At 70.1% G+C, this 57671-nt stretch carries 48 protein-coding genes and 1 pseudogene (1 of these 49 running past the window's edge); 12 read left to right on the top strand and 37 right to left on the bottom strand.

The window, feature by feature from the left end:
* The coding region (locus tag CIK81_RS09030; RefSeq protein WP_275937291.1) for a sirohydrochlorin chelatase at positions 1-399 on the top strand (399 nt) is incomplete at its 5' end.
* A 94-nt stretch (positions 400-493) separates the two neighbouring features.
* Here CIK81_RS09030 and ilvD read toward each other — a convergent pair.
* On the bottom strand, positions 494-2326 hold the full coding sequence (ilvD, locus tag CIK81_RS09035) for a dihydroxy-acid dehydratase (protein WP_096197262.1): 1833 nt from the start codon (positions 2324-2326) through the stop codon (positions 494-496).
* A gap of 106 nt (positions 2327-2432) precedes the next feature.
* Here ilvD and CIK81_RS09040 point away from each other — a divergent pair, with 106 nt between their 5' ends.
* Positions 2433-3263 (top strand): helix-turn-helix transcriptional regulator, encoded by an 831-nt coding sequence (locus CIK81_RS09040; RefSeq protein ID WP_096165650.1) that lies wholly within the window; start codon positions 2433-2435, stop codon positions 3261-3263.
* Between the two features lie 164 nt (positions 3264-3427).
* Here the strand turns inward: CIK81_RS09040 and gatB are convergent, their stop codons facing one another.
* Genes gatB through CIK81_RS09060 form a run of 4 tightly spaced genes read right to left on the bottom strand, consistent with a single transcriptional unit; the run spans position 3428 to position 7758 of the window.
* Positions 3428-4942: an Asp-tRNA(Asn)/Glu-tRNA(Gln) amidotransferase subunit GatB gene (gene gatB / locus CIK81_RS09045; RefSeq protein WP_096165652.1), complete on the bottom strand. Its 1515-nt coding sequence runs from the start codon at positions 4940-4942 to the stop codon at positions 3428-3430.
* Entirely contained in the window at positions 4942-6447 is a 1506-nt protein-coding gene (gene gatA, locus CIK81_RS09050; RefSeq protein ID WP_096197261.1) for an Asp-tRNA(Asn)/Glu-tRNA(Gln) amidotransferase subunit GatA, read from the bottom strand. The genes gatB and gatA overlap by 1 nt, the downstream gene beginning before the upstream one ends.
* Positions 6448-6466: 19 nt before the next feature.
* Positions 6467-6763, bottom strand: coding sequence for an Asp-tRNA(Asn)/Glu-tRNA(Gln) amidotransferase subunit GatC (gene gatC / locus CIK81_RS09055; RefSeq protein ID WP_096165655.1), 297 nt, complete (start codon positions 6761-6763; stop codon positions 6467-6469).
* 53 nt (positions 6764-6816) lie between these two features.
* Positions 6817-7758 (bottom strand): N-acetyltransferase, encoded by a 942-nt coding sequence (locus CIK81_RS09060; RefSeq protein WP_114355664.1) that lies wholly within the window; start codon positions 7756-7758, stop codon positions 6817-6819.
* 84 nt (positions 7759-7842) lie between these two features.
* Here CIK81_RS09060 and CIK81_RS09065 point away from each other — a divergent pair, with 84 nt between their 5' ends.
* Positions 7843-8055 carry a hypothetical protein gene (locus CIK81_RS09065; protein ID WP_096165659.1) on the top strand — a complete coding sequence of 71 codons (213 nt, stop codon included), beginning with the start codon at positions 7843-7845 and terminating at the stop codon, positions 8053-8055.
* Between the two features lie 101 nt (positions 8056-8156).
* Entirely contained in the window at positions 8157-10409 is a 2253-nt protein-coding gene (locus CIK81_RS09070) for a RecQ family ATP-dependent DNA helicase (protein ID WP_114307346.1), read from the top strand.
* Between the two features lie 76 nt (positions 10410-10485).
* Here CIK81_RS09070 and CIK81_RS09075 read toward each other — a convergent pair whose 3' ends face one another.
* The 11 genes from CIK81_RS09075 to CIK81_RS09125 form a co-directional block, all read right to left on the bottom strand.
* Positions 10486-11739 carry a hypothetical protein gene (locus CIK81_RS09075; protein WP_199586340.1) on the bottom strand — a complete coding sequence of 418 codons (1254 nt, stop codon included), beginning with the start codon at positions 11737-11739 and terminating at the stop codon, positions 10486-10488.
* Positions 11740-11918: 179 nt separating this feature from the next.
* Positions 11919-14564, bottom strand: coding sequence for an NAD-dependent DNA ligase LigA (locus tag CIK81_RS09080; RefSeq protein WP_114355665.1), 2646 nt, complete (start codon positions 14562-14564; stop codon positions 11919-11921).
* A gap of 45 nt (positions 14565-14609) precedes the next feature.
* Positions 14610-15734 (bottom strand): hypothetical protein, encoded by a 1125-nt coding sequence (locus CIK81_RS09085; RefSeq protein WP_114355631.1) that lies wholly within the window; start codon positions 15732-15734, stop codon positions 14610-14612.
* Positions 15731-16975, bottom strand: a complete 1245-nt coding sequence (mnmA, locus tag CIK81_RS09090) for a tRNA 2-thiouridine(34) synthase MnmA (RefSeq protein WP_114311477.1) — start codon at positions 16973-16975, stop codon at positions 15731-15733. Before mnmA ends, CIK81_RS09085 begins: the two co-directional genes overlap by 4 nt.
* Positions 16976-17123: 148 nt before the next feature.
* Complete coding sequence (locus tag CIK81_RS09095) at positions 17124-18356, bottom strand: cysteine desulfurase family protein (protein WP_114355632.1); 1233 nt, start codon at positions 18354-18356, stop codon at positions 17124-17126.
* Positions 18350-19303: a hypothetical protein gene (locus tag CIK81_RS09100; protein WP_181861509.1), complete on the bottom strand. Its 954-nt coding sequence runs from the start codon at positions 19301-19303 to the stop codon at positions 18350-18352. The genes CIK81_RS09095 and CIK81_RS09100 overlap by 7 nt, the downstream gene beginning before the upstream one ends.
* The gene (locus CIK81_RS09105) at positions 19300-20298 is read right to left on the bottom strand and encodes a VWA domain-containing protein (protein ID WP_158541977.1); all 999 of its coding nucleotides are present in this window, start codon (positions 20296-20298) and stop codon (positions 19300-19302) included. Before CIK81_RS09105 ends, CIK81_RS09100 begins: the two co-directional genes overlap by 4 nt.
* The gene (locus CIK81_RS09110) at positions 20295-21317 is read right to left on the bottom strand and encodes a VWA domain-containing protein (protein ID WP_096165666.1); all 1023 of its coding nucleotides are present in this window, start codon (positions 21315-21317) and stop codon (positions 20295-20297) included. Before CIK81_RS09110 ends, CIK81_RS09105 begins: the two co-directional genes overlap by 4 nt.
* Positions 21308-21820, bottom strand: coding sequence for a hypothetical protein (locus CIK81_RS09115; protein WP_096165667.1), 513 nt, complete (start codon positions 21818-21820; stop codon positions 21308-21310). The genes CIK81_RS09110 and CIK81_RS09115 overlap by 10 nt, the downstream gene beginning before the upstream one ends.
* Positions 21807-22703, bottom strand: coding sequence for a DUF58 domain-containing protein (locus CIK81_RS09120; protein WP_096165668.1), 897 nt, complete (start codon positions 22701-22703; stop codon positions 21807-21809). Before CIK81_RS09120 ends, CIK81_RS09115 begins: the two co-directional genes overlap by 14 nt.
* Positions 22704-22740: 37 nt before the next feature.
* Positions 22741-23721 (bottom strand): MoxR family ATPase, encoded by a 981-nt coding sequence (locus CIK81_RS09125; protein WP_096165732.1) that lies wholly within the window; start codon positions 23719-23721, stop codon positions 22741-22743.
* 539 nt (positions 23722-24260) lie between these two features.
* Here CIK81_RS09125 and glgX point away from each other — a divergent pair.
* Genes glgX through glgB form a run of 3 tightly spaced genes read left to right on the top strand, consistent with a single transcriptional unit; the run spans position 24261 to position 30864 of the window.
* Positions 24261-26504: a glycogen debranching protein GlgX gene (glgX, locus tag CIK81_RS09130; RefSeq protein WP_096165669.1), complete on the top strand. Its 2244-nt coding sequence runs from the start codon at positions 24261-24263 to the stop codon at positions 26502-26504.
* 51 nt (positions 26505-26555) lie between these two features.
* Positions 26556-28658 carry an alpha-1,4-glucan--maltose-1-phosphate maltosyltransferase gene (locus CIK81_RS09135; RefSeq protein ID WP_114355633.1) on the top strand — a complete coding sequence of 701 codons (2103 nt, stop codon included), beginning with the start codon at positions 26556-26558 and terminating at the stop codon, positions 28656-28658.
* A gap of 1 nt (position 28659) precedes the next feature.
* Positions 28660-30864 carry a 1,4-alpha-glucan branching protein GlgB gene (gene glgB / locus CIK81_RS09140; protein WP_114329285.1) on the top strand — a complete coding sequence of 735 codons (2205 nt, stop codon included), beginning with the start codon at positions 28660-28662 and terminating at the stop codon, positions 30862-30864.
* Positions 30865-31107: 243 nt separating this feature from the next.
* Here the strand turns inward: glgB and CIK81_RS09145 are convergent, their stop codons facing one another.
* From CIK81_RS09145 to CIK81_RS18545, 3 genes are all read right to left on the bottom strand, one after another.
* Positions 31108-32001 (bottom strand): co-chaperone YbbN, encoded by an 894-nt coding sequence (locus CIK81_RS09145; protein WP_114311468.1) that lies wholly within the window; start codon positions 31999-32001, stop codon positions 31108-31110.
* 92 nt (positions 32002-32093) lie between these two features.
* A complete protein-coding gene (locus CIK81_RS09150; RefSeq protein ID WP_114355634.1) occupies positions 32094-33182 on the bottom strand; it encodes a hypothetical protein in 1089 nt (362 codons plus the stop codon).
* The gene (locus CIK81_RS18545; protein WP_241964094.1) at positions 33179-34408 is read right to left on the bottom strand and encodes a hypothetical protein; all 1230 of its coding nucleotides are present in this window, start codon (positions 34406-34408) and stop codon (positions 33179-33181) included. Before CIK81_RS18545 ends, CIK81_RS09150 begins: the two co-directional genes overlap by 4 nt.
* A gap of 207 nt (positions 34409-34615) precedes the next feature.
* Between CIK81_RS18545 and nucS the strand changes: the two genes are divergently transcribed.
* Positions 34616-35323: an endonuclease NucS gene (nucS, locus tag CIK81_RS09160; RefSeq protein WP_096165733.1), complete on the top strand. Its 708-nt coding sequence runs from the start codon at positions 34616-34618 to the stop codon at positions 35321-35323.
* A 30-nt stretch (positions 35324-35353) separates the two neighbouring features.
* Positions 35354-36586 carry an N-acetylglucosamine-6-phosphate deacetylase gene (locus tag CIK81_RS09165; RefSeq protein ID WP_158541978.1) on the top strand — a complete coding sequence of 411 codons (1233 nt, stop codon included), beginning with the start codon at positions 35354-35356 and terminating at the stop codon, positions 36584-36586.
* A 184-nt stretch (positions 36587-36770) separates the two neighbouring features.
* Here the strand turns inward: CIK81_RS09165 and CIK81_RS09170 are convergent, their stop codons facing one another.
* The 17 genes from CIK81_RS09170 to CIK81_RS09250 all read right to left on the bottom strand — a co-directional run bounded on the left by CIK81_RS09170 (position 36771) and on the right by CIK81_RS09250 (position 52748).
* Positions 36771-37211, bottom strand: coding sequence for a DUF2550 domain-containing protein (locus tag CIK81_RS09170; protein WP_114355635.1), 441 nt, complete (start codon positions 37209-37211; stop codon positions 36771-36773).
* A gap of 18 nt (positions 37212-37229) precedes the next feature.
* Positions 37230-37502 carry a F0F1 ATP synthase subunit epsilon gene (locus CIK81_RS09175; protein WP_096165675.1) on the bottom strand — a complete coding sequence of 91 codons (273 nt, stop codon included), beginning with the start codon at positions 37500-37502 and terminating at the stop codon, positions 37230-37232.
* The gene (gene atpD, locus CIK81_RS09180) at positions 37499-38956 is read right to left on the bottom strand and encodes a F0F1 ATP synthase subunit beta (protein ID WP_158541979.1); all 1458 of its coding nucleotides are present in this window, start codon (positions 38954-38956) and stop codon (positions 37499-37501) included. Before atpD ends, CIK81_RS09175 begins: the two co-directional genes overlap by 4 nt.
* 54 nt (positions 38957-39010) lie before the next feature.
* On the bottom strand, positions 39011-39922 hold the full coding sequence (locus CIK81_RS09185; RefSeq protein WP_096165677.1) for a F0F1 ATP synthase subunit gamma: 912 nt from the start codon (positions 39920-39922) through the stop codon (positions 39011-39013).
* Between the two features lie 74 nt (positions 39923-39996).
* Positions 39997-41619 carry a F0F1 ATP synthase subunit alpha gene (gene atpA, locus CIK81_RS09190; protein WP_096165678.1) on the bottom strand — a complete coding sequence of 541 codons (1623 nt, stop codon included), beginning with the start codon at positions 41617-41619 and terminating at the stop codon, positions 39997-39999.
* An 83-nt stretch (positions 41620-41702) separates the two neighbouring features.
* The gene (locus CIK81_RS09195) at positions 41703-42518 is read right to left on the bottom strand and encodes a F0F1 ATP synthase subunit delta (protein ID WP_096165679.1); all 816 of its coding nucleotides are present in this window, start codon (positions 42516-42518) and stop codon (positions 41703-41705) included.
* A 9-nt stretch (positions 42519-42527) separates the two neighbouring features.
* Positions 42528-43067 carry a F0F1 ATP synthase subunit B gene (locus CIK81_RS09200; RefSeq protein ID WP_114305163.1) on the bottom strand — a complete coding sequence of 180 codons (540 nt, stop codon included), beginning with the start codon at positions 43065-43067 and terminating at the stop codon, positions 42528-42530.
* 10 nt (positions 43068-43077) lie between these two features.
* Positions 43078-43308 (bottom strand): ATP synthase F0 subunit C, encoded by a 231-nt coding sequence (atpE, locus tag CIK81_RS09205; protein ID WP_096165681.1) that lies wholly within the window; start codon positions 43306-43308, stop codon positions 43078-43080.
* A gap of 78 nt (positions 43309-43386) precedes the next feature.
* Entirely contained in the window at positions 43387-44202 is an 816-nt protein-coding gene (gene atpB / locus CIK81_RS09210) for a F0F1 ATP synthase subunit A (protein WP_158541984.1), read from the bottom strand.
* Between the two features lie 199 nt (positions 44203-44401).
* On the bottom strand, positions 44402-44938 hold the full coding sequence (locus CIK81_RS09215) for a hypothetical protein (RefSeq protein ID WP_241964096.1): 537 nt from the start codon (positions 44936-44938) through the stop codon (positions 44402-44404).
* A complete protein-coding gene (locus CIK81_RS09220; protein WP_114329287.1) occupies positions 44922-46046 on the bottom strand; it encodes a glycosyltransferase family 4 protein in 1125 nt (374 codons plus the stop codon). Before CIK81_RS09220 ends, CIK81_RS09215 begins: the two co-directional genes overlap by 17 nt.
* The gene (locus CIK81_RS09225; RefSeq protein WP_114329288.1) at positions 46043-47209 is read right to left on the bottom strand and encodes an L-threonylcarbamoyladenylate synthase; all 1167 of its coding nucleotides are present in this window, start codon (positions 47207-47209) and stop codon (positions 46043-46045) included. Before CIK81_RS09225 ends, CIK81_RS09220 begins: the two co-directional genes overlap by 4 nt.
* Complete coding sequence (locus tag CIK81_RS09230; protein ID WP_114329289.1) at positions 47206-48123, bottom strand: class I SAM-dependent methyltransferase; 918 nt, start codon at positions 48121-48123, stop codon at positions 47206-47208. Before CIK81_RS09230 ends, CIK81_RS09225 begins: the two co-directional genes overlap by 4 nt.
* A complete protein-coding gene (gene prfA / locus CIK81_RS09235) occupies positions 48120-49268 on the bottom strand; it encodes a peptide chain release factor 1 (RefSeq protein ID WP_114329290.1) in 1149 nt (382 codons plus the stop codon). Before prfA ends, CIK81_RS09230 begins: the two co-directional genes overlap by 4 nt.
* Before the next feature lie 149 nt (positions 49269-49417).
* Positions 49418-49627, bottom strand: coding sequence for a 50S ribosomal protein L31 (rpmE, locus tag CIK81_RS09240; RefSeq protein WP_096165688.1), 210 nt, complete (start codon positions 49625-49627; stop codon positions 49418-49420).
* Between the two features lie 128 nt (positions 49628-49755).
* Positions 49756-50739 (bottom strand): LacI family DNA-binding transcriptional regulator, encoded by a 984-nt coding sequence (locus CIK81_RS09245; RefSeq protein ID WP_096165689.1) that lies wholly within the window; start codon positions 50737-50739, stop codon positions 49756-49758.
* A complete protein-coding gene (locus CIK81_RS09250; RefSeq protein ID WP_096165690.1) occupies positions 50736-52748 on the bottom strand; it encodes an aldo/keto reductase in 2013 nt (670 codons plus the stop codon). The genes CIK81_RS09245 and CIK81_RS09250 overlap by 4 nt, the downstream gene beginning before the upstream one ends.
* Before the next feature lie 571 nt (positions 52749-53319).
* Here CIK81_RS09250 and CIK81_RS18865 point away from each other — a divergent pair.
* The 3 genes and pseudogenes from CIK81_RS18865 to CIK81_RS09265 all read left to right on the top strand — a co-directional run.
* Positions 53320-54180 (top strand): annotated as a pseudogene (locus tag CIK81_RS18865) (ABC transporter substrate-binding protein); the annotation flags it as partial.
* Between the two features lie 301 nt (positions 54181-54481).
* Complete coding sequence (locus CIK81_RS09260) at positions 54482-55456, top strand: carbohydrate ABC transporter permease (protein ID WP_114329293.1); 975 nt, start codon at positions 54482-54484, stop codon at positions 55454-55456.
* Complete coding sequence (locus tag CIK81_RS09265; RefSeq protein WP_114355636.1) at positions 55453-56346, top strand: carbohydrate ABC transporter permease; 894 nt, start codon at positions 55453-55455, stop codon at positions 56344-56346. The genes CIK81_RS09260 and CIK81_RS09265 overlap by 4 nt, the downstream gene beginning before the upstream one ends.
* Before the next feature lie 121 nt (positions 56347-56467).
* Here CIK81_RS09265 and rho read toward each other — a convergent pair whose 3' ends face one another.
* Positions 56468-57671: the 3' portion of a transcription termination factor Rho gene (gene rho, locus CIK81_RS09270; RefSeq protein WP_096165693.1), read on the bottom strand. Its footprint extends 989 nt past the window's final position; the window shows 1204 of its 2193 coding nt (coding positions 990-2193); its start codon lies beyond the right edge, outside the window — the gene reads right to left on this strand; it ends in the stop codon at positions 56468-56470.

Genomic DNA, 57671 nt, shown 5'->3' on the forward strand with positions numbered 1-57671 from the left:
CTGGGCCCCGATCCGCGCCTGGCCGAAGTCATGGCGCAGCGGCTCGCGGAGGCCGGAACCCACAGCGAGGACGCGGTGGTCATGGGCGTGGTCGGCACCCGGGATCCTGCCGGGCAGGCCATGGCCCACGAGATGGGCCGGGTGCTCGCCCGGCGTCTGGGCCGCGAGGTGAGCGTCGGCTTCCTCGCCGCGGCATCGCCCACCGTGGCCGAGGCCGTCGCGAGTCGGCGCGCCGCCGGCGCCCGCCGAGTCGTGGTCGCGAACTACCTGCTCGCACCAGGGCAGTTCACCAGCCAGCTCGAGGACGCCGGCGCAGATCTGGTCGCCGCTCCGCTCGGTGACCATCCGCTCGTCGCGGAGATCGCCGTGGACAGATACGAGGCGACGCTCGGGGCCTGAGACCGAGGGGTCCCGGGCCCCGAGCGTCGGGGGTGTCCAGAGCGTCCCGACGGTGCGGGTCGGACCAGCGCGCGACGGGTCGGACCAGCGGCGGTCAGTCCAGCGGGCGGCGGGTCGCCCCGTAGGTCGCCGAGCGCACCAGATGCGCGTACACCTTCAGCGCCTGGGAGACGACGCGATCACGGTTCACGGGCCGCCACGGCAGCGGTCCCTTCGCCTCACGGCGCCGGGCGAGCTCGTCCTCGGGGACATCGAGCTCCAGCAGGCGCTTGTCGACGTCCATGATGATCGTGTCGCCGTCCTCGATGAGGCCGATCAGGCCGCCCTCGGCCGCCTCCGGGGAGATGTGGCCGATCGAGACGCCGCTGGTGCCGCCGGAGAAGCGGCCGTCGGTGATCAGTGCGCAGGTCTTGCCCAGACCGCGTCCCTTGAGGAACGAGGTCGGGTAGAGCATCTCCTGCATGCCGGGCCCGCCCTGCGGGCCCTCGTAACGGATCACCACGACGTCGCCGGCCTTGACCGTCTTGTCGAGGATCTTCTGGACCGCCTCCTCCTGGGAGTCGCAGACCACTGCGCTGCCCTCGAAGTGGAAGAGGTCCTCGGTGACGCCGGCGGTCTTGAACACGGCGCCGTCGCGGGCCAGGTTGCCCTTGAGCACGGCGAGGCCGCCGTCCTTGGTGTAGGCATGCGGGACCGCGCGGACCACGCCCTCCTCACCGTCGGTGTCCAGTTCGTCCCAGGTGTTCGTGGTGGAGAAGGCCTGCGTGGTGCGCACGCCGCCCGGGGCCGCGTGGAAGAGGGCCTCGGCCTTCTTCGAGGCGGAGCCGCCGCGGATGTCCCACTCCGCCAGCCAGCTGGCGAGGTCCGGGGAGTGCACCGTGTGGATCGTGTGGTCCAGCAGCCCGGCGCGGTCGAGCTCCCCGAGGATGGCGGGGATGCCGCCGGCACGGTGGACGTCCTCGACGTGCGCGGTGCCGTTGGGGGCCACCTTGGACAGCGTGGGCACCAGGCGGGAGATGCGGTCGATGTCATCGAGACCGAAGTCGACCCCGGCCTCGATCGCGACCGCGAGGATGTGCAGGATCGTGTTCGTGGAACCGCCCATGGCGACATCCATCGCCATCGCGTTGGAGAAAGCGGCCTTGGTGGCGATCGCCCGCGGCAGCACCGACTCGTCGCCGTCCTCGTAGTAGCGCGTGGCCAGCTCGACGATCTTCCGACCGGCCTCGAGGAACAGCTCCTTGCGGAACGCGTGGGTGGCGAGCGTGGTGCCGTTGCCGGGCAGCGAGAGGCCGAGCACCTCGGTGAGGCAGTTCATCGAGTTGGCGGTGAACATGCCCGAGCAGGAGCCACAGGTGGGGCAGGCATTCTCCTCCACCTCGGCGAGCTGCGCATCGGTGATGGAGTCGTCGGCGCTGAGCGCCATCGCATCGACCAGGTCGATCCGGTTCTCGGTGACACCCTCGACGGGCTTGCCGGATTCGGAGGGCCCACCGGAGACGAAGATGACCGGGATGTTCAGGCGCATCGCGGCCATCATGTGGCCGGGGGTGATCTTGTCGCAGTTGGAGATGCACACCAGGGCATCCGCCGTATGCGCGTTGACCATGTACTCGATGGAGTCGGCGATGATGTCACGGCTGGGCAGCGAGTAGAGCATGCCGCCGTGGCCCATCGCGATGCCGTCGTCCACCGCGATGGTGTTGAACTCCTTGGAGATGCCGCCGGCCTCGGCGATGGAGCTCGCCACGAGATCGCCCATGTTCTTGAGGTGCACGTGACCGGGGACGAACTGGGTGTACGAGTTCGCGATCGCGATGATCGGCTTGCCGAAATCACCGCTCTTCATGCCGGTCGCGCGCCAGAGGGCGCGAGCACCGGCCATGTTGCGGCCGTGGGTCGAGGTGCGGGAACGAAGCTGAGGCATAGGGACATCTGACCACCCCGGACGCCCCGGCACCAAGACGCCGCCACTACTAGTGGTGGAACTGATAGTTTTCACGCCAGGGACGACCTGCCGACCAGGAGGCTGCATGACCGATGGACCGCGCGCCGAGCTCGGCACTTTCCTGCGACGACGCCGCAACGAGGTCGTGCGGGCCGACTACGACCTGCCGCCCGTGGGCCGCGGGCGCACCACGGGACTGCGTCGGGAGGAGATCGCGTTCCTCTCCGGGGTGAGCGTCACCTGGTACACGTGGCTCGAGCAGGGCCGGGACATCAACCCCTCGCGCCAGGTGGTCGACGCGGTCGCCGTGAACCTGCGCCTGACCGAGGCGGAGCACGACTACGTGCTCGGTCTGGCCGGCTTCGCTCCTCCCCCGCGCCCCGTGCTCGCCGAACCCGCACCGGTTCCCTCGCACGTGCAGCATCTGCTGGACGCCCTCGACCCTGCCCCGGCCTTCGCGCTCACGCCGCACTGGGACATCGCCGCCTGGAACCGGGCGTACGAAGGACTGTTCCCTGCGGTCCGGGACGCCGAGGCGACCCAGCGGAACCTGCTGCAGTTCATCTTCACCGACCCGTGGGTGCGTTCGATGCTCCCGGACTGGGAGCGCACCAGCCGGCAGTTCCTCGCCGAGTACCGTGCCGAGGCCGGTGGCCGGGCCGGCGGTCCGCAGCATGTGCGTCTGGTGGGGCACCTGCGGGCCGAGAGCGAGGAGTTCTCCCGCGCCTGGGACGCCCACGAGGTGGAGCGCTTCGCCTCACGGCGCCGGGAGTTCCTCCATCCGGTCGTGGGACGTCTCGTGTTCGAGCAGGTCAACGTCGTGCCGCAGGACGCACCGGATCTCCACGTCGTCTCCTACCTCCCGCTGCCCGAGGAGGGCACTCCTGCGGCGGCGGCGCGGCTGCTGGAGGGCTGAGCGCCTCCTCGTGCGCGGGCAGCGAGCCCGCGGGCTGCCGCGGGCTGCCGCAGGCTGCCGGGAGTCCTGGCAGGTCCGAGAGCACAGGAGCGCCCGGGGCCGCATGGTGACGGCTCCCGGGCGCTCCTGTGCTCCGGTAGCGCTGTGCTCCGGCGCGGATCCGCTCAGCTGACGCCGAGCTTCTCCATGATGATCTCGCGCACGCGGCCGGCGTCCGCCTGACCGCGGGTGGCCTTCATGATCGGGCCGATGAGAGCGCCGATGGCCTGGATCTTGCCGCCCTGGATCTTCGCGACCACGTCGGGGTTGTCGGCGATCGCCTGATCGACGGCGCCCGTGAGCACCGAGTCGTCCGAGACGACGGCGAGGCCGTCCTTCTCGACGATCGCGGCCGGATCTCCCTGACCACTCAGGACCTTGGTGAGCACCTGCTTGGCGATCTTGTCGTTGATCTTCTTCCCGTCGACCAGGCCCTGCAGCTCGGCGATCTGAGCCGGGGTGACGGCCAGCTCCTCCAGCTCGGAATCCTGCTCGCGGGCGACCCGCGCCAGCTCGCCCATCCACCACTTGCGGGCGCTCTGCGCGCTCGTTCCGGCGGCGACGGTCGACTCGATGAGGTCGAGGGCACCCGCGTTGATCGCATCGCGCATCTCGAGGTCGGTGAAGCCCCACTCGCCCAGCAGGCGGCGACGGCGCGCCGCCGGGAGCTCGGGCAGGCTGCCGCGGATCTCCTCGACCCATTCGCGGCTCGGAGCGACGGGCACCAGATCCGGCTCGGGGAAGTAGCGGTAGTCCTCCGCGTCGGACTTCGGGCGGCCCGAGGACGTGCCCCCGGTGTCCTCGTGGAAGTGGCGGGTCTCCTGGATGATCTTCTCGCCGGCGTCGAGCACGCCCGCCTGGCGGGAGATCTCGTAGCGCACGGTGCGCTCGATCGACCGGAACGAGTTCACGTTCTTCGTCTCGGTGCGGGTGCCGAGCTCGGCCTCGGGGTTCTCCCGCAGCGAGACGTTGATGTCGGCGCGCACGTTGCCGCGCTCCATCTTCGCCTCGGAGACGTCCAGCGCCCGGAAGATGTCGCGCAGGGTGCGCACATAGGCGGCGGCGACCTCGGGGGCGCGGCCCTTCGTGTTCGGGATCGGCTTGGTGACGATCTCGACCAGCGGCACGCCGGCGCGGTTGTAGTCGACCTGCGAGTGGGTCGCACCGTGGATGCGCCCGGTGGAGCCGCCGACGTGGGTGTTCTTCCCGGCGTCCTCCTCCATGTGGGCGCGCTCGATCTCCACGCGGATGATCTCGCCGTCCTCCAGCTCGACGTCGACCCAGCCCTCGTAGCAGATGGGCTCGTCGTACTGCGAGGTCTGGAAGTTCTTCGTGAGGTCCGGGTAGAAGTACTGCTTGCGCGAGAACCGGCAGTTCTCGGCGATCGAGCAGTTCAGCGCCAGGCCGATCCTGATCGCGTATTCGACGGCCTTGTGGTTCACGACCGGCAGCGCGCCGGGCAGGCCCAGCGAGGTCGGGGTGATCGCCGTGTTGGGCTCGGCGGCGAAGATGTTGGGCGCGCCGTCGAACATCTTGGTGGCGGTGCCCAGCTCGACGTGGACCTCGATGCCGAGCACCGGGTCGAAGCGCGAGATGGCCTCGTCGTAGTCGACGAGTTCGATGTCGGTTGCTGCACTCATCACTTCGCTCCTGACGTGAGCTCGGGGGCCTTGGCCAGCAGGGGGCCTCCCCAGGAGTCCTCCAGCAGTGCCTCCAGGGCGCCGCCCACCCGGTAGAGGCGCTCGTCGGCGCGGGCCGGGGCGAGGAACTGGATGCCGGCGGGCAGGCCATCCTCGGCGAGACCGCTGGGGATCGAGATGCCCGGCGTGCCGGCGAGGTTCGCGGGAATGGTGGCGATGTCGTTCATGTACATCGCCATCGGGTCGTCGACCTTCTCGCCGAGGCGGAAGGCGACGGTGGGCGAGGTCGGCGAGGCGAGCACGTCGACCTGCTCGAAGGCGGCGGCGAAGTCGCGCTGGACGAGCGTGCGCACCTTCTGGGCGCTGCCGTAGTAGGCGTCGAAGTAGCCGGCGGACAGCGCGTAGGTGCCCAGCAGGATGCGTCGCTTGACCTCGTCGCCGAAGCCGGCGCCGCGGGTGGCCTTCATGACGTTCTCGGCGGTGGGGTGGTCCTCGGGGATCACGCGCAGGCCGAAGCGCATGCCGTCGAACTTCGCGAGGTTCGAGGACGCCTCCGAGGGCATGATCAGGTAGTACGCGCCCAGCGCGTAGCGGAAGTTCGGGCAGGAGACCCGCACGATCTCCGCGCCGGCGCGCTCCAGCTGCTCGAGGGACTCGGTGAAGCGGGCGCTGACCTCAGGGGCGAAGCCCTCGCCCTCGAGCTCCTCGATGACGCCCACGCGCAGCCCCTTGACGTCCTTGGTGCGGGCGGCCGCGGCGAAGGAGCCGACGGGATCGGTCAGCGAGGTCGAGTCGTGGGGGTCGTGGCCCGCGATCAGCTCGTGCAGGAGCGCCGAGTCCTCGACGGTGCGGGTCACGGGGCCGGCCTGGTCCAGCGAGCTGGCCATGGCGATCAGGCCGTAGCGGGAGACGGAGCCGTAGGTGGGCTTCACGCCCACGGTGCCGGTGACGGCGCCGGGCTGACGGATCGAGCCGCCGGTATCGGTGCCGATCGCGAGCGGGGCCTCGTACGACCCCACGGCCGCGGCGCTGCCGCCGCCGGAGCCGCCGGGGATGCGGTCGCGGTCCCACGGGTTGCGGGTGGGGCCGTAGGCGCTGGTCTCGGTGGAGGAGCCCATCGCGAACTCATCCATGTTGGTCTTGCCGAGGATCGGCAGGCCGGCCTCGCGCAGGGCCGTGACCAGGGTCGCGTCGTAGGGCGGGATCCAGCCCTCGAGGATCTTGGAGCCGGCGGTGGTGGGCTGGCCCTCGGTGACCACGACGTCCTTGACGGCGATCGGCACGCCGGCGAGCGCGTGCAGCTCCTCGCCGTCGGCGCGGCGGGAGTCGATGTCCCGAGCGGTGGCGAGGGCGGCGTCCTGGTCGACGTGGAGGAAGGCGTTCAGGTCGCCGTCGACGGCGCTGATGCGATCCAGGTGGGCGCGGGTGAGCTCCTCGGAGGAGACCTCGCCTGCGTTCAGCGCGGCCGCCTGGGCGGCGGCGCTGCGACGGATGATGTCGTTCATCGGTGGGGTCACTCTCCTCTCACTCCTCGCCCAGGATCTGCGGGACGGCGAAACGGCCGTCCTGCGCGTCAGGAGCGCCGGCGAGCGCCTGCTCCTGGGTCAGCGTGTTCTCGACGACGTCCTCACGGAAGACGTTGGTCATGGCAATGGGGTGGGACGTCGCGGGAACATCCTCGGTGGCGACCTCGGACACGGAGGCGACAGCATCCATGATGGAGTCGAACTCGCCGGCGAAGCGGTCGATCTCCTCATCGGTGAGCTGGATCCGTGCGAGGTCGGCGAGGCGTGCGACGTCATCTCGTCCGATCGAAGGCATGAGGCACATTCTAGGCGCTCGCCGGCAGGGCGGGGACGACCGGCGCAGGCGGCTCAGGAATCAGGGGTCGGCGGCGCGCCGGCCTGCTTCCGGTAGTGATAGCTCCCGCGGGGATGGAAGCCGAGTCCCTGGTAGAGCGCGGCGGCGGGGGCGTTGTCCTGCTCGACCTCGAGCAGGGCGAGATCCGCCCCCTGGACGGCGGCGATCGCCAGCAGGGTCTGCGAGACGGCACGGCCGAGTCCTTCACGACGGCGCCGCGGATCCACCGCGATCATGTTCAGGATCGCTGCGGTCCCCCGGCCCGCCTCGACCAGGGCGGCGCGGCCGACGGCGACGGGTGCGCCGCCGCCGTCGACGTCATCGCCGTTGCCGTCGCCGCTGCCGTCGCCGTTGCCGTTGCCGTTGCCGTTGCCGTTGCCGTTGGAGCGGAGCAGCACCTGCACCGAGGGCGTGCCGGCGAGGATGTCGTGCATCGTGGCGCGGGCGTCGTCCCCGTCGCGGGGCGCCAGCGACCAGGCGGCCTCGAACCAGTCCTCGTCCAGCGCTCCGGTGCGGATCTCGGCCGACGGATGCGGGGCCGCGGTGCGGGCGCGGTCCAGCGGGAGCTCGAGCAGGGTGCTGTGACCGGTGGCGTCGTACCCGCGCGCGGCGAGGAGGCCGTCGAGCGCTTCGGGGCCGTGCACGTCCAGGACCCGGAAGCAGGCCTGCTCCCCGGTCATCGCGAGCAGTCCCTCGATCCGTTCGACCGCGGCGAGGAGCGAGGCGTCGTCCGAGGGAGCGTCCACGGCGACGGCGCTGTTGGCGCGGCGGGTGATCCCCCGCGAGCGCAGCAGCGCGAAGCCGTCCACGTCCAGGCGCTGCAGCGGCCGCCACCCGGCGATGAGCGCCTCGACGAGGTGGTATCCGCCGAGCGCCCTGCCTGACGCGGGGCGTGCGGAGTGACGGGCCGACCTGCGATGGGCCTGGGACGAGGTGCGACGGGATCGATGGCTCACCTGATCGATCGTAGTCACCTCCCCGGTAGACTTCCGCCCACCAGCCGAGGTCCCTGAGGCCGACTCCTGAAGGAAGGCGCCGTCATGTCTGTCGACCCGAACGTCGATCACCACGCCCACGATCCCGAGGACGAGGACCAGCCCTCGGACGATCCGACGATCCGGGAGGCGCAGGAGCTCGAGGCCAAGATGCGCCGCGCGCTGGCGACCAAGGAGGATCCGCTGCGCGATGACGAATCCACGTCGGAGCGTCTGCGCCGTCTGGCCCGCGAGAACTCCGCCTCCGACGACACCTGAGCCTCCCAGCGACCTCTCCTCCCCATCGGGGCCCGGACGGGTTCTGTCCACCACGGCGCTCTGCCAGCTCGCGCGTCGGCCCGAGTTGCCACACTGGGGGCATGGAACCCTCGCAGCCCTCCCCCGCCCCGTCCGACTCGGCACTGCACGACGAGGCGCAGCAGGCTCTGGCCGCGCTCACCGGGCGCCCCGATGCCGATTTCCATGCGGGGCAGTTCGAGGCGATCTCGGCACTCGTCGAGGAACGGCGCCGCGTGCTCGTGGTCCAGCGCACGGGATGGGGGAAGTCCGCCGTCTACTTCCTCGCCTCCCTGCTGCAGCGTCGCCGCGGCGCCGGACCGGCACTCATCGTCTCCCCGCTGATCGCGCTCATGCGCGACCAGGTCGCCGCGGCCGCCCGAGCCGGGGTCCGGGCCGAGGCGATCAGTTCGGCGAATCCCACGCAGTGGCAGGAGATCGAGCAGAGCCTCGCAGCCGATGAGATCGACGTGCTGCTGGTCTCCCCCGAGCGTCTGGTGAACCCCCGCTTCCGCGAGGAGCAGCTGCCCCGCCTGGTCGAGCGCTGCGGCCTGCTGGTGATCGATGAGGCGCACTGCATCTCCGATTGGGGGCACGACTTCCGGCCCGACTACCGCCGGCTGCGGGATCTCGTCGCACAGCTCGGCCCGGAGGTGCCGGTGCTCGCCACCACCGCGACCGCCAACAGCCGCGTGGTCGCGGACGTCGAAGAGCAGCTCGGGGTCACCGCTCAAGGCCCCGAGACGACCACCTCGGGGGTGCTGACGCTGCGTGGCCCGCTCACCCGGCGATCCCTGCGCCTGGGCTCCCTGTCCCTGCCCGATGACCGGCAGCGGCTGGACTATCTGGTGCGCCACCTGGACTCCTTCGAGGGGTCGGGCATCATCTATACCCTCACCGTCTCCGCCGCGGAGGACCTGGCGACGCTGCTGAACCGTCCCGACCGGCCCGTGCGCGCCTACACGGGGCGCACGGATGCCGAGGAGCGCGCCCAGCTCGAGGCGGATCTCAAGGAGAATCGGCTCAAGGCCCTCGCCGCCACGAGCGCGCTGGGCATGGGCTTCGACAAGCCCGACCTCGGCTTCGTGATCCATCTGGGCGCACCGAGCTCGCCGGTCGCCTACTACCAGCAGGTGGGGCGTGCCGGCCGTGCGACGGACACTGCTGACGTGCTGCTGCTTCCCGGGCGTGAGGACCGAGCGATCTGGGAGTACTTCGCCACGGCGTCGATGCCCTCGCAGGAGTCCGCGGCGCAGGTGCTCAGCGCACTGGCGGAGTCCGGCTCCCCGCTGAGCACGCCGGCTCTCGAGGCGCGGGTGGACGTGCGCCGCACCGCGCTCGAGCTGCTGCTGAAGGTCCTCGCGGTCGACGGTGCGGTCGAGGCCGTGCGCGGAGGCTGGATCGCGACCGGTGCTCCGTGGCACTACGACGCCGAGCGGTACGAGAACGTGGCGCGCACCCGTCGCGAGGAGCAGCAGGCGATGCTCGCCTATGAGCGTCTCGGCACCGACGGCCAGGGGCCCGAGGCGGTCGCTGCGGACCCGGCCCAGTGCAGGATGGTGTTCCTGGCCCGTCAGCTTGATGACACCACGGCCGTCCCCTGCGGCCGCTGCGACGTCTGCTCAGGACCCTGGTATCCCGCGGTCGACGCTCCGGCAGCGTCGGGCTCCGCGGCCGATACCCAGGTCGCCGCGCTTCTGGATCGTGTCGGCGTGCCGGTCGAGCCGCGTGCTCAGTGGCCGCAGGGCCTGGATCGTCTGCAGGTCACTCTCGACGGGAGCGCACCTCCCAAGGGCCGCATCCCCGAATCCGAACGGGCCGAGGTGGGGCGCGTGATCGCGCGCATGTCGGATCTGGGATGGGCGGTCCCCCTGCGCGAGCTGCTGCGCACCGACGAGAACGGCCACCGCGTCGACGCCGAGGTGCCCGAGCGAATCGGCTCCCGGATCGTCGAGGTCCTCGCCGAATGGGACTGGGCCCGGCGACCCGTCGGGGTGCTGGCCGTGCCCTCGGCCACGCGTCCGCATCTGGTGAGCTCACTCGCCTCGGGCATCGCGTCGGTCGGTCGGCTCGAGAATCTCGGTCAGCTCGGCCTCGACCCCGAAGCGGCTCCTCTGAACGGGGCTCGCAACAGCGCCTTCCGGGTCGCCGCCCTCTGGAACCGTTTCGCGGTCACCCCGGAGCTGCAGCAGCGCCTGCAGGCCCTGGACGGTGCCCCGATCCTGCTGGTGGACGACATGATCGACACCCGGTGGACGATGACCATCGCCGCGCGCCTGCTGCGGCGCGCGGGCTCCGGTCCGGTGCTGCCGATCGCCCTCGCCCAGGAGGCGTGAGCACCTCGGCGCTGCGGGTCCGCACCGGCGCAGGGCATCTGCGCCGGCGCAGGGCAGGTGCACTGTGGGGCTGGCGTCAGGAGGAGTAGTCGCCCTGCTTGACCGCGAACACCGGGCGGTCGCCCTCGTCCTCCTTGAGACACCACAGCAGATCGGGCCCGTCGGCGTCCTCCCAATAGCTGAGGGACTCTCCCCAGGACACCCACGGGTAGGAGGTCATCGCACCGGACCCTGACCAGTGGTGCAGCGTCTTGTGGTGGGAGTCGTTGAACCACCAGCGCCCGTTGTGGGAGGCGACACCGTTGAGGTAGTGCAGGGGCACCTCGAGGGCCTCGGTGGCGGTGGTCTTCTCCGCGAACGTGGCACCGCCCTTCTCGAATGGGAAGCGGACGGCACGCGTGGGTCCTTCCGGATAGTCGCCCCCGCAGTCCACGCAGCGATATTCGGTCATGACGATCGACCGGCTCACGCGATCCAGGGAGATCGTGGACCACACGAGCTCTGTCGTGCCGTCGGCGACCTCGGAGCTGACAGTTCCCACCTGCGGCAGCACATAAGCGTAGTTGTGGGCGTAGAACGAGTCCCCGACCCTGCCGATCTGGTCCTTCGACCCGCCCGTGTCCGTGGTGACGATCTTGCTCATGTCGAACACCCGCATACCGTTCGGTGAGGCCGTGGAATCCGCCACGTACAGCAGATCCTCGTACCAGGCGATCCCTCCGACATGGATCCCGATGTCCTGGAAGCTCGGTTCCGCCGCGGTGCCGGTGGGCTCCACCAGGAGGATCCGTCGGTAGGAGTCGGGATGGTTCGCGTCCCAATCGATCAGGTTGATGCGGCTGCTCTTCGGGGAGTTGTTGTAGAAGCTGACCGCGATCACCTGACGCCCGTCGTACCGCCCGTTCCCTGCCGTACCGACGGCATCTCGGCTGGTGGTGATGCCCTGGGGGACGGCATCAGGATCGTTCTCGTCGCTCGAGGCGAAGCGGAAGCCGTGCACCTGCGTGTCCAGGACAGTCGCCGGAGTGCGGTCATGGTTCGCATGGTCCATGACGTCGCTGACGCTCGCCCCACCGGCCTGCTCCAGGAGCGCCGCGACGCGCGAGGTGTGCTCGTCATAGTCAGCGGTGAGTGTGAAGTCCTTCGGATCGAGGTCGCCCGGCGTCGCGGCCTGTGCAGGGGCCGCCTGGGCGGGCGCTGCCAGTGCGCCACCCGCTGCGGTGAGGGTGCCCAGGAGACCGGCCCCTCGCAGGATGGTGCGTCGGTCGACGTGCCGACGAGTCGCTTCCTCGCCGGAGCCCGCAGTGGGTTCGGAACGATGGGTGCTCATGGTCGAGCAGCCTTCCTATGGGGTGCATCGTGACGCGCACCACGCTCCCACGGCCGCAGAGCGAAGTCGAGAGGATTGCTGGAGGGATTCGTCCGCCCGGGACATTGCGCCGGTGAATCCGTTCGAAGGGCACGACGCTCTGTCCGTCCTCGCTCCGCGGTGCCGGTCCCGACGTCGGACTATGCGTCGCTCGACAGGTCCTCGACGCTCTCGTCCGCCGCCTCGTGCGGAGCCTCGTCCGGGCCGGTCGCCTCGTCCGGGACCGGTTCTGCGGTGGCTGACAGATCCTCGGCGTCGGCGTCGGCGACCGCGTCGGCCCCGCCGTCGAGCAGCGCGACGAACCCGGCCTCGTCGAGGATCCTCAGTCCGAGGTCGCGGGCCTTGGTCTCCTTGGTACCGGCGTTCTCGCCGACCACCACGAAGTCGGTCTTCTTGGAGACCGAGCCCGAGGCCTTGCCGCCGCGGGTGATGATCGCTTCCTTCGCGCCGTCACGGCTGAAGCCCTCCAGCCCACCGGTGACCACGATTGTCAGGCCCTCGAGGGTCTTCACGAAGCCCTCCTCGACCTCATCGACCATCCGCACGCCGGACGCGGCCCAGGCATCGACGAGCTCGCGGTGCCAGTCCACGTCGAACCACTCGACCACGGCCTCCGCGATGATCGGACCCACGCCGTCGGTGTCGGCGAGCTGGTCGACGCTCGCCTCGCGGATGGCGTCCATCGACCCGTAGGCGGTGGCGAGAGAGCGTGCGGCCGTCGGCCCCACGTGCCGGATCGACAGCGCGACGAGCACCCGCCACAGCGGCTGGCTCTTCGCCTTCTCGAGCTCGGAGGCGAGGGTCTCGGTGGTCTTCAGCACGGTCGGGGCCTTGTGCTGCGTCCAGACGCCGTCGCGCTTGAAGTGCTTGAACTGCGGACGGGACCAGAAGGCGGGCTGGATGCGCCAGTCCCCCGTCGGCTCCCCGTCACGACGCTCCGGCTGCCAGACGACCACGTCCCGCAGGTCCTCGACGGTGAGGTCGAACAGATTGCTGCCGATGGTGACCACGGGCTCCTGCAGCCCGGGCAGCAGAGGATCCTCCGCCGAGGTGATCTGCAGCAGCGGCACGCCATCGGTGCCCTGGGTGACCCGACCGTTCTTCACCACGACGAAGTTCTCGAGCTCCGCGTCGGAGGCCTCGCGGATCGGCAGGTGGATGCTGTGCCCGGCGCTCAGGGCGGCGAGCGCCTCCCCGCGGCGCTTGTCGGGATCCGTCAGGGCGATCGCGGACTCCTCACCGAGCGCCTCGATGTCGAAGCCTCCTCGGGAGGCGGCGTGCTCGACGCGCCCGGTGACCTGCGCGGGACAGTTCTTCTGGTTGGGGCAGCGCCAGTCCTTGTCGCCCTCCCGCTCGGGCCGGATGGTGGTGCCGCAGGCCGGGCACTGCGTGGGCATCACGAAGGGGCGCTCGCTGCCGTCGCGCAAGGAGTCGACGGGGCCCAGGATCTCCGGGATCACGTCGCCGGCCTTGCGCAGCACGATGGTGTCGCCGATTAGCACGCCCTTGCGCTCCACATCGAACTGGTTGTGCAGCGTGGCCTTCTCGACCGTGGAGCCGGCGACGGTCACCGGTTCCATGACGCCGAAGGGGGTGACGCGGCCGGTGCGTCCCACCTGCACCTGGATGTCCAGGAGCTTGGTGGTGACCTCTTCGGGCGGATACTTGAAGGCGGTCGCCCAGCGCGGGGCGCGCGAGGTCGCGCCCAGGGCCCGCTGCTGCGCGAAGGAGTCGACCTTCACGACGATGCCGTCGATCTCGTGCTCGACGTCGTGGCGGTGCTCGCCGTAGTGCTCGACGTAGTCGACCACCTCCTCCGACGAGGTCACGACCTTCATGTAGTGGCTGGTCGGGAGCCCCCAGGACTCCAGCAGGTCGTAGACCTCGCTCTGGGAGCCGACGGGCGGGTCCGGCCAGGCGCCGAGGCCGTGCACCGTCAGCCGCAGGGAGGTGAGCCGGGCGTCGCCCGCCTCACGCTCCAGACCTGTCTTCTTCTCGAGCTGCTGGCGCAGCCCTCCGGCCGCGGTGTTGCGCGGGTTCGCGAAGGTCGGGAAGCGGCGGGTCGCGGCCAGCTGCTCCCGTTCCTCGTCGAACGCGCGCCGGCCCGCGGCCTGACGCGATTCCCAGCGCGAGCGGGATTCGGCGACCGCGCGCTCACGCAGCTCCACCTGGAAGTCGTTCAGACGGGCGAAGTCCGCGGTCGGCATGAACACCTCGCCGCGCACCTCGACCAGGTCGGGATGGCCGCTGCCGGACAGGGACCGCGGGATGCCGGGGATCTGCACCGCGTTGGCGGTGACATCCTCGCCGGTGCGCCCGTCGCCGCGGGTCGCGGCCGTGACCAGCTCGCCGCGCTCATAGCGGAGATTGATCGCGAGACCGTCGATCTTCAACTCGGTGAGCCAGCGGACGTCCTGGCCGAGCTCGGCGCCGGCATGGGCGCACCAGTCGCGCAGCTCCTGGACGGAGAAGACGTTGTCGAGGCTGAGCATCCGCTCCGCGTGATCGATCTCCGCGAGACCCTCGGCCACCGCGCCGTGCACCGTCTGCGTCGGGGAATCCTCCTTGGCCAGCTGCGGGTGCCGCTCCTCGAGCTCGCGCAGCTCGCGCTCCAGCGCGTCGTACTCGGCGTCGGCGAGGGTCGGGGCGTCATGGACGTAGTAGTCCTCGATCGCCTTCTCGATCTGAGCCGTCAGCTCGGCGATGCGCTGCTGCGCCTCGGTGGCGTCGCCCCCCGAACGCTCGGTGGATACGGTGTGCTGGGTGTCCTGCTCGTCCTGACTCACCAGGACATTGTGACCCACCGTCCTGACAAGGCATAGCCGGGCGGATCAGCCCGCGACGCGCTCCGCCCACGGCGGCGCGGCGCGCAGGAGCGATTCCAGGGCGTTCTCATCGAGCATGGTCGACAGCTCCGGCTGCGCCGAGGGATCGAGCCTGCCGGCGTGGACGTCGTGCGAGACGCCCGTGTTCGCCAGCAGGGTGCAGCCGGCCGCATCGGCGTCGGCGTATCCCATCTGGTTCCAGATGCCCAGGAGCTTCTCGAGCTCGGGGGCGAGCTTGCCGCCGGGGCGCGGATCGACGACGACCTCGAAGGAGCAGCCGGCCTCGCGGGCATCGGCGATCCCCTCCCACAGGGCGCGACCTCGGGGGTCCTCGAGCGTCGGCATGCGGCGCGGGCCGAGCGTCATCCTGCGCACGCCCGCATCGCGTGCAGCGCGCAGCAGCTCGAGATCCGCGCCGATCCCGATGGTGATCGAGCCCGCGCCCAGGCCGGCGTCCTCGAGCGCGACGATCAGGCTGCGCCACAGCGCCCCGATCTCGGGAGCCGGGACGGCCGGGTAGGCGCGGCGACCGGACGGGGTGGGGATGCGCCCCTCGTGCACACCGGCGACCGCGTCCTCACGCAGCAGCAGGTGGGGGCGCGCGCCCGGGACCCGCTCACGGACCTCGGTGAGGTGGTCGATGAGTCCCTCGGCCAGCAGCAGCGGCAGATCGCGCACGGCGCCTGGATCACCGAGGGTGCGCTCGCCCGAGTTCAGGAAGGTGGCGCCGGCCAGAGTGACCGGGCCGAGCGCCGTCGTCATCAGCGGTCCCTCGTAGCCGAGCAAAGCGATGCGGGCGGCGTCCAGGAGCCGGTCGCGCAGCTCGCGGGCGTGCTGCCAGGCGCGCCCGATGCCCGGGCCCAGCCGCCAGCCGTAGCTGACGAGGTCGCCGGTGGTCTCGGCGAGCAGGGCCAAGGTGGCCGGCAGCAGGTGGTCGGTCTCGTCGGTGCCGAGCGCCGAGGGCAGGTAGAGCCGGGTCGCGATCTGCTCGTCGAGATCGTCGCCCAGCAGCGCGCGCAGGCGCATCAGCGCGGCCAGGTGCGGATCGTCGGGGAGCTCGAGGCGGAGGGTCTCGGCAGGGGTGGGCACTCGGAAGGTGCCGTCGCCCGTGAGGGTGACCAGTGTCGTCATGCGCGTCGCTCCAGGGTGGCGGCGGCGATCACGCGGTCGCCGTCGTACAGGACGAGGGTCTGACCGGGCGCGACGCCTCGGATCGGGGTCTCGAGGCTCACACGGAGGCTCGAGTCGGCGGTGGGGGCGTCGGGGTCGGCGCCGGCCCCGGTGGCAGCAGCGCCAGAGGCAGCGGCGCCGGTGGCAGCGGCCCCGGTGGCAGCGGCGCCAGTGGCAGCACTATCGGCGGTGGCCCCGGCGGCAGCGCTATCGGCGGTGGTGGCGGGGACCGTGGCGTCGGTCGGGACTTCGAGCAGGCGGGCCGGGGTGGCCTCGCCATGCGCTCGGATCTGGGCGCGCACCTCGCGGCCGACGGACAGCGGCTCGAAGGAGATCACGTCGGTGGCGATGAGCTCGCGGGTGGACAGCAGCTCCGCCGCACCGACGACGACCTGGCGGGAGGAGGGGTCGATGTCGACCACGTAGCGGGGCGCGCCGTCGGCCGCGGGGTGCTGGATGCCCAGGCCCTTGCGCTGGCCGATGGTGAAGCCGTGGGTGCCCTGGTGGGAGCCGATCACGCTGCCGTCCGCGTCGAGGATCTCGCCGGGCGAGGCCCCGAGGTTGCGCTCGAGGAAGCCCTGGGTGTCGCCGTCGGCCACGAAGCAGATGTCGTAGCTGTCCGGCTTGGTGGAGACGCCGAGTCCGCGTGCCCGGGCCTCGGCCCGCACCTCCTCCTTGGTCTCGTACTCCCCCAGCGGGAACAGCGAGCGGCCCACGGCGTCCGGACCCATCACGGCCAGGACATAGGACTGGTCCTTCGCCATGTTGCGGGAGCGGTGCAGGGACGGCGCGCCGTCCGGGCCGTCGGTGCGGATCGAGGCGTAGTGGCCGGTGCACACGGCGTCGAAGCCGAGCAGCCGGGCACGGTCCATGAGGGTGGCGAACTTGATCCGCTCGTTGCAGCGCACGCAGGGGTTGGGGGTGCGGCCGGCGGCGTACTCGGACAGGAAGTCCTCGACGACGAGGTCGTGGAAGTCGTCGGAGAGGTCCCACACGTAGTACGGGATGCCGATGCGGTCTGCGGCACGCCGGGCGTCGGAGGCGTCCTCGACGGTGCAGCATCCCCGGGAGCCGGAGCGGGTCTGGTCCCGGTTCTTGGACAGGGCCATGTGGACGCCGACGACCTCGTGGCCCGCCTCGGCCGCGCGGGCCGCGGCGACGGCCGAGTCGACCCCACCACTCATCGCTGCGAGCACCTTCATCGTCCCGTCACCTCCTTGAATCGCACCCGAGAAGTCTACGGTCGCGCATGGTCCCGGGCAGGTGGCCCGAACGTGAGATGCGCCCCGGTAACAACCGGCCCGACGCCGGGGCCCGGTGCCGGGGGCAGGGCGCGAGCGGACCGGTGCGTCAGCCCAGGAGCGCGCCGACGGCCCGAGCCTTCTCCAGCGTGTCCGGCAGGGCGCGCAGCAGGAGGTCGACGTCGTGGTCGGTGCTGGTCCAGCCCAGGGACAGGCGCAGTGCGCCCCGGGCGGTGGCGTCGTCGATGCCCATCGCGGCCAGCACGGGGCTGGCCTGGGTGACGCCGGCGGAGCAGGCGGAGCCGGCCGACGCGTCGATCCCGCGCTCATCGAGCAGGAACAGCAGGGAGTCGGAGTGCGCGCCGGGGAACACGACGTGCACGATGTGCGCCGAGCGCGGGGTGTCCTCGGCGAGGGTGAAGCGGGCCGTGGGGTCGATCTCGTGGATCCCGCGGCGCAGCCGCTCGGCGAGGGCGCGCAGCCGTCGGATCTCCTGGTCGCGATCGGACAGGGTCTCGCGCAGCGCGGCGGCGAAGGCTGCGGCGAGGGCGAGGTCCAGCGTTCCCGAGCGCACTTCGCGCTGCTGACCGCCGCCCGTGCTCACGGGCCCGAAGGGCACGTCGGGCTTGGCGACCAGTGCCCCGACCCCCACGGGGGCTCCGATCTTGTGCCCGGACAGCGTCATGAGGTCCAGGTCGTCCCACGACCAGAAGGGGAACGCCCCAGCGGAGCCGTGCCCCAGGTCAGCACCGTGCCCCAGGGCAGCACCGTGTCCCAGGGCTTGGACCGCATCGGTGTGCACGATGGTGCCGTGGGGACGGGCCTGCGCAGCCAGGGCCGCCGGATCCTGCATCGCGCCGGTCTCGTTGTTGACCAGGGCTGCGCTGAGCAGCCCTACGGCACCGTCGGCCAGGGCGGCCTCGACGCCCTCGGACCGCAGCATCCCCTGGCCATCGACCGGCAGCATCCGGGCCTCGAGAGCGGGTGCGAGCGACCGCGCCGTGGCGACCACAGCCGGGTGATCGGTGGCCGCCACCGCGACGGCGGTGCGGGAGGGCTCTGCGGCGAGGATCCCGGTGGCCGCGCCGCGGACCGCGAGGTTGTCCGCCTCGGTCCCTCCGGATGTCATGATCAGCCAGCTGCGAGGCACCCCGAGCTGCTCGGAGATCGACTCCAGGGCGTCATCGAGCACAGCCCGGGCGCGGCGTCCCGTGGCATGGGTCGAGGACGGGTTGCCCGGAGTCGCCGAGGCCTCGAGAAGGGCTTCCCGGGCGGCGGGACGCAGCACGGTGGTCGCCGCATGGTCGAGATAGGCGCGCGCGGCGCCGACGCTGTTCACCATGGCTTGTTCGGATCCTGGTCGGTGTCGCCGGGCTCGTCGTCGCCCTCGCCGCCCTGCGCGCCCTTGTTGCGCTCTTCCAGCTCGTCGTCCTTCTTCTGCTGGTCGTCCGATCCGTCCGTGGGGGCCTCCTCGTCGGGGCCATCGCCCTCGGGGTCCTCACGGGTGGGATCACCGGCGGGCGGAGGGCTGCCCTCGCCCTCCTGATCGCGGTCCGCAGGGTCGTTGCCGGCCTCCTCGTCGGCCTCGCGGCGCTTCTCCTCGACACGCTCTCCGTTCTTGTCGGTGGTCTCGGAGTCCTCGTTGCCGGTGCCCTCCTCACCGCCGCCGGAGCCGCCTTCGCCTTCTCCCTCACCGCCGCCGCCACCGCCGCCGCAGACCGCCAGCAGCTCCTCGGCCTCGTGGAGGCGATCGGCGCGCTTCTGCGCGTCCTCGATCTCGTCGGCCTGTCGCTCGATGGAGATCGCGAGGTTGTTGGCGATCTTGCACTGCGCATGCAACGGGGAGTTGAGGTCGCTGTGCTCGTCCCACTCGTCCATCGCGATGCGCAGCTCCTCCTCCGCCGCCTCGTCCTCCCCCTGCTGCAGCAGGGCCGTGCCCTTGGACAGATGCGGCAGGTAGGGCTCGAACCAGTTCGCGAGCTCCACGGGCGCCAGCCGTTCGATCGCCGCCGGATAGTCACCGCTGTCGTAGGCGGAGCGGTGACCGGCCTGCGTGATCGGCATGGACACGAACTTCACGGCGAGCAGCGCGAGCGCCAGGATCGGCAGCGCGAGCACCACGAACACGATGATCCGGGTGCGTCGCAGCCGGCGCACGTTCAGCCCGAAGTCCTTCGGGCTGCCGGAGGTGTCCTGCTCGAGCGCGGGCGGCATCGGGCTCGTCGCCGGCGACGGGCTGGGAGCGCTCGGGGCGGAGGGATCGGGCCCGGGGGCCGTGGGTGCACTCATCGCTGCGCTCCTGTGACGTCGTCCCGATCCAGCCGCCGAGGAAGCCGATAGGTCATCGCGCCGAGCTCCCAGATCAGGAGTGCGGCGAGCGGGATCGAGGCGACCCAGTACCAGTCCTCGAAGCTGGCCACGTCCCGCGCGGACTCCATCGGGACCGGGCGCAGCGTGATCCCCTCCATGGTGCCCTCGATCTCCGCCTCGGGGTCCTCCCGATGGAGATAGGGCACGCCCATCTGGTCGGCGATGGCCTGCAGCTGCTCCTCGTCGATCTTCGAGATGCCCTTCGCCCCGCTGGAGTCGGTGATGTACTCGCCGTCGGCGTCGCCGCCCTCGACCTTCATCGGTCCGCCCTCGGCGGTGCCGTAGCCGAGCACGCCGCCGCCGTCGGTGTAGCCGGCGATGGGGCTGAACGATTCCGAGTCCCGATCATCGGTGTTCTCGCCGTCGGTGAGGAGATAGACCAGGATCTGCGAGTCCGGGTCCTCCTTCCGGGTCGCTGCGAGCTGTCCCATCAGCGACTCCAGCGGGCGGTCGACGTTCGAGCCCTGGGAGTAGGCCGTCGGCTCCGTGGTGAGGGTGTCGATCCAGGAGCGGGCGGCCCCGGCATCCGTGGTCAGCGGCAGCTGCTGCGTGGCGGAGGAGTCGAAGGCGAGGATCGAGTAGCGCGACCCCTCGGTCATCCCCATGATCCGGGTCATGTCCGCCTTCACGCCCTCCAGGCGCGGCTGGCCGTCGGCATAGTCCTCGGCGTTCATCGAGCCGGTGCGGTCCACCACGAAGAACACGTTCGCGTTCATCCTCTGGGTCTGCTCGCTGTCCAGCGGGGTCACCGGGCGCAGGGCGACGGCGAGCAGCAGAACCACCATCAGCAGGCGACGCAGCCACGCGATCCGCTGGCGCGGCCGCCGGATCAGCAGCACCGCGCACAGCGCGAGCATCGCCGTGAACAGGGGGATCGTCGCCCACAGCGGCATCAGGGGCTCCAGGCGGATCATCGTGCCCTCCAGCCCAGCACCAGGATGCCGATCAGGGACAGGAACGTGAGCACGAACCCGAACGTCGGATGGTCGGTGCGCACCACGGTGGGTTCGGCCCCCATCGCCTGGGCCTGGGACTTCTGGATCTGGTCGATGATCGACGGGATCGCCCGCGGGTCCGAGGACTCGTACAGGGAGCCGTCATGACCCTCGGTCGCGGAGCGCAGCTCCTCGAGGCACTCGGGGCCGCAGTCGTACGCGCCGGGATAGAAGGTGTACAGGTCGATGTCCCGCGCAGCGACGGCGTCGGCGGCCTCGTCCAAGGTGAAGATCGGCTCTCCGTTGACCTCGTTGTCGGTGGCGAAGATGATCGAGCGGGAGCGCTCGGTGTCCGCCTGGTCGAAGACCTGCCCGCAGGAGGCCAGGCCGTCGGGCACCACGGAGGCCTGGTCCGGGATCCCGCGCGTGCCCTCGACGAAGTCGACGTAGCTGCGCACCTTGTCCTCGGGATAGTCGCGGTTGCCGAGCCGGTACCCGAACTCGTCGAAGTCGATCGCCTCGGCGCCCTCCTCGAGCTGGCGCTGGATCAGGTCGTAGTCGTTGGTCAGCGGGAACACGGTGCGACTGGTCGAGTTGAAGATCGTCAGGGCCACCCGCTCCCCGTCGAAGGAGTCGACCATCTCGGCGAAGGTCGAGAGGATCTCGGTGTCGTACTCGTACATCGAGCCGGAGACATCCAGGCACAGCACGATGTCCCGCGAGGAGAACTCCGGGGTCTCGATCCGCTCGGTCGCGATCCGGCCCGAGAGCACGGAGGCGGAGACCACGGCGATCACGGCGATCCCGATCTGCAGCACCCGCAGCACCTTGGCGACCCGCTGGGCGCGCACGAAGCTGGGGATGCGGTCGAGGTACTGGGAGTTGGCCACCAGCACCGGCGCCTTGCGCATCGCCCGGCGGTTCCAGAACGTGATGCCCCAGACGGCGAGCGCGGCCAGCAGGAGCAGCAGGGTGACCCACCAGAAGGTCATGACCATCGTCGGATCACCTCCCGGGCGCGGCGCACGGAGTCCCGCAGCTCGGCGTCCGTGGACAGCGCGAAGTCGGGCTCGTACAGTGCCGCGATCAGCTCGCCGACGTCACGGGTGCGCGGATCCGCGGTCAGGGTGCCGGTGTCCTGGCTGGTCACGTCGTGGCCGGTGGTGCGGCGCACGAAGCGGCGCATCACGGCGGTGAGCTCGTGATGGCCGGGGCGGGCCTCCAGCTCCCCCGCGTCATGGCGGTCGGCGATGTCGTTGACGGCTCGCAGGAACTCGGCCTTCAGGGTGTCCACGTCGGTGGGGCGGCGCCGGTAGGCGACACGCTTCTCGATCGCCCGGGTGATCTTCAGGGTGGCGACGATCAGTGCGGTGATGACCAGCAGGCACAGCACTGCCAGGATCACCCATGCCACCGAGTACTGGGGCGGGGCGATGATGTCCTTCGGCGAGGGGTCGGCCAGGAGCGCGCCGGCGCCGGTGAGCAGCTCAGACGCGGGCATGGCGGTACTCCCTCGACCTCAGCATGGCGATCATGTCCTCGACCACGGTGGTCTCGCCCTCGGTGATCATGTGGGTCACGTGCAGACGATCGAGCATCTCGGTGATGCCCTCGCGGCGAGCGCGGCGGTACGCCTCGACATCCTGGGCGACGCGCTTCGAGGAGCGGGACAGCGAGGCGATCTCGCGGGGACGGTCCACGTCGATCACCTCGTGGTCCAGCTCCGTGCGCTGCAGCGGGTCGGCGTCGGCGATGCGGATGACCATCACGTCGTGCCGTGTCGTCAGGCGCCTCAGCAAGGTGTAGTCCTCGACCACGGGATGCGCCTCATCGGTGATGATCGTCATCAGCGTGGAGCGCGAGGTGACGCGGAAGGCGCGCTCGAGCAGCCAGGAGGTGTCCGTCGCGGGGGCCGCCGGCGTGGCGGCCTGCTGGACGCTGCGCAGGAGCAGCTCGAGATGACCGTCGCTTGAGCGTGAGGGCAGCTGGATCGGGTGGCCCTCGTGGCCGCCCACCAGGCCCACGAGGTCGCCGTTCTTCTGGGCCAGGAAGCAGATCATCCCCGCCGCGAGGATCATCGCTTCCCGCTTGGACGTGCCGTCCGCAGCGGTCGCGGCCATGGCCGAGGAGGTGTCGGCGACGACCGAGAGGTGCCGCACCCGCTCCTCGTTGAACCGCCGGATCAGCGGCTCGCCGGAACGGGCGGTCGCCTTCCAGTCGATCTCGGAGATCCTGTCGCCGGGCTGGTAGTACTTCAGATCGTCGAAGTCCTCGCCGCTGCCCTTGAACAGCGAGCGGCCGCGGCCCTGGATGAGGCCGCGCGCTCGGTTCGAGGTGTGCAGATCGACCTGGGCCTTGACCCGGGTCAGCAACGAGGTCGCCATGGGGTGTCTCCGGTCCTTCGCGCCGTGCTCGGGCCGCTCAGGGCATCGGCACGGCGTGGAACACCGCGTCGATGATCTGTTCGGGCTTGATGCCGCCGGCCAGGGCGTCGAAGGTGAGCACGAGGCGGTGCCGCAGCACGCCATAGCGCATCGCCCGCACGTCATCGGGGGTGACGTAGTCGCGCCCGTGGAGCAGCGCATGCGCCTGTCCCACCCGCATCAGCGCCAGGGACCCTCGCGGGCTGGCGCCGACGCGCACGGACTGGGTGAGATTCGGGACCGGGCGGGGCCCCGAACCGCGGGTGGTGAACACCAGATCGATGATGTAGCGCTTGACGGCAGGGTCGACGTAGACCGCGTCCACCATCTCCTGCAGGAAGCGGACGTCCTCGAGGTCCACGGTGCCCACGGCCTCGCGCGGCCCGGTGAGGCTGCCCGATGTGGAGCGGTCGAGGATCTCGTGCTCCTCGCCGGGACGGGGGTACGTGAGGATCTCCTTCATGAGGAAGCGGTCCATCTGCGCCTCGGGGAGGACGTACGTGCCCTCCTCCTCGATCGGGTTCTGGGTGGCGAGCACCATGAACGGATCGGGCAGGCGGTACACCTCGCCGCCGATGGAGGTCTGGCGCTCCTGCATCGCCTCGAGCATCGCCGACTGCGTCTTGGCGCTGGAGCGGTTGATCTCGTCCAGCAGCACCACGTTGGCGTGCACCGGGCCCAGCTGGGTGGTGAAGGTGCTCGAGCCGTAGTTGAAGATCTGGGTGCCGATGATGTCGTTCGGCATGAGGTCCGGGGTGCACTGGATGCGTGCGAAGGAACCGGTGATCGAGGAGGCCAGCGCGCTCGCAGCGGTGGTCTTGGCGAGCCCCGGCACGGATTCCAGCAGCACGTGGCCGCCCGCGGCGAGCGCCGCCACCAGGGTGAGGCGCAGGTTCTCCTGGCCCACCACCCGGGACTGGAACACCTGGGAGATGGTGCCGATGATGGATCCGGTGCGCTCGAGGTCCGCCGGCGGGATCGCGGCCGACGACGGGGCGAAATCCCCGGAGCGACGGGGCGCCGCACCCTGCGCGGCAGTGCCCTGGGGCACGCCGCCCTGGGGCACAGCGCCCTGGGCGACGGGGCCCTGGGTGACCGGACCCTGGGTGGCCGGGCCCTGAGCAACGGCGTCCGGAGCGCCGTGTCCCGGGGCCCTGCGGCCGCCCGGCTGGTGCTCCTGGTGCTGGGGATGCTGCGGTCGCTGCTGGTGCTGCGGGCTCAGCTGGCCCTGCCCGTGCGGCTGGCTCTGCCCGCCCTGGTGGCCGGGCTGGCTGGCTGGAATGCTCATGCGCTGCTGCTCCCCGTCGTGCGTTCGACTCGTGCTGTCCTTGCGAGCAGGCTCGCGGCCCGATCTCTCCGCCCGGCCCGTGCCCTGCGGCGGCCGGCGGCCGTGACCGGTCCTATGACTGTGCGGCGCCTGTCGGCCCCTCGTCGAGGGGCGTGACGGCACCGCGACGATCCTAACGGTACGGGGCCGGTCAGGGTGGGATCGTCCCCGCTCGGTGCAAGAATGCGGGCGTGCCAGCAGACCCTCCCGATCGTGCCGCTCCCCCGGTCCCTCCGACCTCCCCAGGCCTCGTCGTGGACGAGCTGGGCCGGGGCACGTTCGCCGTCGCCGCGCCGCGCGCCGAGGCGGTCGACCTGTGCATCCGGCACGGCGCCACCGAGCACCGGCAACGGCTGCGCCATGTCGACGGCGGTCTGCACTGGGACCAGGTCACCTCGATGGTGCCGGGCACCCGGTACGGACTGCGGGTGCACGGACCCTGGGATCCCGGTGCCGGACAGTTCGCGAACCCGCAGCGCCTGCTCCAGGACCCGTGGGGCCGCGGCATCTCGCACTCCTCGCCGCTGCTGAGCTCGTTCTTCCCCTTCGACGTCGATGCGATGCTCGACCGGGTCGAGGAGCGCACCCGGCGCGCCGAGGCCGACAACGGCGAGGACGCCGTGTGGTCGGTGGTCGTCTCGGATGCCTTCGACTGGCAGGAGGATCTCCGACCGATCCTCGAGTGGGATGCCTCCGTGCTCTACGAGCTGCACGTCAAGGGCTTCACCGCCCAGCATCCCGCGCTGCCGGCCGAGCAGCGCGGCACCTATGCGGGTCTCGGCCATCCTGCCGTCACCAGCTATCTGCGCGACCTCGGCGTGACCGGTGTGGAGCTGCTGCCGATCCATGCCGCGATGGACGAACCGCATCTCACCCGGCAGGGCATGACGAACTACTGGGGCTATTCGACGATGTCGTTCTTCGCCCCGGAGCCCTCCCTCGCCACGGCCGCCGCGCAGGCCGCCGGAGCGCAGGCGGTGCTCGACGAGGTGAAGACCATGATCCGCGCGCTGCACGCGGCCGGGCTCGAGGTGATCCTCGACGTGGTCTACAACCACACCGCGGAGGGTGGCGCGGATGGCCCCTCGCTGTCCCTGCGGGGACTGGAGAACCTCGAGTACTACTGGACCGACAGCGGCGCCTTCCGGGACATGACCGGCACCGGTGGCACCCTCGACCCCCGCTCGGTGCACGTGATGGACCTGATCCTCGGCTCGCTGCGCTACTGGGTGCAGGAGCTGCACGTGGACGGCTTCCGCTTCGACCTCGCAGCGACGCTGGGCCGCGATGACCGGGGCTTCCGCGCCGACCATCCTCTGCTGCGAGCGATCGCCACCGATCCGGTGCTGCGCGGGGTGAAGCTCATCGCCGAGCCCTGGGACCTGGGCACCGGCGGCTGGCAGACCGGGAGCTTCCCGCCGCCCTTCGCGGAGTGGAACGACGCCTTCCGCGACCAGGTGCGGGCGTTCTGGCTCTCCGACCAGGCCGTCCGCGCCCGCACCGGCGACGAGTCCCTCGGCGGCATCCGCGATCTCGCCACCCGACTGGCCGGGTCCAGCGATCTGCTCACGGCGCAGGACCCGCCCTGCCTTCCCGCAGGCCGCAGCCTGCGCGCCCCCTGGGCCTCGATCAACTATCTCACCGCCCATGACGGCTTCACGCTGCGCGACCTCACCACCTACGAGTGCAAGCGCAACGACGCCAATGGCGAGGGCGGCCGGGACGGCACCGACGACAACCGCTCCTGGAACCACGGCCACGAGGGCGAGGTCGACCCGCGTGCGGAGGACTCCGCCCGCATCCTGGAGCTGCGCACGCGCACGGCGCGCAGTCTGCTGGCGACCCTGCTGCTCGCCTCGGGCACGCCGATGCTCACGGCCGGCGACGAGTTCGGCCGCACCCAGCGGGGCAACAACAACGCCTACTGCCAGGACAACGAGATCTCCTGGATCGACTGGTCCCCGACGCCCCGGGGCCGCGCGCTGCGCGAGACCGTCACCAGGATCCTCACCCTGCGCGGGAAGCACCTCCAGCTGCGCACACGCCACTTCCTGCGACCGGCGGACGTCGAGCAGCTGGCACCCGATCAGGTCGCCTGGTTCGGGGCCGACGGGGAGGGCCTGAGCCACGAGGACTGGATGGATCCGTCCCGGCACCTGCTGGCGATGCTGCGCCCCGCCCCGCGCGGACGCACGGACGCCGACCACCTCCTGGTGATCCTCTCCGCCGCCTCGGAGGACACTGCGGTGCGCCTGCCCGGCTCCCCCTGGCCGCAGGGCATCGCCCGGGTGCTGCTGGACACGTCGCTCGAGCGTCAGGACGATCTGCCGGCCTCCCCGCTCACGGAGCGGACGGTGCTCGTGCCCGCCGGCAGCGTGGTCGTCCTCGGGATCGCAGCCGACGGCCCGGTGGAGTCTCCCGAACGGCTATCGTGAGGACCGTCACCGCGAACGTCGCAGGCGCCGAGCCGCCAGGCAGGAGAGGTCATGTCCGAGACCACCGAACACCGCGAGGTTCCCGCATCGGCCTCTTTGTCGTCCGCGTCTGCTTCCGCGTCATCCCCTGCGGCGGCGTCTGAGCCCGCCGGGCTGGACGGCGGAGTGGGGCGCATCCCGATCATGGGTGTCCAGCCAGTGGTCGACGGCGGTCGCTTCCCGGCCTCCTGCGTCGACGGGGAGACGGTGAGGATCACCGCGAACGCCTTCCGCGAGGGCCACGACGCGATGGGCGTGCAGGTCGTCCTCGTGGATCCCGAGGGCCGCGAGGAACGCGTGCCGATGGTCTCCACGAACCCGGGGCTGGACCTCTGGGAGGCCGCCGTCCGGCCCGAGACCACCGGGCACTGGTCGTTCCGGATCGAGGCCTATTCCGCGCCGTACGACACCTGGGCCCACGCCGCCGAGGTGAAGGTCCCCGTCGGCATCGACGTCGACCTGGTGTGCGCCGAGGGCGTGCTGGTGCTGCACCGGGTGCTCACGGAGATCGCCGAGGGCGACCGTCCCGCCTCCGACGGCCCCGTCGTCACCACCGCGCTGGAGAGCCTGCGCTCCTCCGACCTTCCCGCCGCCGCCCGGGTCGCCCCGGCGCTCGCCGCGGATCTGCGCGGACTGCTCACGGAGCGTCCGCTGCGCGAAGGGGTCACCGTCTCCGGTCCGTACGAGCTGATCGTGCACCGCCGTCGTGCGCTGTACGGCTCCTGGTACGAGTTCTTCCCGCGCTCCGAGGGCGCCCATTTCGATCCCTCGACCGGATGGACCTCAGGGACCCTGCGCACTGCGGCGACCTCCCTGGACCGGATCGCCCGGATGGGCTTCGACGTCGCCTACCTGACGCCGATCCATCCGATCGGGACGACCTTCCGCAAGGGACGCAACAACTCCCTGGACCCGCGGCCCGAGGATCCCGGCTCCCCCTACGCGATCGGCTCGGCCGACGGCGGCCACGATGCGATCCATCCCGACCTCGGGACGCTCGAGGACTTCGACGCCTTCGTCGCCCGCGCGAAGGAGCTGGACCTCGAGGTCGCGCTCGACATCGCCCTGCAGTGCTCCCCGGACCATCCCTGGGTGCACGAGCATCCGGAATGGTTCACCGTGCGTGCGGACGGCACGATCGCGTACGCGGAGAATCCGCCCAAGAAGTATCAGGACATCTATCCCCTCAGCTTCGACACCGACTACGACGGGCTGTACGCGGCGGTGCGGGACGTGCTCGAGCACTGGGTCGCCCACGGCGTGACCCTGTTCCGCGTCGACAACCCGCACACCAAGCCGGTGCGGTTCTGGGAGGAGCTGCTGGCTGAGTTCGACCGGAAGCATCCCGAGGTGATCTTCCTGGCCGAGGCGTTCACCCGGCCCACGATGATGCACACGCTCGGCAAGGTCGGCTACCACCAGAGCTACACCTATTTCACCTGGCGCGAGAGCGCGAAGGAACTGCGCGAATATCTCGAGGAGCTGGTCGAGTCCGCGCCGTACATGCGGCCCAGCTTCTGGCCCACCACGCATGACATCCTCACCCCGTTCATGACCAGCGGCGGCCGCCAGGCGTTCGCGCTGCGCGCCATCCTCGCCGCGACCCTGGTGCCCACCTGGGGCATCTACACCGGCTATGAACTGGTGGAGGACGTCCCGCGGCCCGGGGCCCAGGAGCAGATCGACAACGAGAAGTACGAGTACAAGCCCCGCGACTTCGCCGGTGCGCTCGTCTCCGGGAAGAGCCTCGAGCCCCTGCTCACGGACCTCAACCGCATCCGGCGGGAGCATCCCGCGCTGCAGTCGCTCACCGCGATCCACTTCCACGAGGCCGAGGACGAGCAGGTGCTGGTCTTCTCCAAGCACCTCGACGCCGAGGCCAGCGGCACCGGCTCCCCGGACACGATCCTGGTGGCCTCGGTGACCGTGCACGACCGTGACGCCGCCACCACCTTGCACCTGGACCTCGACGCTCTCGGTGTGGACACGACCTTCGAGGTCGAGGACCTCCTGAGCGGTGAGCGCTACACCTGGGACAAGGACCCCTACGTCATCCTCAGCGCCGCCGACCGGCCCGCGCACGTCCTGCGGATCATCCACCCCGAGGAGAGCTGACATGGCTGACCACATCGATCCCGCCGCCCCCGCGGTGATGCCCCTGGGCGTGCACGAGCTCGGCGCCACCGCCACCGGCAGCTACCACGACCCCCACTCGGTCCTGGGGGCGCACGAGTACGAGGGCACCACCACCGTGCGCACCCTCAAGCCCCTCGCCCGCGCCGTCGAGCTGGTGCTGCCCGATGAGAGCACCCATCCGCTCGCCCACGAGTACGACGGGATCTGGGCGCTCGCGCTCGACGAGCCACGGGTGGAGTCCTATCGCCTCCGCGTCACCTGGGAGGAGGGCGCCGAGCCGGTCGAGCTCGAGGAGCCGTACCGCTTCGAGCCCACCGTCGGCGAGTTCGATCTCCACCTGATCCGCGAGGGCCGCCACGAGGAGCTGTGGAGGGCGCTCGGTGCGCATGTGCGCACGCTGGACGACGTCGAGGGGACGTCCTTCGCGGTATGGGCTCCCAACGCCCGCGCCGTGCAGGTGATCGGCGCCTTCAACGGCTGGGACGGTCGCAGCCACGCGCTGCGCTCCCTGGGCGCCTCCGGGGCGTGGGAGATCTTCGTGCCCGGGATCGGGGACGGCGAGGTCTACAAGTACCGGATCCTCGGGGCCGACGGCACCTGGCGCGACAAGGCCGATCCGATGGCACGACGGGCCGAGGTGCCCCCGGCGACCGGATCCGTCGTCACCACCAGCGAGTTCGAATGGACCGACGAGCACTGGCTCGCCCAGCGCGCCGCACAGGATCCCGTCTCGTCCCGGATGTCGATCTACGAGCTGCACCTGTCCAGCTGGCGGCCCGGCCTCACCTATCTCGAGCTGGCCACCGAACTGGTCGACTACGTCACCGACCTCGGCTTCACCCATGTGGAGTTCATGCCCCTGGCCGAGCATCCCTTCGGCGGCTCCTGGGGATACCAGGTCACCGGCTACTACGCGCCGACGTCCCGCCTGGGCTCCCCCGACGAGCTGCGCCATCTGATCGATGCGCTGCACGCCGCGAACATCGGCGTGATCCTGGACTGGGTGCCGGCCCATTTCCCCAAGGATGACTGGGCGCTGGCCCGCTTCGACGGCACCGCTCTGTACGAGCATGCCGATCCGCGTCGCGGCGAGCACCCCGACTGGGGGACGCTCGTGTTCGACACGGGTCGTCACGAGGTGCGCAACTTCCTGGTCGCCAACGCCAGCTACTGGCTCGAGGAGTTCCACGTCGACGGCCTGCGGGTGGATGCCGTCGCCTCCATGCTCTACCTCGACTACTCGCGCGAGGAGGGGCAGTGGATCCCGAACCGCCATGGCGGGCGCGAGGACCTCGAGAGCATCGCCTTCCTGCAGGAGACCACCGCGACCGCCTACAAGCGGGCCCCGGGCATCATGATGATCGCCGAGGAGTCCACCTCGTTCCCCGGCGTCACCCGCCCCACCGATGCCGACGGCCTGGGCTTCGGCTTCAAATGGAACATGGGCTGGATGCACGACACCCTGGAGTATCTCGGCCAGGATCCGATCAACCGCCAATACCACCATGGCGACCTGACCTTCTCGATGGTCTACCAGTACTCCGAGAACTTCGTGCTCCCCATCAGCCACGACGAGGTGGTCCACGGCAAGGGGTCGCTGCTGCGCAAGGCGCCCGGCGACGACTGGCAGCAGGCCGCTTCGCTGCGCACCTACCTCGCCCTGCAGTGGACCCACCCGGGCAAGCAGCTGCTGTTCATGGGCAGCGAATTCGCCCAGGGCACCGAGTGGTCGGAGCAGGCGGGCCTGCCCTGGTGGCTGCTGGAGTACCCGCTGCACCGCGGGACCCAGCAGCTGGTCAAGGACCTCAACGCCCTCCAGGCCGAGCTGCCCGCGCTGTACGAGGGCGATCAGGACCCCGCCGGGTTCGAGTGGCTGATCGGGGACGACGCCGAGCACAACACGATCAGCTTCGTGCGGCGCGACCGCGCCGGCGATCCGGTGGTGGTGGTCTTGAACTTCTCGCCGCAGCCGTGGCACGACTACCGGATCCCGCTGCCCGAGGGCGGCGATTGGCTCGAGGTGCTGAACTCCGACGCTCCGGTCTACGGCGGCAGCGGGCTCGGCAACCTGGGACGGGTCCATGCCGAGGAGCTGCAGCTGCACGGTCGTGGCCATTCGGTGCGACTGACGGTGCCGCCGCTCGGCGCGGTGGTCCTCGTGCCGGCGCGACTGCGCGAGAGCTGAGTTCGACGCCTCACCGGCCCGGACGCCGCGCGACCGCACGGGCGGCACGGGCACCAGCAGCTCGGGCACCGCAGCGCAGGTAGCGCGGCTCGGGTGGCACGGACACGGCATCAAGAGCGGGCCGGGGGCATCCCCGGCCCGCTGGCCTGTCAGCAGAGCGGATCTCCACCCGGACGGCCGCCCGCCGTCAGCACTGCACGATCAGGTACGCGAGATCGGCACTGCACGGTCAGGCAGGCGAGATCAGTAGAGCAGGTTCGCCAGGCGCTTGCGGGCGGCGGGCACGCGCGGATCGGCGGGACCGGCCACCTCGAACAGCTGGAGCAGACGGTCACGGAGCTGCGCCTTCGTCTCCGCGTCGGCGCCCCGGAGGCGGTCGAGCAGACGGGTGAAGGCATCCTCGACGTGGCCGCCGAGCATGTCGAGATCGGCGACCAGGAGCTGGGCGTCGAGATCCTGCGGCCGCTGCGCGGCATCCTCGCGCACCGTGTTCGCGTCGATGCCCTGGGTGCGCCGCATGAGCGACACGGTCGCCAGGCCCGCCTTGGCCTCGGCGTCGGCCGGGGAATCGTTCAGCTGCTTCTCGTAGGCCACGACAGCGGCCTCGAGGTCGCCCTTCTCGATCGCCTCGTAGGCCTCCGCGATGAGCGGGGGCAGCGGCTCCTCGGGCGGGGCCTGCTGCTCGCTCTCCCCGGCGGCGGTGGTGTCCAGCCCCTGCTGCGTGGCGAGGTCGATCACCTGCGTCAGGAGATTGTCGACCTCTTCGTCGGGCAGCACGGACTGCACGATGGGCTGAACCTGGCCGAGGATCAGGAGCAGCAGGGTGGGCAGCTGCTGGACCCTCAGGGCGCCGGCGACGCGCTGCTGGGTGTCGGCATCGACCACCGCGAGGCGCAGAGCGCCGTTCTTCGCGTCGACCCCGCGCCGCAGCGAGCTGAGGAACTGCTCGCCCTCGGGGACCCGGGCGCTGGTGACCAGCAGCAGCGTGGGGATCTGCTGCGAATCGGCGACGAGCTGCTCGAGCCCCTGCTCGGTCACCGCCACCTCATGCGCGGACGGGGTGCCGCTGGTGCTCGGGGACCCACCGGCCGGCTGCTTCAGCTCGGCGAGGTCGATGATGCCGTACGGATCGGTCACGGAAGTGCTCCTTCGACGAGTTCGGGACTCCGACAGTCTAAGGAGTGCAGCCGCTCTGCGCTCCCAGCTCCTGCGGGACGGCCCTCAGGGCCTCACGAGCCCTCGGCACCCAGGGTGGTGAGCGTCGCGGCGATCGGCTGGATCGTGCCGCCGGCGTCCTTGGACGGGATGTACAGCGCCACGTGGGTGCCGAACTTCCGGATGTACTCCTTGGTGAACTCCCGCTTGCCGATCACCTTGGTGTAGGGATTGTCCTCCCCGTACCGCATGGTCGCGCGGTCCTTGATGGATACCGTGCGGGAGGACAGCAGAGTGCCCATGACGATCGCGCCGCCGTCATCGGTGCGCAGGCCTGCGAACTCCTCCTCCTTGACCGCGTAGGTCTCCTTCACGGTCGCCGCCTCGTCCTTCTCGACGCCCGTGTTCAGCTCGGTGCGCTCGGTCTGGATCTGCTTGTGGCGCTCCGTCATGAACGGGTCCTCGCCGAGCAGGTCGTCGGCGTCCGCGTCCTTGCCGTCCGAGAGCACCTTGGCGTACAGCGCGAGCGCCTCGTCCGGAGTGAGCAGGAGGTCATCGGCATCCGCCGCGACCGCCTCGGAGCCGACCAGCTCGTTGGGCACGCTCGGCATCTCGATGCCGGCAGCCTGCTGAGCCCAGCCCCAGGCGGAGTAGGGGGACTTCGCGTCGGCCTGCTGGAGCGCCATGAAGAACGGCACGCCCTCCTTCGCGGAGTCCTCGACCAGCGCGATCGCCACCCGCGGGAACTCCGCGCTGACGGTCGTCATGGGGACGATCAGCGTGTCGCTGGGCGTGGTGAGGAAGTCCTTCCACTCCTCGGCCTCCTCGATCATCGCGTAGGCGGCCTTGCGGAAGTCCGCGGCGGACCCGGAGCCGCGCGGCGCGAGCTTCTTGGCGTCCATCTTCTTGTCCGCGGCGACCACGGCGGCATTGACCTCGCTCACGCAGGTCTCGAACTGCTCGTGCGTGTTCACGGGCGTGGGCTCGGCCGGCTCGGGACCCTTGGGCGGTGCCGGCGGGGCCTCGGGCTCGGAGGAGCACGCGGCGAGGGCACCGGTGGCGAGCAGGGAGCCCGCACCGAGGAAGAAGCCGCGGCGGGCGACGGGTCGAGCGGTCATGAGCGTGTCCTTCCGCGCGGGGCGGCGCAGGGTCGGGCGGGTCATCGCGGGTCCTCGCTGCCGGGGAGCTCTTCGGACGCATCGGACGCACCGAAGCCGTCGGAGGCGTCGGACCCGTCGGTGGCATCGGGCCCGTCGGAGGCATCGGAGGACTCAGCGGTGCCGCTGTCGCCTCCGAGCGTGTGCGCGGGGGCGTCATCGGCCCGGCCGAACCCCCAGGCGTCGGTGTCGCCGTCCACGGGGGCGAGGACCTCGGTGTCGTCGACCGGGGCGAGCGTCTCGGTGCGGCCCGTCGGACGGTCCTCGGCGTGGTCCGTCGAACGGTCCTCAGCGTGGTCCGTCGAACGGTCCTCAGCGTGGTCCGTCGGACGCTCCTCGGCGCGGCCCACTGCGGAGAGGACCTCGGTGTCGTCCGTCGGGGCGTGCGTCCGGGACTCGTCCACCGGAGGGAGCACGTCGGTGGTCTCCGCGCTCGTCACGCTCGCCTCGTCGGCCGAGACGTCGTCATCGGCCTCCGGAGCGGCCATGGCGCCCGCTCCTGCGGCGGCCGGGGCCGTCGCCCCGCCGGCGAACGGTGCGTCGGTCTCGTCGACGCCGTCGGTCGCGACGTCCTCGCCGCCGATCTCGTCCAGCTCTTCCTCGTCACGGCGACGTCCGCCGATCGAGACCACGAGCAGCACCAGACCGATCACGGCGATCGCGGCGCCGCCGGCGTAGGCGAAGGGGACCCATTCGTTCTCGGCCTCGACCGGCCAGGTGATGGAGATCGAGTCGGCGCCCGGGGCGCTGCCGTCGGTGACCACGAGGATCGAACGGTAGGCCTGCTTGTTCTCGCCGTGTTCCTGCGCGGCGAAGTCGGCGACCTTAAGGGTGTACGGCGAGGCGCTCGTGTCCACGGTGCGCCACAGATCGGAGTCCGTGGGGCTGCTGATCTCCGTCTCCCCGTCGGGATGCACGGCCTCGGTGCTGAGGGTGCTCCAGTCGCTCGCCCCGGTGATGCGGGTGTAGGCGGTGTCCTCCAGGTAGGCCTCGATGTCGGAGTTGTCCGCGGTGATGACGGAGACGTCCGATTCCCCCTCGATGGTCACCTCGCCCTCCATGCCTCCCACGTAGAGCACGCCCGGATCGATCACGACGGCGGGGCCCGGATCGCTGAGCTCGACGGAGGCGGTGGTCTCGGTGGCGGGGGCCCAGGTGGTCTCTCCGAGGCGGCCCAGCGCCAGCCCGATCAGGCCCAGCAGGACCAGGAGGACGGCGAGGAGTCGTTTCACGATGGGTTGTGCTCCTAGAAGGCGGCCCGAGGGGGCCAAGGCGGCGGACCGTCCCACGATAGGGTGCGCAGCACGGCCTGGAACAGTTCCGCGTGACCATGTGCACCTGGGCAAAGAGATCTCCATGAGCATGCCATGCGCCTCTCATCAGGCACGGGACGGCGCTCCGCAGAGCCGTCGGGCCTTCCCGTGCCGTACCCTGTCGGGGTGCGTCTCGTCGTTGCCCGCTGCTCTGTCGACTACACCGGTCGACTCACCGCCCACCTCCCCCTGGCTCCGCGCCTGCTGATCGTCAAAGCCGATGGCAGCGTGCTGGTCCATTCGGACGGAGGCAGCTATAAACCTCTGAACTGGATGACTCCTCCCTGCACGCTGCGCTCCACGCGTCGCGATGACGACGAGATCGAGGCCGATCCGGACAGCGACTGGATCGAGCAGTGGGACGTCACCCATGACAAGACCGGTGACAAGCTCCGCGTGCGTCTGCACGAGATCCTCGAGGACAGCTCCCATGAGCTCGGCGAGGACCCCGGACTCCAGAAGGACGGCGTCGAAGCGCACCTCCAGGCCCTGCTCGCCGAGAACATCGACACCCTCGGCGAGGGCTGGAGCCTGGTGCGCCGGGAGTACGGCACCGCGATCGGCCCGGTCGACATCATGGCGCGGGACGCCGACGGTGCCGCCGTGGCGATCGAGATCAAGCGCCGCGGCGAGATCGACGGCGTGGAGCAGCTGACCCGTTATCTCGAGCTGCTGAACCGTGACCCGCTGCTGGCGCCGGTGCGCGGGGTCTTCGCCGCCCAGGCCATCAAACCGCAGGCCCGCGTTCTCGCGGAGGACCGCGGGATCGACTGCGTCACCCTCGACTACGACGCCCTGCGCGGGATCGACGACGTCGACTCGCGACTGTTCTGAGCCATCCCTCCCCCACCCCCAGGAGTTCCCGTGACCACGGCAGCCTCGTCGGACCGCACCGCACCACTGGCCGTCGACCTCGCCCTGCACGGGACGACCGTGCTGAAGCAGGGCGTGCTCCCCGACGGCCTCGTGCTGATCTCCGGCGCGGACGTGGTGTGGTCCGGCCCGGCCTCCCACGCCCCGGAGCATGCGGCCGCCGAGGAGATCGCCCATGACGGGCTGATCCTGCCGGGCCTGGTGGATCTGCACTGCCACGGCGGCGGCGGCGTCTCCTTCCCGGACTCGACGTCCCCCGAGGAGATGCTCACCGCAGTGCGCGAGCACCGCCGCCATGGGACCACGTCCCTGGTCGCCTCGCTGGTCACCGCGGAGGCCGAGACCCTGCGGGCACGGGTCGCGGATCTCGCGCAGCTCGCGGACGATGGCGAGATCGCCGCGATCCATCTCGAGGGGCCGTTCGTCTCCGTCGCCCGCTGCGGAGCCCAGAACCCCGAGCACATCATCGGCGGCGACGCCGATCTGGTGCGTGAGCTGGCCGCGATCGCCGGCGGATCGCTCGCGACGATGACCGTCGCCCCCGAGGTCGACGGCGCCGACCCGGTGCTCGAGGCCCTCGCCGAGGTGGGGGCGGTCCCCTCGCTCGGGCACACCGACGGGTCGAGCGAGCAGATGACCCGGGCGGTCGCCACCGCGAGAGCCGAGCTTCGCCGTGAGCACGGCCGCTCCCCACTCCCCACGGCGACCCACCTGTTCAACGGCATGCGCCCGATCCACCATCGCGATCCCGGGCCCGCGTTCGCGGCACTCGATGCCGCCGCCCGCGGCGAGCTCGTCGTCGAGGTGATCGCCGACGGCGTCCACCTGGATCGCCGGACCGTCGCCCACATCTTCTCCGTCGCTGCGCAGGACACGGTCGCGCTCGTGACCGATGCGATGGCGGCCGCCGGAATGCCCGACGGCCAGTACCGTCTGGGCGCGCTGGACGTCACGGTCGACGCAGGCATCGCCACCCTCACCGGGGGCAGCTCGATCGCCGGTGGCACGGCGCATCTGCTCGAGGTGGTCCGCTTCGCCGTCTTCGAAGCGGGTGTGGACCTGGTCTCCGCGGTGCGCGCTGCGACGACGGTCCCGGCACGAGTGCTGGGCCAGGAGGATCGGATCGGCTCGCTGGAGCCCGGCCGCCGCGCCGACGCCGTGCTGGTGGACGCCGATCTGCGGCCGGTGACGGTGCTGCGGGCCGGTCAGCGCGTCGAGGGCTGACCCCCCTCACCGCGCGCCACGGGAGCGACCCGCTCAGAGGATCGAGCCGAGAAAGGTCGCCGAGCACCGCCAGGGCGTGCCGCGTTGCGGCGGTGCACAGGGCCGTCGGCACGTGCCGCGCCGCGGAGGCGTGCAGGGCCGTCGGCACGTACCGTGCTGCGGGGGCGTGCAGGGCCGTGCAGGCTCAGTCGGCGTCGCCGATGACGAGTCCGGTCGGTGCGGCTTCGATCCAGGAGTTCAGCGCCGCGCCCGAGGAGATCCCCATGATCGCGAGCTCGGTTCGCCCGCCACGCAGCCGGAACTCGACCAGATAGCTGTCCTCCTCGCCCTGTGCCCGAGCCTCGAGCCGACGGCGGGACACGTCCAGCAGGTCAGCTCTCAGGATGGTCGTCTCGGGCCCCACCCGCAGGGAGAGCGCACGGAACCACAGCAGCCGATCGGTGCCGAAGCGCATCAGTCCCGGCGACCAGTGCGAGCGCCCGGTGACCCCGCGGCGCTCGAGGGAGCAGTCGAAGGCACCGCGCCGGCGCGACATCCCGATATTGCGGACGATGAGCACCACGGCCAGGACGACAAAGAGCATCCCGACCCCCTCGAGGAGGACCGGGATGCTCAGGTCGATCATGGACGGTTCAGAATCCGCTCAGCGTGCCGACTCGACGAGCTCGGCGTCGTCGACGCCGATCGTCACGATGTCGGAATCGACGGAGACGAACCCGCCATGGACCGTTCGCTCGGAGACGGTGCCGTCCTCGCCGGTGATGCGCACCGCGCCCTCGCCGAGCACAGCGAGAGTGGGCTGCATGCGCGGCAGGATGCCCATCGACCCGTCGGCCGCAGGCACGACGACCTGGGCGGCCTGGCCGGTCCACACCGTCCGGTCGCTGGTGACGAAGGTGACCTCGAGGGTGCTCACGCCCCGAGCTCCTTCTGGATCCGGTGGTGGTTCTCCATCACCATGTCGATGCCGCCGACATTGAAGAAGGCCTGCTCCGAGATGTGGTCGAACTCGCCGTCGCAGATGCCCTTGAAGCCCTCGATGGTGTCGCGCAGCGGGACGTCCGAGCCGTCGACGCCGGTGAACTGCTTGGCGAGGTGCGTGTTCTGCGAGAGGAACTGCTGGATGCGGCGTGCCCGCGACACCGTGATCTTGTCCTCCTCGGAGAGCTCGTCCACACCGAGCATCGCGATGATGTCCTGGAGCTCCTTGTTGCGCTGCAGGATCTGCTTCACGCGCACCGCGGTGCCGTAGTGGTCCTGGCCCACGTACTGCGGGTCGAGGATCCGCGACGTGGAGGTCAGCGGGTCGATCGCCGGGTACAGACCGCGCGAGGCGATCTCTCGGGAGAGCTCCGTGGTGGCGTCGAGGTGCGCGAACGTCGTGGCCGGCGCCGGGTCGGTGTAGTCGTCAGCCGGCACGTAGATCGCCTGCATCGAGGTGATCGAGTGACCACGGGTCGAGGTGATGCGCTCCTGGAGCACACCCATCTCGTCCGCGAGGTTGGGCTGGTAGCCCACGGCCGACGGCATGCGGCCCAGCAGGGTCGACACCTCGGAGCCCGCCTGCGTGAAGCGGAAGATGTTGTCGATGAACAGCAGCACGTCCTGGGACTGCACATCGCGGAAGTACTCCGCCATGGTCAGCGCGGACAGCGCCACCCGGAGACGGGTGCCCGGGGGCTCGTCCATCTGGCCGAAGACCAGTGCGGTCTTCTCGATGACGCCCGACTCGGTCATCTCCTCGATCAGGTCCCAGCCCTCACGGGTGCGCTCACCGACGCCGGCGAACACGGACACACCGTCGTGGTTGTTCGCCACGCGGTAGATCATCTCCTGGATGAGGACCGTCTTGCCGACGCCCGCGCCGCCGAACAGGCCGATCTTTCCACCCTGCACGTACGGGGTGAGGAGGTCGATCGACTTGATGCCGGTCTCGAACATCTGGGTCTTGGACTCCAGCTGATCGAAGTTCGGCGCCTTGCGGTGGATGGGCCAGCGCTCGGTGACCTCGAGGGTCTCGCCCTCGGGGAGGTTCAGCGCGTTGCCCACGGTGTCGAAGACGGTGCCGAGGGTGACGTCGCCGACGGGCACCGAGATCGGAGCGCCGGTATCGGTCACGTCCTGACCGCGGACCAGGCCGTCGGTCGGCTTGAGCGCGATCGCGCGGATCATGCCGTCGCCGAGGTGCTGGGCGGTCTCGAGGGTGATGACGGCCGAATCGAGCCCGGCGCTGCTCGCCTCGACGCTCGCGTGCAGAGCGTTGTACATGGCGGGGATGTTCCCGGGCGGGAACTCGATGTCGACGACGGCGCCGGTGACGCGCGCGATGCGTCCGGTCGCGGTCGCGGGGGCGGAAGCTGTGGTGGTCATGTTCGTTCTCTCCAAGGGGTCGGGCCCGCGCTCAGGAGCGCAGGCCAAGAGTTCTCAGCGTTCGGTGCGCCCGGATCCGGCGAGGGCGTCGGCGCCGCCGACGATCTCCGTGATCTCCTGCGTGATCTCTGCCTGACGAGCGGTGTTCGCCAGCCGGGTGAACTTGTCGATCTGTGTCTGTGCGTTGTCGGTCGCGGTCTGCATCGCACGCTGGGTGGCGGCGTGCTCCGAGGCCATCGACTGCATCAGCAGGTTCACGATGCGCGACTCGACGTACCGCGGGATGAGCTCCTGCAGGGTCGTCTCCGCGTCCGGAGCGAACTCGTAGAGCGGGAAGGCGCCGGGGACGTGATCCTCGGCGTCCACGAGCTGCATCGGCACCAGACGACTGGCCCGTGCGGCCTGCTTGAAGCGGCTCAGGAAGCGCGTCCCGACGAGGTAGAGCTCATCCAGATGCGTCTCCGGATCCTCCGACAGGAGATCGGCGGTGAGGGTGTGCGCGATGTCCTGTCCGAGCGACCCGAGCTCGGGCTCGCTGTACGGTGCCCAGGCACGGTGAGGATCACGGTTGCGGAAGCGGAAGTACGCCTCCCCCTTGCGACCCACGACGTACAGGACCGGGGTCTTGCCCTCGTCGATCAGGGTGTTGGCGAGCTCCTCGGCCGTGCGGATCGCGTTGTGCGAGTACGAGCCCGTCATGCCACGGTCCGCGGTGATGAGCAGGATCGCGACGCGACCGCTCTGCGCACGGTCCGCCTGGAGGAACGGATGCTGCGCCTCCTGCGAATGCGTCGCCACGGCACCGATCGCCTGCGTCAGCGCATCGGCGTACGGGGTCGTCGCGAGAACGCGGGCATGTGCCTTGGAGATGCGCGAGGCCGCGACCATCTCCTTGGCCTTGAAGATCTTCTTCATGCCCTGAGCGGACCCGATCCGCTGCTTGTACTCCCTCTGCTGTGCTCCCATGTCTCTCCTCGTACGTGGCGATCGACCGGCATCATCCGCCGTGCCCGCCGCGAACGGCGGGCACGGTGATCGGATCAACCGCGGGCGATGGTCTCCTGGTCGATGTCTTCGTCCTCGAGGCTCGTCTCGACGTCGTTCAGCGGGGTCTTGCCCTTGCCGGCGAGGAAGTCCTTCTTGACCTCGTCGAGGATCGCGATGAGCTCCTCCTCGGTCGCGGGCTCGAACTTCGAGGTCGAGCGGATCGCCTCGAGCACGCCGCCGTTGTGGCGGAGGTGCTCCAGCAGGTGCGACTCGAAGTCACGCACGTCCTCGACGTCGATGTCGTCGAAGCGACCGGTGGTGCCGGCCCAGATCGAGACGACCTCCTCCTCCATCGGGAAGGGAGAGCTCTGGTTCTGCTTGAGCAGCTCCATGAGGCGGGCGCCGCGGTTCAGCTGCTGCTTGGACGCACCGTCGAGGTCGGAGGCGAACATCGCGAAGGACTCGAGGTCGCGGTACTGCGCGAGCGAGATCTTCAGCGTGCCCGAGACCTTCTTCATGGCCTTGGTCTGCGCGGAGCCGCCGACGCGGGACACCGAGATGCCGACGTCGACCGCCGGGCGCTGGTCCGCGTTGAACAGGTCCGACTGCAGGAAGCACTGGCCGTCGGTGATCGAGATGACGTTGGTCGGGATGTACGCCGAGACGTCGTTCGCCTTGGTCTCGATGATCGGCAGGGCGGTCATCGAGCCGCCGCCCATCGCGTCGGACAGCTTCGCACAGCGCTCGAGCAGACGGGAGTGCAGGTAGAACACGTCGCCCGGGTAGGCCTCACGGCCCGGCGGGCGGCGCAGCAGCAGGGACACGGCGCGGTAGGCCTCGGCCTGCTTGGAGAGGTCGTCGAAGACGATGAGGACGTGCTTGCCCTCGTACATCCAGTGCTGTCCGATGGCCGAGCCGGCGTAGGGGGCGATGTACTTGAAGCCCGCGGGGTCGGAGGCCGGAGCCGCGACGATCGTGGTGTACTCCAGCGCACCGGCCTGCTCGAGGGTCGAGCGCACCGAGGCGATGGTCGAGCCCTTCTGGCCGACGGCGACGTAGATGCAGCGCACCTGCTTCTCCGGGTCGCCGCTCTCCCAGTTCGCCTTCTGGTTCAGGATGGTGTCCAGCGCGATCGTGGTCTTGCCCGTCTGACGGTCGCCGATGATCAGCTGACGCTGGCCGCGACCGATCGGGGTCATCGAATCGATGGCCTTGATGCCGGTGGCCAGCGGCTCCTTGACGCTCTTGCGCTGCATGACGCCGGGCGCCTGCAGCTCGAGGGCACGACGCCCGGAGGTGTCGATGGTGCCCAGGCCGTCGATCGGGGCGCCGGTGGGGTCGACCACGCGGCCGAGGTAGCCCTCGCCGACGGGGACGGAGAGGACCTCACCGGTGCGGCGGACCTCCTGGCCCTCCGCGATGCCGGAGAACTCGCCGAGGATCACGACGCCGATCTCGCTGAGCTCGAGGTTCAGCGCAAGGCCGAGCTCCCCGTTCTCGAAGCGGACGAGCTCGTTGGCCATGACGTTGGGCAGGCCCTCGACACGGGCGATGCCGTCGGCCGACTCGGTGACGCGGCCGATCTCCTCGCGGTCGGTGGAGCCTGCCTGGTAGGTGGACACGGCGGTGTCCAGGGCATGCCGGATGTCCTCCGGGCGGATCGTGAGCTCAGCCATCGCGGTGCTTCGCTTCCTCTCGTGGTCCCGTCGCTGCGGGAGGTGATGTGTGGTGCTGGGGGATGTGCCGCGGCCAGGGGCCGTCAGGACACCAGGTGTTCGCGAGCCTGGGACAGGCGCGCGAGGACGGTTGCGTCGTAGAGGTCGTCTCCGACGTGGATCCGCAGACCGCCCACGACGTCCTGCGAGACCTCGAGGTTCATCTGCACCTCACGGCCGTAGATGCGCGCGAGCACTGTCCCCAGACGGGACTGCTGCGCCTCGTCCAGCGGACGCGAGGTCTCGACCACGGCCAGCAGACGCTGACGGCGCTCCGAGGCGAACTCCGCGAACTCGCGCACTCGACGCGAGGGCTTGAGCTCGACCGCTCGGGACACGGCACGGACCGCGAGTGCGGTGGTGAGCCGGTTCGCGCGGCCCTCGAGCAGGGTGCGGACGACGTTCCCGCGGGCGGACGGATCCTCCCTGGCATCGTCGAAGCTCGAGGAGAGCTCGGCGCTGTCGTCGATCGTGCGGGAGAACTGGAACAGCTCCTCCTCGACCTGACCGAGGCTGCTCTCCCGCTCGGACTGCTCGAGCAGTGCGAGCACGCCCAGCCGTTCGAGCGCGTCGAGGATGTCCTCCTGCTCGGACCAGCGATGGCTCACGACCCCAAGGGTGAGACCGAGTGCGGCGTCGCTGACCTTGCCGGCCAGCAGCGCACGGACAGCCGCCTCCTTCGCCTCGGCGCCACGACCGGAGTCGCTCAGCAGACGCACGAGCTGGTTGCTGGAATCGATCGCATCGGCGATCGCGAACAGTTCGTCCGCGGTGCTGTCCAGCGAGACGCCGTCCGTCGCGAAGACGGACTGGGCCTGCTGAGCGACCTCGGCGAACGAGGTGGAGGAAGTTCCTCGCATCACTGGTCCTTATCGGGTGGCGGTCTGGCTCGACTCGAGGTCGTCCAGGAACCGATCGATCACACGGCGGGAGCGCTCATCATCGGTGAGGGACTCCCCGACGATCTTGGAGGCCAGATCGCTCGCAAGCGTGCCGACCTCGCTGTGGAGCTGCGCGGAGGCCGTCTGGCGCTCTGCGGACAGCTGCTGACGGCCGGCGACGAGCACACGCTCGGACTCCGACTCTGCACGGACCTTCGCCTCTTCCACGATGCGGGCGCCGTCCTGGCGCGCCTTCTCGCGAATGCCTGCGGCCTCCTGGCGAGCAGCGGCGAGCTCCTCCTCCTGGGTGGCCTTGAGGTCGTCGGCCTGCTGCTGGACCTCTTCTGCCTTCTTCAGGCCGCCCTCGATCTTCTCCGCACGCTCGTCGAGCACGGCGTTCAGCCGCGGCAGGACGAACTTGAGGAAGACGACGGCGAAGATGATGACGAAGATCAGGGTCCAGATGATCTCCGGGACCTCGGGCAGCAGAAGCTTGTAGCCCGGGACTTCTTCTTCGGCGAGAATCATGGGGAGAGCCTCAGTTGAAGAGCAGGCCGGTGACGATGGCCAGCAGGGTCAGGATCTCGGTGAACGCGATACCGATGAACATGGTGGTCTGGAGCTGGCCGCGCAGCTCGGGCTGACGCGCGGTGGCCTCAGCGGTCTTGCCGACAATGATGCCGATGCCGATGCCGGGGCCGATCGCGGCGAGGCCGTAGCCGATCGACGCGACGTTGCCGGAGACTGCGGAGAGGATCATCGGGTCCACGGGATTTCCTTTCGTTGTGCCGCCCGGGCGGGCGGCAGACAGGGGTCTTGCGGGGAGGTGAGGGTCAGGTGCGAGCGGTCAGTGCTCGTCGGAGGTGGCCATCTGGATGTACACCGCGGCCAGCATCGTGAAGATGAAGGCCTGCAGGGCGGCCACGAAGATCTCGAAACCGAAGATGCCGATCGCGAGAGCGCCGGTGAAGGGCGAGCCCAGGATGAGCCAGGTGCCCGAGAGCAGCAGGCCCTGTGTCAGGCCGATGAAGACGACCATCATGATGTGACCGGCGACCATGTTCGCGAGCAGTCGGATCGTGAGCGAGGCCCAGCGGATCAGCACCACCTGCAGGAACTCGATCGGGATCAGCAGCAGGTAGATCGGCTTCGGCACCCCGGGAGGCATCGTCTCGTGCTTGAGGTAGCCCGCGAAGCCATGCTTCTTCACGCCCGCGACCACGTAGGTCACGAAGGTCCACAGCGCCAGCAGCAGCGGCAGACCGATCACGGAGGTGCCGGCGAGGTTGAGCCCCGGGACCACTCCGGCCAGGTTCATCGAGAGGATGAGGAAGAAGATCGTGATCAGGAAGGGGGCGAAGCGCCGGCCCTCCCGGATGCCCAGGGTGTTCTGGATGATCGTGCCGTGCACGAATTCGATGAGCAGCTCGACGATGCTCTGCGCACGACCCGGCACCAGCTTGGCGCGCGAGGCGATCACGCACGTCACGATGAGGACGACGGCGATCACGATCAGTCGCACGAGCTGGACGCGGTTGAACTCGAACGGCGTCCCTGCGAAGAGGATCGCCGGCGGGAAGAACTCCGCGAGGGTCGGGATGTGGAAGAGCGAATCGCCCTCTGCGTACAGCGTGGGGCTGAGGTCTGCGGTGTTCAGCTCGATCTCCCGTGGTCGTACAGCCTGGCGTGAACACGCCGGCCGTGGCCGTCATCTCGATCTGGACCGACCCGGGTACGACCATCGTGCGTACGGCGATGGACGACGCTAGGCGCCTCGGGTGGTCGATCAGTGGTCGCAACCCTGCGGTTATGCACCGTGATCAGGGCTCGAGCACCTGGAAAAGCATAACAGAGTGCACTCCTCATGCATCGTCCTCGGGAGGTGCTGCGACCGGCTCCACATCCAGCGGCTGGCGTGAGCGCATCAGCAGCGTCACCTCCACCGTCACGGCGGACACTGCGCCGACCAGCAGTGCCAGTCCGATCCATCGCGTCGAGACGCTCGCGAGGTCCCGGACCACGATCAGGACGAGAATCACAATCAGCATCTTGACGGCCCAGCTGCCGAGCACGCCCGCAGCCATCGTCACGGGGGTCATCCGACGGCCGATGACGGCGATCACGAGAGTCGGCAGCACGACGACGAGGGTCAGGCCGGTGCCGATCAGGGCGCCGATGAGGGCCGGCCCGTCGGCCGTCACCGCGGCGACCGTGATCACGATCGCGTCGAGGACCAGGCCGACCACGAGTGCCAGCAGGACCGCTCGCTGCATGGCGCGGTCCCCCACGGCACGGCGGCGCCTGCGCGCCTCCGAGACGGGCGGGTCGGCGGGAGCGGCGTCGCCCCCTGCGCCGGGAGCGCCGACAGGGCGGGAGGGCTGTTCAGACTGAGGAGACATCGGAGTCCTTCCGGCGGCGCCCAGGGCGCCATCTGAGCGGGTCGAAGGTCATCAGGAGCGCGAACAGCAGTCCGCACACCCAGAAGATCACGACGGCCTGGGTGGAGAGCACGAGGGGCAGGAGCAGCCCGACGGAGATCACCACCGTCCACGTGTACATGATCAGCACGGCGTTGCGCTTCGAATGGCCCAGCCGCAGCAGTCGGTGGTGCAGGTGGGCCTTGTCGGCGTGGAAGGGCGACTTGCCCGACCCGATCCGTCGCACCACGGCCAGGGCGAAGTCCAGGAACGGGATCACCATGACCCCGATCGGCAGCAGGATCGGAAGGAACTGACCGAAGAAGTCCGCGCTCGAGAGCCGGGCGGGGTCCACCTGCCCGGTCACCGCGATCGTGCTCGCGGCCAGCAGCAGCCCCAGCAGCATCGACCCGGAGTCCCCCATGAAGATGCGGGCCCGGGTCATGTTGTGCGGGAGGAAGCCCAGACAGGCACCGATCAGCACGGCGGTGAGCAGTGCGGCGAGGGACGAGTAGTCCGTGGTCGAGGCATTGCGGGTGAGCGTGTAGGCGTAGACGAAGAACGCGGCGCCTCCGATGGCCATCACCCCGGCGGCGAGCCCGTCGAGCCCGTCGACGAAGTTCACGGCGTTCATGCACACCACCACGACGAGCACGGTGAGGATCAGGGCCGAGCGCTCCGACAGGATCGTCACTCCCCCGATGGGCAGGGACACCAGGCTCACGCCCTGCCAGGCCAGCAGCATCGCGGCGAGGATCTGCCCGGCGAGCTTCGTCATCCAGTCCAGGTCCCATTTGTCATCGGCCGCGCCGAGCAGGCACACCAGTCCTGCCGCGGCGAGGATCGCCCAGGCCTGTCGGGTGTCGGCGAAGAGACCTTCGAGGAAGGGGATGTTGCTCGCGACGACCATGGCGGCGACCACGCCGGAGAGCATCGCCAGCCCGCCCAGGCGAGGGGTGACGGCGTCGTGGACGTCACGGGCGCGCACTGCGGTCATCGCACCGGCCCGTCGGGCCAGCAGCCTCACGGCGGGAGTGACCAGATATGTCACCGCGGCGGAGACCAGCAGGATGAAGAGATAGATCCTCACCCTTCAGCGTTCTCCTCGCCGGGTCCGCCGGGGCGCCTGGGTGCGGCGGCATCGGGGTCGTCCGTGCCAGGAGCCTCGGCGGCGGGCTCCGCGGCGGCGTCGGACGCGGCGGGCGCCGGATCGGGCTGCGTCGGCGCGTTCTCCAGGGGCGATTCAGGGTCGGGGGTGGTGGAGAGCTCGACGAGGTCGGGCTCTGCCGGGAGGTCGAGCACGCCGGGGGCCTCCGCCGAGGCAGCGGGCGCAGCGGTGGCCTCGAGGGTGGACGGTTCCGCAGGATCTGCGGGATCTGCGGGATCTGCGGGATCTGCGGGATCTGCGGGGTCAGTCTCCTCCGCAGGAGCGAGGCTCGTGGCAGCTCCGGTGGCGTCGGCCTGCTCTGCGGGGTTCTGCGCCGCGGGGTCGTGCTCTGCGCCGTCCTGCTCCGTCGCCTGCTCAGAGCCCTCGGACTCTTCAGACCCCTCAGACCCTTCAGCCCCTTCTGCCTCTTCGGCGCCCTTGGCGTCCTCGGGGTCCTCGACCTCGGGAGCGGCGAAGATGTCGCCGACGGCGGCGATGATCTCCTCCTTCGTCAGGACGCCCTCACGGACGATCTCGGGGGGCTCCACCGTGGTGTCGATGATCGTGGAGCTGGTGCCGATCTTGGCGGTGCCGCCGTCGAGGTACTCCTCCACGGAGTCGCCGAGCTGGGTGGCCGCGTCGAGCACCGTGAGCGCTGCGGACTTCCCGTGGCGGTTCGCGCTGGAGACGGCGAGCGGCCCGGTGCGGCGCAGCAGCTCGAGGGCGACCTCGTCATCGGGCATGCGCAGCGCGACGGTGCCGCGGGTCTCGCCCAGGTCCCAGGTCAGGGACGGCTGGGCGCGGAGGATCAGGGTGAGCGGGCCGGGCCAGAACTCCTCGGCGAGCTGCTCGACGTAGTCCGGGACGTCCATGGCCAGCGCCAGCAGCACGGCATGGTCCCCCACCAGCACGGGCGGAGGGACATCGCGACCTCGGCCCTTGGCCTCGAGCAGGTCGGCAACGGCGTCAGGGGTGAAGGCATCGGCGCCGATGCCGTAGACGGTGTCCGTCGGCAGGACGATCAGCTTGCCGTCGCGGACGGCGTCGGTCGCCGCGGCGAGGGCCGCCTCGCGGGATTCAGGGTTCTGGGTGTCGTGCACGCTCACTGGGTCAGTCTCTCACTTCCAGGGTTAAGGTCCCCGTCCCCACGTCGCGCGATCAGGAACCGATCGCGACCGGTGAGGTCAGGGGCAGTGCTCAGAGGGTCGAATCCACCGATCTGCGCGGCGGCGTCTCGGGCGGCCGGACCCTGGACATCAGCATGCTCCATGATGAGCACGCCGCCGGGGCGCAGCAGGCGGGAGGCCCAGGAGATCACGGCACGCGGGACCTCCAGGCCGTCGCTCCCCCCGCCGAACAGTGCTCGGTGCGGATCGTGCTCGAGCACCTCGGCGTCGCGGGGCACGGCTTCGGGCGGGATGTACGGCGGGTTGGAGACGATCGCGTCGACCGGTGCCGCCGCGATCAGCTCCGCGAGGGACGAGGACGCGGAGTCTCCGAGGTCGGCCTGCAGCACTCGCCCTCGGCCGGGGCCGGCGCTCTCGAGGTTCTCCCGGGCCAGGGTGGCCGCGGCGGCATCGATCTCGACCGCGAGGACCCGGCTGCCGGGGATCTCATCGAGCACTGCGGCGCCCAGGGCGCCGCTGCCGGCGCACAGGTCCAGCACGGTGGCGAGCGGACCCTCGCTGTGCTCGCGCAGCAGGTCGATCGCGAGCTCGGTCTCCGGGCGCGGGATGAACACGCCCGGCCGCACGGCGAGCATCAGGCGGCGGAAGGGCGCCCGGCCGAGGATCAGCTGCAGGGGTTCGCGCAGCTCCCGGCGCGCGGTGAGCCTTTCGAGCTCCGCGGAGAAATCGTCCGGCAGGTCGTCGAGCATCACGAGGGGACCCTCGCAGCGGGCGGCGGCGCCGAGCAGAGCACGCGCATCGACGCTGGGCGAGGGCACGCCGGCCCGTCCCAGCCGCTGGGTGGTCTCCGACAGCGCGGTGCGCAGACGCGTGCGGGTGTCGGCGGCGCTCATCGGGTGCCGTCCTCGTCCGAGGAGCGTCGGGCGTCCTCGAGCCGAGCGGCGCGCTCCGCATCCCGGGAGGAGGCGATCAGCGCATCGAGGTCGCCCGCGAGGACATGGGCGAGGTTCCCTGCCTTGTACCCGGTGCGGTGGTCGGCCAGGCGCGACTCGGGGAAGTTGTAGGTACGGATGCGCTCACTGCGATCCACGGTGCGCACCTGAGAGCGACGGGCGGCGGCGGATTCCTGCTCCTGCTCGGCACGACGGGCATCGAGCAGACGGGTGCGCAGGATCCGCAGCGCCTGCTCGCGGTTCTGCAGCTGGCTCTTCTGGTCCTGGCAGGAGACGACCACACCCGTCGGCAGATGGGTGATGCGCACGGCGGAGTCCGTGGTGTTCACGCTCTGGCCTCCGGGACCGCTCGAGCGGAAGACGTCGATGCGCAGATTCGCGGGCGCCATCGCCTCGGCGAGCAGCTCGCCCTCGTCGGTCTCGTCGGCCTCGGGCATCACGAGCACGCCGACGGCGGAGGTGTGGATCCGGCCGGCGGATTCCGTGACCGGCACGCGCTGGACCCGGTGCACGCCAGCCTCGTGCTTGAGGTGGGCGTAGACGCCGTCGGCCGGAGCGGTCCCGGAGCGGGCGCTGATGGCGGCGGTGACGTCCTTGAAGCCGCCGAGGTCGGACTCGGCGGAGGTGAGCACCTCCACGCGCCATCCCCGGTGCTCGGCGTAGGCGCGGTACATGCGCAGCATCTCGGCGGCGAACAGCGCGGATTCCTCGCCGCCCGCCCCGGCCTTGATCTCCAGGATCACGTCGCGGGCGTCGTCGGGGTCACGAGGTGCCAGCAGGTCCTCGAGATGCTCCTGCTCCTGCTCCAGGCGGGCCCGGAGCTGCTCGGCCTCGGCGGCCAGCTCCGGGTCGTCCTCCCCCATCTCGAGCAGCTCGTGGGCGGTGGCGAGATCCGCGGAGAGGGCGGTGACCCGATCCGCGGTGGTGAGCACGGTGTCGAGCTCTGCATACCGCCTGCCCACCCGTCGGGCGCGGGCCGGGTCGTCGTGCAGCTCCGGATCCGCCATCGATTCCTGGAGCCGGGCGCGCTCGAGGCGCAGGGGATCCAAACGATCATCCTGACCGTCCGTGCTGTGCTCACTCATCTCGGCTCATCTCGGCTCCGCCCTCGCATACGACGACGCCGGTGCACGCCCTGGGGCGCGCACCGGCGTCGGAGACTGGGATCAGGCTCGCGCTCCGCAGCCTGACCTCCTGCCGAACGCGCCTTCCAGCGCGTCCGTCAGGAACTCTGTCAGGCCTTCTTGCCGTAACGGGCCTGGAAGCGTGCCACGCGGCCGCCGGTGTCGAGGATCTTCTGCTTGCCGGTGTAGAAGGGGTGGCATGCCGAGCAGACCTCGGTGCTGATCGCACCGTCCTTCTTGGTGCTGCGGGTCGTGAACGAGTTGCCGCAGGTGCAGGTCACCTGGGTCTCGACGTATGCGGGGTGGATATCAGCCTTCATGTCTCTCCTTCTCAGGGTCGCTGGGTCGGCGCCCGGCGGGCGCCGTGAACCAGAACCGACGTCACAGTCTGCCACGCGCCGCACCTCCGACGCGAGAGCTGGAGGTGCGGCGTGCGCTACATCGCCTCTCAGGTGGAGGCCCCCACCTCGAGGCGATAGGGCACCACGCGATGGGCCTCCGGCCCGGTGAGCGGCACGGAGCCGTCGAGCATCCCCTCGACCAGGGACACCGTCTCCCTCGCGACAGCTTCGATGTCGATGCTCAGCGTGGTCAGCTCCGGGGTCACCAGCGAGGCGATCTCCAGGCCGTCGATCCCCACCAGCCGCACTCCCCCGGGCACCTCGACATCCATCTCCCGCAGGGTGCGCAGCAGCCGCACGGCCAGCACGTCGTTGAAGGAGAGCAGCACATCGGCCCCGCTGGCGAGCGCCTCCTCAAGGGCGGCTCGGTGCCCCTCCCGGGGATGGATCTCCCGGACCGGCACCTCCCCGCTCTCATGGAGCTCGCTCAGGCCGGCGGCGAGAGCGAGCGCGCGGTCACCGATCGGCCCTCCCACGAGGTCGAGCACCAGCGGCCTGCGCACTCCCGCATTGCGCAGGTGCTCGACCAGCTCCGCGATCGCCTCGGCCGGTGCCAGTTCGACGACCGCGAGCTCCTCGAGCTGGTCCACGCTGCCATCGAGACGGACCACCGGCATGCCGGCAGTGCCGCGGATCCCTTCGGTCCGCACCCCGTAGCCGACGATCGCGTCGACCCGTCGGGCCAGCTCGCCGGCGACGGCCTCGGGATCCGGGGCGTGCTCGGCCTCGGCGAGCACGACGTTCCAGCCGAGCGGGGCGCAGGCGCGCACCACGGCGGCGCCGAGCTCCGCGTAGTACGCATTGGACAGGTCCATCACGACCAGGCCGAGCGTGATCGGACCCTGCTCCACCAGCCCCCGACCGAAGCGCGAGGGCCGATAGTTCAGCTCCTGCACGGCGGCGAGGACGCGCTCACGGGTGCCCGCGCTGATGCCGGACATGTCGTTCAGCGCCCTCGAGACCGTCTGCCGGGAGACCCCGGCCCGCTCGGCGACGTCGATGATGGTGGGCCTGCGCCCCGAACGGCTCACCTCGACTCGGACCGCAGGTCGAGCCAGGCGAGGTCGGCATCGCTCAGCTCCACCCCGAGACCGAGGGTCGACGAGCGCATCTCGGCGATGCTGCGCGGCCCGAACAGCGGGAACGTCGGGAACTTCTGGTGCAGCACGAAGGCCAGGGCGATCGCCGTGGCCGGGACGCCGCGCTCCGCACCGAGCGTCTCGGCCCGGGCCAGGCGCTCGAAGTTCTCGTCGCTGTAGTAGCAGCGCACGAGCTCGGCATCGGAGCGGTCCTCGGGGTGCGCGCGACCGGTGAAGAAGCCGCGTGCCTGCGAGGACCACGGCAGCAGTGCGATACCGCGCTCCTCGAGCCAGGCCTTGGAGTCGGCGTCGGTCGCGTGGACGCAGCCGGCCCACGGCACGTCCAGCGCCTCGGCGAGACCGAAGTGGTTGGACAGGATGGTGAAACCGGTGCGGCCGTTGGCGCGCGCGTACTCGTTGGCCTCGTCCACGCGGGCGGGCGTCCAGTTCGAGCCGCCGTAGGCACGGATCCGTCCGGCCTGCAGGTGCTCCTCCAGGACGTCGACGAACTCCCCGACCGGGATGTCGAGGTTGTCGCGATGCATCATGTAGAGGTCCGCGTAGTCCGTGCCCTGCCGCTCGAGGGACTCCTCCAGCTGGCGGGAGATCGACTCGGGGTCGCAGTGCGGGGTGTGGGCGCCCTTGGTGATGACGACGACGTCCTCGCGCACTCCGCGGTTCTGGACCCACTTGCCGAACAGCTTCTCGATGTAGCCGCCGCCGTAGATGTAGGCGGTGTCGAACGTGGTGCCGCCGATCTCGTAGAACGCATCGAACATCGCGGAGGCATGGGCCAGGTTCATCTGGTTGTCGCAGCCCATGACCAGGCGCGAGACCTTCTTGTCGATCCCGGGCAGCGACCCGTAGGCCATCTCGGGTCCGGTCTGCACGCTGCCGGCGACGAGGGGCCTGCCGGTGAGGGTCGGGATGTCGGCGTCATCGGCCTCGAAGGGGAACCGCAGGCCGATCTGCTCGCGCCAGAGGTCCAGCGCACGGGCCTGACCCAGTGAGTTCTCCCCGGTGACCTCGGGGACGACCTCGCCGGCGCGGGCCGCACGGGCCAGGGCGTCGGCCTCGAGCGCGTAGGCGGCCGCCGCGGGGATCTCGAGCTTCTGGGGCTGCTGGCCGACCACGTCGAGCTCGATGGTCTGCTGCTCGCCCAGGGCCCACGGGTCCGACAGGCGGATCACGCCGCGCGAACCGGTGATGGTGGCGGACTGCGGGTCGGCCAGGCGCACGCCGGTGCGCAGGCTCGCGGTGATCGCTCCGGGCAGGGTCACCTCGGCAGCGGCCCATTCGTCGACCCCGGTCTCCCCGATCGTGCCGCTGCCCTGCAGGCTCAGCGGGTCGGCGAAGGCGGCGCCCTGCGCGGCACCGGCGACGAAGCGGGCGAAGGACAGCGGGTAGCAGCCGACGTCGAGGATCCCGCCCCCGGCGAGGGCCGGGTCGAACAGGCGCCCGCTGCGGCCTCCGGTGTCGAAGGCGAAGGAGGCATCCACGTGGGTGACCTCGCCGATCGCGCCCTCGGCGACCAGCTCGAGGACCTTCACCGTCTGCGGGTGGAAGCGGTACATGTACGCCTCCAGCAGCACCTTGCCGCTGCGCTGCGCGAGATCGGTGAGCGCCATCGTGGTGCCGGAGTTCGGGGTCATCGGCTTCTCGCACAGCACGTGCTTGCCGGCCTCGAGCGCTGCGGCGGCCAGCTCGGCATGCCCGGTGTGCACGGTCGAGACGTAGACGGCGTCGACCTGATCGGACGCGAGGATCTCGTCATAGCTGCCCAGCAGTGCCGGCTCGGCGAGGGGGAACTCGTCGGCGAAGGCGCGGGCACGCTCCGGGGAGCTGCTGCCGACGGCGACCAGCACGCCGTCCTGCGAGGAGGGCAGCTGGGAGGCGAAGCGGCGGGCGATGCCGCCCGGGCCGAGGACAGCCCAGCGGAACGGGGTGGAGGAAGTGCTCATGGAGACGTCGTCGTCCTTCGAAGTCGGGATCGGGAGGGCGGACCAGCAGGAAGGGCGGGCCGAGGCCTGCCACCGCCATGTCGTGAACGTTCACGACATGACCACGTTAGCCCCTTCGCGACCGGAAGGACAAGTGCGGCCGTTCCGATGTCCCCAGATCCCACCCCGCTCACCGCGACCGTCGCCGCGATGGTCGCCTCGGCGACCCCGACAGCGACAGAGACAGCGATGGGATGGCGATGGGGGCGGGGGCGAGGACGGGGACGAGGGCGGTCGCTGCGGCACTCGCCCCCGCTTCGCCGCCCGGGCGTCCGCGCTGCAGCGCACCGTTGACGCACCCACGTCGCGCTGACATGATCTGCGTCACCCGGGAACGTTCACGGTTCGCTCTGCCGCTCAACGAGGAGACTGCATGACCACCCCGACCGCTCGACGCCCCCTCGGGGCGATGTCGCCACCTCACCGTCCGTCCCGCCGCTCCCTCCTGCTCGCGGCCGGGCTCGCGCCTGCTGCGGGACTGGCCGGGTGCGGCTCCGCTCCCACCATCTCCGACGATCCAGACGAGCTGGTCATGTGGTACTGGAACCGTGCCGCCAGCCCTTCCCTGCTCGAGAAGGCGGCCAGCCGGATACCGGGCACCGATCGTCACGTCCGGGCGGACGTCATCGGCACCAGCTTCGACACCAAGCTGCGCACGAGCCTGGCCGGGAACGCGTACATCCCTGACATCACCTACATCAACTCCAACAACGCCCTCTACTTCACCAACGAGGACCAGTTCCTGGACCTCGCTGAACTCGGCGCCGACTCCGTGAAGGACGACTTCTACGAATGGAAGTGGAACCTCGGCACCACCCCGACGGGCCGCTTCTGCTTCTTCCCCCTGGACATCGGCCCCACCGGCTTCTTCTACCGCCAGGACATCTTCGAGGACGCCGGTCTGCCCAGCTCGCCGGAGGAGGTCGCGGCGGCGGTCACCACTTGGGAGGACTGGATCTCCCTGGGCGCGGAGCTCAAGGCAGCCGCCGACAGCTTCTTCGTCAACGACGCGCAGGCGATCTACGAAGGCGTCCTCAACTCCAGCCCGGAACGCTACTTCGACGCCGACGACACCCCTCTGTACACGATACCCGGCAGCGCCGTCCGCCAGGCCTGGGACATCACCGCCGCCGCGATCGACGCCGGCATCACGGCCAAGATCCCTCGCGATCGCGGCACCGATCAGAACGCCGCCTGGGCGAGCGGCCGCACCGCGGGGAACATCGGCGCCGCCTGGTGGTCCCAGATCCTCGAGGAATCGGCCCCGGAGACCGCGGGGACCTGGAGACTCGCAGCCCAGCCGGTCCGCCCGGGGAACAACGGGGGCTCCTTCGCCGCGCTCCCCCGCACCTGCAAGGATCCAGAAGCGGCTCTCGCGTTCCTCACCTGGATCAACTCACCGGAGAACCAGGCCACAGCGTACGAGGACGTGCAGCATTCCCCTCCACCCCCGACTCCTTCTCCCAGCTCACCTACGGCGGTGATTTCTTCGGGGACCAGGATCCGCTGGACTTCTTCTCCACCGCCGCGGAATCCGTCCCCGAATCGTTCATCAGCACCTGGGAGACGATCATCGGCGGCTTCTTCACCGCCGAGATCACCGAGGTCGAGACGTCGGGCAAGGATCCCGAGCGCGCCTGGGACGATGCGGTCGCGCAGTCGCAGAAGGTCCTCGCCAAGCGAGGTGTCGAGGTATGAGCGCCATAGCTCCCGAGCACCCCAGCGCCGCGGAACGCGACCCTCGAGCACGCCGGAGGAAGAAGCTGCGCGAGGTGCTGCCGCTGTACGTGGCGATCTCGCCGTTCTATCTCCTGTTCGCCGTCTTCGGGCTGTTCCCGATCCTCTTCTCCATCGTCCTGTCCCTCACCGATTGGGACGGGATGGGAGACATCTCCTTCGTGGGGCTGGCGCAGTACCAGTTCCTGCTCGCGGACGGCCGCTTCTGGAACGCGGTGGGGAACACGTTCATCATCTGGTTCCTGTCCACGGTCCCCACGCTGTTCCTCGCGATGGTGATCGCGTTCCTGCTGCACCAGAACATCCGGTTCACGAAGTTCTATCGGGTGGCGTTCTTCCTGCCGAACGTCACCTCGATGGTGGCGATGGCGATCGTGTTCGGCTCGGTCTTCTCCGACACCTTCGGGCTCGTGAACTCAGCGCTCACGGCGCTGGGCCTGGACACGGTTCCGTGGCTCTCCAGCCCCTGGGGCATCAAGCTCACGATCGCGATGATGGTGATCTGGCGGTTCACCGGCTACAACGCGATCATCTATCTCGCCGGGCTGCAGTCCATCCCGACGGACATGTACGACGCCGCGAAGGTCGACGGGGCCAGCATGCGCCAGGTGTTCTTCCGGATCACGGTGCCGATGCTGCGACCGATCATCCTGTTCACCGTCATCACCTCCACCATCGGCGGCTTGAGTCTGTTCACCGAGCCGCAGGTGCTCCTGGGCAACAGCGGCGGCGCCGGCGAGGCCGGCATGACGATCGTGCTCTACCAGTACAACCAGGCGTTCACCCAGTTCGACTTCGGCTACGGATCCGCGATCGCGTGGGCGCTGTTCCTGATCGCCGCGGTGTTCGCGATCATCAACTGGCGCCTGGTCTCCGGACGCGGTGACGACGCCGCACCCCGCATCTCCCGGAAGAAGGAGGCACGACGATGACCGCCCTGGCACCGATCCCGCCGAAGAGCTCGGTGGATGAGCAGCCCCGGAACCGGCATTACGTCGCCCGTGGTCGTGTCTCGACGATCGTCACCCATCTGTGCGTGATCATCGGAGTGCTCCTGTCGATCTTCCCGTTCTACTGGCTGATCGTCATGTCCACCTCGACCACCGGGGAGATCTTCGGATATCCGCCCAAGCTCACCTTCGGCTCGAGCTTCCTGGAGAACGCCCGCAACGTCGTCTCCAGCGTGGATCTGCTGCAGGCGCTCGTGAACACGATCATCGTCTCCACCTTGTGCGCGGTGCTGGTGATGTTCTTCGACTCCCTGGCCGCCTTCGCGTTCGCGAAGTTCGACTTCCCGGGGAGGAAATGGCTGTTCGTGCTGCTGATCGCCACGATGCTGGTGCCCGGCAGCCTGTCCCTGGTGCCGAGCTTCATCCTCATGTCCGCACTGGGCTGGGTCGGGACGCTCCAGGCGCTGATCGTGCCGGGCGCGGCGAACGCCTTCGGGATCTTCCTGCTGCGGCAGATGGCGGCGGGATCGATCCCCGATGAACTCGTGGAATCCGCGCGTATCGACGGAGCCGGGTTCTTCACCACCTATTGGCGTGTGGGCGTGCCGCTGCTGCGCGGCGGCCTCGCCTTCCTGGGCATCTTCACCTTCATCGCCGCGTGGAACGACTACGTGTGGCCGCTGATCGTGCTGGTCGATCCGGATCGCCAGACCCTGCAGACCTCGCTGCAGAACCTCAACTCCGTCTACCTGACCGATTACGGGATGGTCATGGCAGGCGCTCTGATCAGCGTGATCCCGCTGATCGGCGTGTTCATCATCGGGTCACGGCACTTCATCGCGAACATCGCCGCGGGCGCGATCAAGGGCTGAACCGCCGACGGCACCGCTGCCGACGAAGAACGCAGGACAACGCAGGACGGGGCGCCTCCCCGGTGGGAGGCGCCCCGTCCGTGCGTCGGCATGATGCTGCGCTGCGCGAGCGCGCTGCCGATCAGTCCGCGGTGCGACCGTTCACGCTGGGCGTGTTCTTCTGCACCGTCATGAGGAACTCGGTGTTGGACTGCGTCTTCTTCACGCGCTCCATGAGGAGCTCGAGCGCCTGCTGCTGCTCGAGGGACCCGAGCACACGGCGGAGCTTCCACATGATGGCCAGCTCCTCCTTGCCCATGAGAGCCTCCTCGCGGCGGGTGCCGGAGGCGTTGACGTCCACCGCCGGGAAGATCCGCTTGTCGGCAAGGTTGCGCGAGAGACGCAGCTCCATGTTGCCGGTGCCCTTGAACTCCTCGAAGATGACCTCGTCCATCTTGGAGCCGGTCTCCACCAGCGCGGAGGCCAGGATGGTGAGCGAGCCGCCGTGCTCGATGTTGCGGGCAGCACCGAAGAACCGCTTGGGCGGGTAGAGCGCAGAAGCGTCCACACCACCAGAGAGGATGCGGCCCGACGCCGGCGCGGCGAGGTTGTAGGCACGGGACAGGCGCGTGAGCGAGTCCAGCAGCACGACGACGTCGCGGCCCATCTCGACCAGACGCTTGGCCCGCTCGATGGCGAGCTCGGCGACGATCGTGTGATCCGAGGCAGGGCGGTCGAAGGTCGAGGCGATGACCTCGCCCTTGACCGTGCGCTGCATGTCGGTGACTTCCTCGGGACGCTCATCGACCAGCACCACCATGAGGTGGACCTCGGGATTGTTCGTGGTGATCGCGTTCGCGATCTGCTGCATGATGATCGTCTTGCCGGCCTTCGGGGGCGCGACGATCAGGCCGCGCTGGCCCTTGCCGATCGGGGAGACGAGATCGATGATGCGCGGGGCCACGGCGTTCGGCGCCGTCTCCAGGCGGAGGCGGTCGTCCGGGTACAGCGGGGTGAGCTTGCTGAAGTCCACGCGCGAGCGCGCCCGGTCCTGCGGCATGCCGTTGACCGTGTCCACCTGGACCAGTGCCGCGTACTTGTTCTGGTTGTTGCCGCCGCCCTTGCCACGACGGTTGCGCCCGCCACCATGGTGCTGCTGCTCGACGTGGTGGTCGTCGCCGTCGCGCGGGGCCTTCACCTGACCGGTGATGGCGTCGCCCTTGCGCAGTCCGCCGCGCTTGACCTGGTTCATGGTCACGTACACGTCGCTGGGGCCGGGCAGGTAGCCGGTGGTGCGGATGTAGGCGTTGTTGTCCCGGACGTCCAGGATGCCGGCGACGGTCATC

This window comes from Brachybacterium sp. JB7 (assembly GCF_003335205.1).
Classification (GTDB): Bacteria; Actinomycetota; Actinomycetes; order Actinomycetales; family Dermabacteraceae; genus Brachybacterium; species Brachybacterium alimentarium.

Excerpts from the sequence above, each read along its gene's own strand:
- ilvD (WP_096197262.1), bottom strand. The coding sequence starts at position 2,326 with ATGCCTCAGCTTCGTTCCCGCACCTCGACCCACGGCCGCAACATGGCC.
- CIK81_RS09040 (WP_096165650.1), top strand. The coding sequence starts at position 2,433 with ATGACCGATGGACCGCGCGCCGAGCTCGGCACTTTCCTGCGACGACGC.
- gatB (WP_096165652.1), bottom strand. The coding sequence starts at position 4,942 with ATGAGTGCAGCAACCGACATCGAACTCGTCGACTACGACGAGGCCATC.
- gatA (WP_096197261.1), bottom strand. The coding sequence starts at position 6,447 with ATGAACGACATCATCCGTCGCAGCGCCGCCGCCCAGGCGGCCGCGCTG.
- gatC (WP_096165655.1), bottom strand. The coding sequence starts at position 6,763 with ATGCCTTCGATCGGACGAGATGACGTCGCACGCCTCGCCGACCTCGCA.
- CIK81_RS09065 (WP_096165659.1), top strand. The coding sequence starts at position 7,843 with ATGTCTGTCGACCCGAACGTCGATCACCACGCCCACGATCCCGAGGAC.
- CIK81_RS09070 (WP_114307346.1), top strand. The coding sequence starts at position 8,157 with ATGGAACCCTCGCAGCCCTCCCCCGCCCCGTCCGACTCGGCACTGCAC.
- CIK81_RS09075 (WP_199586340.1), bottom strand. The coding sequence starts at position 11,739 with ATGAGCACCCATCGTTCCGAACCCACTGCGGGCTCCGGCGAGGAAGCG.
- CIK81_RS09085 (WP_114355631.1), bottom strand. The coding sequence starts at position 15,734 with ATGACGACACTGGTCACCCTCACGGGCGACGGCACCTTCCGAGTGCCC.
- mnmA (WP_114311477.1), bottom strand. The coding sequence starts at position 16,975 with ATGAAGGTGCTCGCAGCGATGAGTGGTGGGGTCGACTCGGCCGTCGCC.
- CIK81_RS09095 (WP_114355632.1), bottom strand. The coding sequence starts at position 18,356 with ATGGTGAACAGCGTCGGCGCCGCGCGCGCCTATCTCGACCATGCGGCG.
- CIK81_RS09100 (WP_181861509.1), bottom strand. The coding sequence starts at position 19,303 with ATGAGTGCACCCACGGCCCCCGGGCCCGATCCCTCCGCCCCGAGCGCT.
- CIK81_RS09105 (WP_158541977.1), bottom strand. The coding sequence starts at position 20,298 with ATGATCCGCCTGGAGCCCCTGATGCCGCTGTGGGCGACGATCCCCCTG.
- CIK81_RS09110 (WP_096165666.1), bottom strand. The coding sequence starts at position 21,317 with ATGGTCATGACCTTCTGGTGGGTCACCCTGCTGCTCCTGCTGGCCGCG.
- CIK81_RS09115 (WP_096165667.1), bottom strand. The coding sequence starts at position 21,820 with ATGCCCGCGTCTGAGCTGCTCACCGGCGCCGGCGCGCTCCTGGCCGAC.
- CIK81_RS09120 (WP_096165668.1), bottom strand. The coding sequence starts at position 22,703 with ATGGCGACCTCGTTGCTGACCCGGGTCAAGGCCCAGGTCGATCTGCAC.
- CIK81_RS09135 (WP_114355633.1), top strand. The coding sequence starts at position 26,556 with ATGTCCGAGACCACCGAACACCGCGAGGTTCCCGCATCGGCCTCTTTG.
- glgB (WP_114329285.1), top strand. The coding sequence starts at position 28,660 with ATGGCTGACCACATCGATCCCGCCGCCCCCGCGGTGATGCCCCTGGGC.
- CIK81_RS09150 (WP_114355634.1), bottom strand. The coding sequence starts at position 33,182 with ATGACCCGCCCGACCCTGCGCCGCCCCGCGCGGAAGGACACGCTCATG.
- CIK81_RS09170 (WP_114355635.1), bottom strand. The coding sequence starts at position 37,211 with ATGATCGACCTGAGCATCCCGGTCCTCCTCGAGGGGGTCGGGATGCTC.
- atpD (WP_158541979.1), bottom strand. The coding sequence starts at position 38,956 with ATGACCACCACAGCTTCCGCCCCCGCGACCGCGACCGGACGCATCGCG.
- CIK81_RS09185 (WP_096165677.1), bottom strand. The coding sequence starts at position 39,922 with ATGGGAGCACAGCAGAGGGAGTACAAGCAGCGGATCGGGTCCGCTCAG.
- atpA (WP_096165678.1), bottom strand. The coding sequence starts at position 41,619 with ATGGCTGAGCTCACGATCCGCCCGGAGGACATCCGGCATGCCCTGGAC.
- CIK81_RS09195 (WP_096165679.1), bottom strand. The coding sequence starts at position 42,518 with ATGCGAGGAACTTCCTCCACCTCGTTCGCCGAGGTCGCTCAGCAGGCC.
- CIK81_RS09200 (WP_114305163.1), bottom strand. The coding sequence starts at position 43,067 with ATGATTCTCGCCGAAGAAGAAGTCCCGGGCTACAAGCTTCTGCTGCCC.
- CIK81_RS09215 (WP_241964096.1), bottom strand. The coding sequence starts at position 44,938 with ATGTCTCCTCAGTCTGAACAGCCCTCCCGCCCTGTCGGCGCTCCCGGC.
- CIK81_RS09230 (WP_114329289.1), bottom strand. The coding sequence starts at position 48,123 with ATGAGCGCCGCCGACACCCGCACGCGTCTGCGCACCGCGCTGTCGGAG.
- prfA (WP_114329290.1), bottom strand. The coding sequence starts at position 49,268 with ATGAGTGAGCACAGCACGGACGGTCAGGATGATCGTTTGGATCCCCTG.
- rpmE (WP_096165688.1), bottom strand. The coding sequence starts at position 49,627 with ATGAAGGCTGATATCCACCCCGCATACGTCGAGACCCAGGTGACCTGC.
- CIK81_RS09250 (WP_096165690.1), bottom strand. The coding sequence starts at position 52,748 with ATGAGCACTTCCTCCACCCCGTTCCGCTGGGCTGTCCTCGGCCCGGGC.
- CIK81_RS09260 (WP_114329293.1), top strand. The coding sequence starts at position 54,482 with ATGAGCGCCATAGCTCCCGAGCACCCCAGCGCCGCGGAACGCGACCCT.
- CIK81_RS09265 (WP_114355636.1), top strand. The coding sequence starts at position 55,453 with ATGACCGCCCTGGCACCGATCCCGCCGAAGAGCTCGGTGGATGAGCAG.